The 56,929-nt window shown below is 48.8% G+C and carries 62 protein-coding genes and 1 pseudogene (2 of these 63 only partly in view); 24 read left to right on the forward strand and 39 right to left on the reverse strand.

Annotated elements, in window-relative coordinates; translation table 11 throughout:
• The 9 genes in view from BQ9893_RS15705 to BQ9893_RS15745 are tightly spaced (at most 38 nt apart) and all read right to left on the reverse strand, a layout consistent with a single transcriptional unit that may run on beyond the window.
• Positions 1–1,647, reverse strand: partial view of a viral A-type inclusion protein gene (locus tag BQ9893_RS15705; protein WP_075966833.1) — the start only. The gene continues 2,001 nt to the left of window position 1, outside the view; 1,647 of the gene's 3,648 nt are visible here — the first part of the coding sequence; it begins with the start codon at positions 1,645–1,647; its stop codon lies beyond the left edge, outside the window.
• Positions 1,644–1,850, reverse strand: coding sequence for a hypothetical protein (locus BQ9893_RS15710; protein WP_008778311.1), 207 nt, complete (start codon positions 1,848–1,850; stop codon positions 1,644–1,646). Before BQ9893_RS15710 ends, BQ9893_RS15705 begins: the two co-directional genes overlap by 4 nt.
• A 38-nt stretch (positions 1,851–1,888) precedes the next feature.
• Entirely contained in the window at positions 1,889–2,377 is a 489-nt protein-coding gene (locus BQ9893_RS15715) for a hypothetical protein (RefSeq protein WP_075966834.1), read from the reverse strand.
• 3 nt (positions 2,378–2,380) lie between these two features.
• Positions 2,381–2,956, reverse strand: coding sequence for a hypothetical protein (locus BQ9893_RS15720; RefSeq protein ID WP_075966835.1), 576 nt, complete (start codon positions 2,954–2,956; stop codon positions 2,381–2,383).
• On the reverse strand, positions 2,953–3,279 hold the full coding sequence (locus tag BQ9893_RS15725) for a hypothetical protein (protein ID WP_227194001.1): 327 nt from the start codon (positions 3,277–3,279) through the stop codon (positions 2,953–2,955). The genes BQ9893_RS15720 and BQ9893_RS15725 overlap by 4 nt, the downstream gene beginning before the upstream one ends.
• The gene (locus BQ9893_RS15730; protein ID WP_008778308.1) at positions 3,245–3,721 is read right to left on the reverse strand and encodes a hypothetical protein; all 477 of its coding nucleotides are present in this window, start codon (positions 3,719–3,721) and stop codon (positions 3,245–3,247) included. Before BQ9893_RS15730 ends, BQ9893_RS15725 begins: the two co-directional genes overlap by 35 nt.
• Before the next feature lie 14 nt (positions 3,722–3,735).
• Positions 3,736–4,200, reverse strand: coding sequence for an N-acetylmuramoyl-L-alanine amidase (locus BQ9893_RS15735; protein WP_075967404.1), 465 nt, complete (start codon positions 4,198–4,200; stop codon positions 3,736–3,738).
• A 5-nt stretch (positions 4,201–4,205) separates the two neighbouring features.
• Entirely contained in the window at positions 4,206–5,246 is a 1,041-nt protein-coding gene (locus tag BQ9893_RS15740; RefSeq protein WP_208610826.1) for a hypothetical protein, read from the reverse strand.
• A 35-nt stretch (positions 5,247–5,281) separates the two neighbouring features.
• The gene (locus tag BQ9893_RS15745) at positions 5,282–6,217 is read right to left on the reverse strand and encodes a peptidase (RefSeq protein WP_032934379.1); all 936 of its coding nucleotides are present in this window, start codon (positions 6,215–6,217) and stop codon (positions 5,282–5,284) included.
• Between the two features lie 208 nt (positions 6,218–6,425).
• Here BQ9893_RS15745 and BQ9893_RS15750 point away from each other — a divergent pair, with 208 nt between their 5' ends.
• The 13 genes from BQ9893_RS15750 (at position 6,426) to BQ9893_RS15810 (ending at position 16,233) form a co-directional block, all read left to right on the forward strand.
• Positions 6,426–6,890, forward strand: coding sequence for a terminase gpP N-terminus-related DNA-binding protein (locus tag BQ9893_RS15750; RefSeq protein WP_008675577.1), 465 nt, complete (start codon positions 6,426–6,428; stop codon positions 6,888–6,890).
• A gap of 7 nt (positions 6,891–6,897) precedes the next feature.
• On the forward strand, positions 6,898–8,457 hold the full coding sequence (locus tag BQ9893_RS15755) for a hypothetical protein (protein ID WP_075966837.1): 1,560 nt from the start codon (positions 6,898–6,900) through the stop codon (positions 8,455–8,457).
• 1 nt (position 8,458) lies between these two features.
• Positions 8,459–8,689, forward strand: coding sequence for a hypothetical protein (locus tag BQ9893_RS15760; protein WP_005798272.1), 231 nt, complete (start codon positions 8,459–8,461; stop codon positions 8,687–8,689).
• Between the two features lie 7 nt (positions 8,690–8,696).
• A complete protein-coding gene (locus BQ9893_RS15765) occupies positions 8,697–9,116 on the forward strand; it encodes a phage protein Gp36 family protein (protein ID WP_008675573.1) in 420 nt (139 codons plus the stop codon).
• 4 nt (positions 9,117–9,120) lie between these two features.
• Positions 9,121–10,431, forward strand: coding sequence for a phage portal protein family protein (locus BQ9893_RS15770; protein WP_075966838.1), 1,311 nt, complete (start codon positions 9,121–9,123; stop codon positions 10,429–10,431).
• A gap of 113 nt (positions 10,432–10,544) precedes the next feature.
• On the forward strand, positions 10,545–11,750 hold the full coding sequence (locus tag BQ9893_RS15775; protein WP_008675569.1) for a phage head morphogenesis protein: 1,206 nt from the start codon (positions 10,545–10,547) through the stop codon (positions 11,748–11,750).
• A 109-nt stretch (positions 11,751–11,859) separates the two neighbouring features.
• On the forward strand, positions 11,860–12,093 hold the full coding sequence (locus BQ9893_RS15780; RefSeq protein WP_008675568.1) for a hypothetical protein: 234 nt from the start codon (positions 11,860–11,862) through the stop codon (positions 12,091–12,093).
• On the forward strand, positions 12,021–12,266 hold the full coding sequence (locus BQ9893_RS15785; RefSeq protein WP_008675566.1) for a hypothetical protein: 246 nt from the start codon (positions 12,021–12,023) through the stop codon (positions 12,264–12,266). Before BQ9893_RS15780 ends, BQ9893_RS15785 begins: the two co-directional genes overlap by 73 nt.
• Positions 12,267–12,471: 205 nt before the next feature.
• Entirely contained in the window at positions 12,472–13,773 is a 1,302-nt protein-coding gene (locus BQ9893_RS15790; RefSeq protein WP_072546184.1) for a reverse transcriptase domain-containing protein, read from the forward strand.
• A complete protein-coding gene (locus BQ9893_RS15795; protein WP_075966839.1) occupies positions 13,773–14,258 on the forward strand; it encodes a hypothetical protein in 486 nt (161 codons plus the stop codon). The genes BQ9893_RS15790 and BQ9893_RS15795 overlap by 1 nt, the downstream gene beginning before the upstream one ends.
• Positions 14,259–14,447: 189 nt before the next feature.
• A complete protein-coding gene (locus BQ9893_RS15800; RefSeq protein WP_008778303.1) occupies positions 14,448–14,690 on the forward strand; it encodes a helix-turn-helix domain-containing protein in 243 nt (80 codons plus the stop codon).
• A 68-nt stretch (positions 14,691–14,758) separates the two neighbouring features.
• Positions 14,759–15,397 carry a thymidylate synthase gene (locus BQ9893_RS15805; protein ID WP_008675554.1) on the forward strand — a complete coding sequence of 213 codons (639 nt, stop codon included), beginning with the start codon at positions 14,759–14,761 and terminating at the stop codon, positions 15,395–15,397.
• Positions 15,394–16,233, forward strand: coding sequence for a DNA adenine methylase (locus tag BQ9893_RS15810; protein ID WP_075966840.1), 840 nt, complete (start codon positions 15,394–15,396; stop codon positions 16,231–16,233). Before BQ9893_RS15805 ends, BQ9893_RS15810 begins: the two co-directional genes overlap by 4 nt.
• An 84-nt stretch (positions 16,234–16,317) precedes the next feature.
• On the opposite strand, the gene BQ9893_RS15815 is transcribed toward BQ9893_RS15810, so the two are convergent.
• The 18 genes from BQ9893_RS15815 to BQ9893_RS15900 all read right to left on the reverse strand — a co-directional run bounded on the left by BQ9893_RS15815 (position 16,318) and on the right by BQ9893_RS15900 (position 25,292).
• Positions 16,318–16,758 (reverse strand): hypothetical protein, encoded by a 441-nt coding sequence (locus BQ9893_RS15815; RefSeq protein ID WP_008675551.1) that lies wholly within the window; start codon positions 16,756–16,758, stop codon positions 16,318–16,320.
• The gene (locus BQ9893_RS15820) at positions 16,755–17,312 is read right to left on the reverse strand and encodes a phage virion morphogenesis family protein (RefSeq protein ID WP_075966841.1); all 558 of its coding nucleotides are present in this window, start codon (positions 17,310–17,312) and stop codon (positions 16,755–16,757) included. Before BQ9893_RS15820 ends, BQ9893_RS15815 begins: the two co-directional genes overlap by 4 nt.
• Positions 17,245–17,547, reverse strand: coding sequence for a hypothetical protein (locus tag BQ9893_RS15825; RefSeq protein WP_008675547.1), 303 nt, complete (start codon positions 17,545–17,547; stop codon positions 17,245–17,247). Before BQ9893_RS15825 ends, BQ9893_RS15820 begins: the two co-directional genes overlap by 68 nt.
• 3 nt (positions 17,548–17,550) lie before the next feature.
• Positions 17,551–17,772, reverse strand: a complete 222-nt coding sequence (locus tag BQ9893_RS15830) for a hypothetical protein (protein WP_075966842.1) — start codon at positions 17,770–17,772, stop codon at positions 17,551–17,553.
• Positions 17,773–17,783: 11 nt separating this feature from the next.
• Positions 17,784–18,449 carry a DUF3164 family protein gene (locus tag BQ9893_RS15835; protein ID WP_075966843.1) on the reverse strand — a complete coding sequence of 222 codons (666 nt, stop codon included), beginning with the start codon at positions 18,447–18,449 and terminating at the stop codon, positions 17,784–17,786.
• 27 nt (positions 18,450–18,476) lie between these two features.
• On the reverse strand, positions 18,477–18,668 hold the full coding sequence (locus tag BQ9893_RS15840) for a hypothetical protein (protein WP_244155158.1): 192 nt from the start codon (positions 18,666–18,668) through the stop codon (positions 18,477–18,479).
• Between the two features lie 5 nt (positions 18,669–18,673).
• Positions 18,674–19,165, reverse strand: a complete 492-nt coding sequence (locus BQ9893_RS15845) for a hypothetical protein (RefSeq protein ID WP_075966845.1) — start codon at positions 19,163–19,165, stop codon at positions 18,674–18,676.
• A gap of 1 nt (position 19,166) precedes the next feature.
• The gene (locus BQ9893_RS15850; RefSeq protein ID WP_008778299.1) at positions 19,167–19,400 is read right to left on the reverse strand and encodes a hypothetical protein; all 234 of its coding nucleotides are present in this window, start codon (positions 19,398–19,400) and stop codon (positions 19,167–19,169) included.
• A gap of 8 nt (positions 19,401–19,408) precedes the next feature.
• A complete protein-coding gene (locus tag BQ9893_RS15855; RefSeq protein ID WP_008675537.1) occupies positions 19,409–19,624 on the reverse strand; it encodes a hypothetical protein in 216 nt (71 codons plus the stop codon).
• A 19-nt stretch (positions 19,625–19,643) separates the two neighbouring features.
• The gene (locus BQ9893_RS15860) at positions 19,644–19,940 is read right to left on the reverse strand and encodes a DUF4406 domain-containing protein (RefSeq protein ID WP_032934364.1); all 297 of its coding nucleotides are present in this window, start codon (positions 19,938–19,940) and stop codon (positions 19,644–19,646) included.
• 1 nt (position 19,941) lies between these two features.
• A complete protein-coding gene (locus BQ9893_RS15865) occupies positions 19,942–20,562 on the reverse strand; it encodes an AAA family ATPase (protein ID WP_072546188.1) in 621 nt (206 codons plus the stop codon).
• Positions 20,559–20,786, reverse strand: a complete 228-nt coding sequence (locus BQ9893_RS15870; protein ID WP_075966846.1) for a hypothetical protein — start codon at positions 20,784–20,786, stop codon at positions 20,559–20,561. Before BQ9893_RS15870 ends, BQ9893_RS15865 begins: the two co-directional genes overlap by 4 nt.
• A 3-nt stretch (positions 20,787–20,789) precedes the next feature.
• Complete coding sequence (locus tag BQ9893_RS15875; protein WP_075965120.1) at positions 20,790–21,662, reverse strand: AAA family ATPase; 873 nt, start codon at positions 21,660–21,662, stop codon at positions 20,790–20,792.
• A gap of 38 nt (positions 21,663–21,700) precedes the next feature.
• Positions 21,701–23,713 (reverse strand): hypothetical protein, encoded by a 2,013-nt coding sequence (locus BQ9893_RS15880; RefSeq protein WP_075966847.1) that lies wholly within the window; start codon positions 23,711–23,713, stop codon positions 21,701–21,703.
• A gap of 12 nt (positions 23,714–23,725) precedes the next feature.
• On the reverse strand, positions 23,726–24,088 hold the full coding sequence (locus BQ9893_RS15885) for a hypothetical protein (protein ID WP_008675524.1): 363 nt from the start codon (positions 24,086–24,088) through the stop codon (positions 23,726–23,728).
• Positions 24,089–24,150: 62 nt separating this feature from the next.
• The gene (locus BQ9893_RS21430) at positions 24,151–24,528 is read right to left on the reverse strand and encodes a hypothetical protein (RefSeq protein WP_129943470.1); all 378 of its coding nucleotides are present in this window, start codon (positions 24,526–24,528) and stop codon (positions 24,151–24,153) included.
• Between the two features lie 138 nt (positions 24,529–24,666).
• Positions 24,667–25,077, reverse strand: a complete 411-nt coding sequence (locus BQ9893_RS15895; RefSeq protein WP_008675519.1) for a hypothetical protein — start codon at positions 25,075–25,077, stop codon at positions 24,667–24,669.
• An 8-nt stretch (positions 25,078–25,085) separates the two neighbouring features.
• Positions 25,086–25,292, reverse strand: coding sequence for a hypothetical protein (locus BQ9893_RS15900; protein WP_008620891.1), 207 nt, complete (start codon positions 25,290–25,292; stop codon positions 25,086–25,088).
• A 151-nt stretch (positions 25,293–25,443) separates the two neighbouring features.
• Between BQ9893_RS15900 and BQ9893_RS15905 the strand changes: the two genes are divergently transcribed.
• Positions 25,444–25,869 (forward strand): helix-turn-helix domain-containing protein, encoded by a 426-nt coding sequence (locus BQ9893_RS15905; protein ID WP_075966848.1) that lies wholly within the window; start codon positions 25,444–25,446, stop codon positions 25,867–25,869.
• Positions 25,870–26,331: 462 nt separating this feature from the next.
• On the opposite strand, the gene BQ9893_RS22220 is transcribed toward BQ9893_RS15905, so the two are convergent.
• Positions 26,332–26,565 (reverse strand): hypothetical protein, encoded by a 234-nt coding sequence (locus tag BQ9893_RS22220; protein WP_075965123.1) that lies wholly within the window; start codon positions 26,563–26,565, stop codon positions 26,332–26,334.
• 334 nt (positions 26,566–26,899) lie between these two features.
• Here BQ9893_RS22220 and BQ9893_RS15915 point away from each other — a divergent pair.
• The 6 genes and pseudogenes from BQ9893_RS15915 to BQ9893_RS15940 form a co-directional block, all read left to right on the forward strand.
• A pseudogene (locus tag BQ9893_RS15915) lies at positions 26,900–27,469 on the forward strand (SusC/RagA family TonB-linked outer membrane protein); the annotation flags it as partial.
• 15 nt (positions 27,470–27,484) lie between these two features.
• A complete protein-coding gene (locus tag BQ9893_RS15920) occupies positions 27,485–29,323 on the forward strand; it encodes a RagB/SusD family nutrient uptake outer membrane protein (RefSeq protein WP_075966850.1) in 1,839 nt (612 codons plus the stop codon).
• A gap of 113 nt (positions 29,324–29,436) precedes the next feature.
• Complete coding sequence (locus tag BQ9893_RS15925) at positions 29,437–31,440, forward strand: FAD-dependent oxidoreductase (RefSeq protein ID WP_075966851.1); 2,004 nt, start codon at positions 29,437–29,439, stop codon at positions 31,438–31,440.
• A 49-nt stretch (positions 31,441–31,489) separates the two neighbouring features.
• On the forward strand, positions 31,490–34,492 hold the full coding sequence (locus tag BQ9893_RS15930) for an FAD-dependent oxidoreductase (RefSeq protein WP_075966852.1): 3,003 nt from the start codon (positions 31,490–31,492) through the stop codon (positions 34,490–34,492).
• Between the two features lie 6 nt (positions 34,493–34,498).
• Positions 34,499–36,361, forward strand: a complete 1,863-nt coding sequence (locus BQ9893_RS15935; protein WP_075966853.1) for an FAD-dependent oxidoreductase — start codon at positions 34,499–34,501, stop codon at positions 36,359–36,361.
• Between the two features lie 157 nt (positions 36,362–36,518).
• Complete coding sequence (locus BQ9893_RS15940) at positions 36,519–37,232, forward strand: DUF5036 family protein (RefSeq protein WP_075966854.1); 714 nt, start codon at positions 36,519–36,521, stop codon at positions 37,230–37,232.
• Here BQ9893_RS15940 and BQ9893_RS15945 read toward each other — a convergent pair whose 3' ends face one another.
• The 8 genes from BQ9893_RS15945 to BQ9893_RS15980 all read right to left on the reverse strand — a co-directional run bounded on the left by BQ9893_RS15945 (position 37,233) and on the right by BQ9893_RS15980 (position 49,547).
• On the reverse strand, positions 37,233–37,682 hold the full coding sequence (locus tag BQ9893_RS15945; RefSeq protein ID WP_075966855.1) for a YqaA family protein: 450 nt from the start codon (positions 37,680–37,682) through the stop codon (positions 37,233–37,235).
• Complete coding sequence (locus BQ9893_RS15950) at positions 37,667–38,680, reverse strand: hypothetical protein (RefSeq protein ID WP_075966856.1); 1,014 nt, start codon at positions 38,678–38,680, stop codon at positions 37,667–37,669. Before BQ9893_RS15950 ends, BQ9893_RS15945 begins: the two co-directional genes overlap by 16 nt.
• Positions 38,681–38,706: 26 nt before the next feature.
• Positions 38,707–39,978 carry a phosphoribosylamine--glycine ligase gene (purD, locus tag BQ9893_RS15955; RefSeq protein ID WP_075967405.1) on the reverse strand — a complete coding sequence of 424 codons (1,272 nt, stop codon included), beginning with the start codon at positions 39,976–39,978 and terminating at the stop codon, positions 38,707–38,709.
• A gap of 125 nt (positions 39,979–40,103) precedes the next feature.
• Positions 40,104–42,305, reverse strand: coding sequence for a S9 family peptidase (locus BQ9893_RS15960; RefSeq protein ID WP_075966857.1), 2,202 nt, complete (start codon positions 42,303–42,305; stop codon positions 40,104–40,106).
• The gene (locus BQ9893_RS15965) at positions 42,289–43,809 is read right to left on the reverse strand and encodes a THUMP domain-containing class I SAM-dependent RNA methyltransferase (RefSeq protein ID WP_075966858.1); all 1,521 of its coding nucleotides are present in this window, start codon (positions 43,807–43,809) and stop codon (positions 42,289–42,291) included. The genes BQ9893_RS15960 and BQ9893_RS15965 overlap by 17 nt, the downstream gene beginning before the upstream one ends.
• A gap of 144 nt (positions 43,810–43,953) precedes the next feature.
• On the reverse strand, positions 43,954–44,853 hold the full coding sequence (locus tag BQ9893_RS15970) for a serine O-acetyltransferase (RefSeq protein WP_075966859.1): 900 nt from the start codon (positions 44,851–44,853) through the stop codon (positions 43,954–43,956).
• A gap of 51 nt (positions 44,854–44,904) precedes the next feature.
• Positions 44,905–45,393, reverse strand: a complete 489-nt coding sequence (locus tag BQ9893_RS15975) for a pyridoxamine 5'-phosphate oxidase family protein (RefSeq protein WP_075966860.1) — start codon at positions 45,391–45,393, stop codon at positions 44,905–44,907.
• A 2,180-nt stretch (positions 45,394–47,573) separates the two neighbouring features.
• Entirely contained in the window at positions 47,574–49,547 is a 1,974-nt protein-coding gene (locus tag BQ9893_RS15980) for a family 20 glycosylhydrolase (RefSeq protein WP_075966861.1), read from the reverse strand.
• 87 nt (positions 49,548–49,634) lie between these two features.
• Between BQ9893_RS15980 and BQ9893_RS15985 the strand changes: the two genes are divergently transcribed.
• The 4 genes from BQ9893_RS15985 to BQ9893_RS16000 all read left to right on the forward strand — a co-directional run bounded on the left by BQ9893_RS15985 (position 49,635) and on the right by BQ9893_RS16000 (position 53,243).
• Positions 49,635–50,360, forward strand: coding sequence for a tRNA threonylcarbamoyladenosine dehydratase (locus BQ9893_RS15985; RefSeq protein WP_075966862.1), 726 nt, complete (start codon positions 49,635–49,637; stop codon positions 50,358–50,360).
• A gap of 63 nt (positions 50,361–50,423) precedes the next feature.
• Positions 50,424–51,104, forward strand: a complete 681-nt coding sequence (locus tag BQ9893_RS15990; protein WP_075966863.1) for an ABC transporter ATP-binding protein — start codon at positions 50,424–50,426, stop codon at positions 51,102–51,104.
• 14 nt (positions 51,105–51,118) lie between these two features.
• Complete coding sequence (locus BQ9893_RS15995; protein ID WP_075966864.1) at positions 51,119–52,486, forward strand: sodium-dependent transporter; 1,368 nt, start codon at positions 51,119–51,121, stop codon at positions 52,484–52,486.
• 1 nt (position 52,487) lies between these two features.
• A complete protein-coding gene (locus tag BQ9893_RS16000; RefSeq protein WP_075966865.1) occupies positions 52,488–53,243 on the forward strand; it encodes a helix-hairpin-helix domain-containing protein in 756 nt (251 codons plus the stop codon).
• Between the two features lie 3 nt (positions 53,244–53,246).
• Here BQ9893_RS16000 and BQ9893_RS16005 read toward each other — a convergent pair whose 3' ends face one another.
• The 3 genes in view from BQ9893_RS16005 to BQ9893_RS16015 are tightly spaced (at most 26 nt apart) and all read right to left on the reverse strand, a layout consistent with a single transcriptional unit that may run on beyond the window.
• Positions 53,247–54,125: an endonuclease/exonuclease/phosphatase family protein gene (locus BQ9893_RS16005; protein WP_075966866.1), complete on the reverse strand. Its 879-nt coding sequence runs from the start codon at positions 54,123–54,125 to the stop codon at positions 53,247–53,249.
• Between the two features lie 26 nt (positions 54,126–54,151).
• Positions 54,152–55,906, reverse strand: a complete 1,755-nt coding sequence (locus BQ9893_RS16010; protein WP_075966867.1) for a RagB/SusD family nutrient uptake outer membrane protein — start codon at positions 55,904–55,906, stop codon at positions 54,152–54,154.
• 19 nt (positions 55,907–55,925) lie between these two features.
• Positions 55,926–56,929: the final stretch of a SusC/RagA family TonB-linked outer membrane protein gene (locus BQ9893_RS16015; protein WP_075966868.1), read on the reverse strand. Its footprint extends 2,275 nt past the window's final position; the window shows 1,004 of its 3,279 coding nt (coding positions 2,276–3,279); its start codon lies beyond the right edge, outside the window — the gene reads right to left on this strand; its stop codon occupies positions 55,926–55,928.

Consider the following 56,929-nt stretch of genomic DNA (forward strand, 5'->3'; position numbering starts at 1 on the left):
ACCCTGGGACTGTGCCTTGCGGATTTTCTCGGCATATTCTTCAGCGATGGCCAGTTTCTGCTGCTGGAAGGTCCCGTATTCCTTCAGATAGTCACGCATGGCTTCCGCCTCTTCCCTGTACACGTCCGCCTCCGCTTTTTTCCTTGACTCGGTGTTTGAGGCACGGGCTTTTTCAAGTTCATCCTGTTGCTCCCGGGTAAGTCCGTTATCTCCGGTGGAAAGACCGGCTTCCTTGTTCTCACGCTTCCAGTCGGCTTCCTGCCGGTTTATCTCTTCTTTCCGGGCGTTATAGTCATATTCGATTTGTGCCAGTTTCTTTTCGGTACCGGCTTGCATGCGGTCTATCTCTTCCTTCCGGTTCTCGGCCTGCAGGGCGGCAAGATCCTGCGCCAGCCTGCGCTCTGTGGCAAGCCGTTGCTTGGCTTCCGCTTCCGGATTCTTCCCGGACTGCTTGGGGTCGGTATGTCCGCCGATATTTCCTTTTTTGGCTGCTTCTGCCGCTTTCTTTACCTCTTCCTCCGCTTTTTTCAGATAACCGTCGCGTTTGTTTTCGGCATTTTTCAACAGTATGTCATAAGCTTCCTGATCATGTTTCTTAATGGCAGCCTGTGCGTCATAGAACTGCCCGGATTCTGCCATGCTTGACTGTATGATATATTGTCCCCATTTCCCGAAAAAACCCATGGCGCTTTCCGCCTCTTCCGGTTTCTGCGCCTTGATTTTATTCACCTCTTCATCGGCTTCTGCAGCTTTTTTTACAAGGTTCTGGACATTGGCCTGGTGCAGCAGAACCTGTACATAGTCCTCGCTCTTTTGGATAAGGGTATCATACCATTCGGAAAGTGTTTTATAATACCCGAAAGATTCCCCGTACTTGCGGTTCAGTTCCTCTACCTTCGCCTTTTCCTGTTCCTTGCTGCCGGTGAAGTTCTTTATTTCATCGATGACCGATTTCAGTTCGAAGCGGGTACGCACCATCTGGGCACGGCCGTCCTTCTCTATCTCGGTCATTTCCTTGAGTGATATGTTGAATTCATCCACGCCTTTTTTGGCACTGAACAGGTTTTTCGTCCAATCCCAGATTTCATCACCGTACATTACCAGCAGCATGATGCCGGTGGTCATGGCCGTCTGCCAGGAAAAGAGCGAGGACAGGACCTGTTTCCATACCGGTGTGCCTTTCTTGCCTGACTTCTGCAGCTCATCATATTCCTTACGGGCACGGGCCAGTTCGTCCGTAAAAATCGGCAGGTTGTTGGATATGGCCAGAAAGAACATCTGCGGTCCCATGGCCAAAGAAGGCATTTCACGTGCCATCTGCTGGATGCTGTTGTGAAGCCCGTTGAACTGGCGCTGTGCATTGGGCATGTCTGCAGGGGTGACCTGCACGGATTCCGATTCCTCCTGCAGCAGTTTCAGTTTGCCACGCAATTCCTCAAGCTGCTTCTCCAGTGCATGGATCTGCGCGATATTGGCACTCTGGTCCAAATTGGGGGCAGCCGTCTCCCCGGCAAGGCGCAGCCTTTCCAGTTCAGCCTCCAGCAGTCTGACGGTATTACGCAGTTCCAGCGCCTCACGCTCGGCCTTGTTCATGCCGGGCGTGAGTTTGTCCTTCATCAAAAATTCAACTTCTACAGGTTTGCTCATTCCAGTTTGCTTTGAAAAAATCCTACTATATCGTTCGCTTCATCCTCGGCGCTGTGTTCCGGTCTGGGAGCACCGTTTCCGCCGCCTTGCTTTTTCCGCACATACCGCGGCGCGTCGTTCAGCATCATGATCAGCGTCTGGTAATTCACACCGTCCAGAATGTAGTCCACACTCCAGCCCGTTGCACTCGCTATCTGCCACACGAAGCCGAAAGGGCTATGGGAACCCTCATACCGGGTTCTTAACTCCCCTTCCTTGCCTGGCTCAGTCTCGGAGTCATCGGGTTCGCCCGCACTGTCGAGCTGATAATACGCATAAAATCCTTCGTGCCCATCAGACGCTCGAATGTCCGGAACATAGCCGTCAGATAGCGCCACTCCACAAAGTTCCGCAGCACCCATGCCGTCACCCCGATACCCACGTGCCGCGACACGTAGCCCCGGCATACCGTATAGGCCAGCAGACGGCTCACGGCCTTGCCATGCTCCGCCACAAAGGCCAGTTCCTCGGCCTTGTCCTTCGGTTGCCAGTCGGGTTTGATACCCATCTTCAGATATTCCCTGGCCAACAATATCTGACCCCGCAGTCTCGGACGCTTCATCGTCACACGTACCTCCACCGGGCGTTTCAGCCACGGAAACTTCCACCTTTTAAGAGGAACGGACACGCCACTGTCAAGCAGCGCGTCCGCACACTCCATCTCTATCAGTTGTTCCAGCCGGTCAGCCATACGTTAGCCCTCCTCGCTTTGGAGCGATGCTGCAGCCGCGGCTTCCGCCGGCGGCAGCTTGTACTGCCCCCACTCGGACGGTATTGCTTCCGTATCGAACACGCCGTAAGGCTGCGAACCGTCCTCCGGCATCGCCACTTCGAGCGTAACCTCTATCTTGGAGGTTTCTGTAAGGGTCAGCTTGCCTGCAGGATTGGAAAGCAGCGTGGCGTTGGGAATCAGTACGCTCTGTCCGGACACGAGGGAGAGTTCCCATGGTCCCTGCATGACAAGCACCTCCGACGGGGCTGTCCAGCCGATCGGAGTTTTCTTTTCCGAATCTTCTTTCTTATAATGCAGGCTGCCGCCAAGCAGTTTGTGCAGGTTCGAATAGTTCATCTGGATCACATTGAACGTCGGGGCGATGCCGCCGTTACTCTGTGGGATGACCAGCACCGGGGCACCCTGCACCTGTTCGGCCTCGATCTTCGCGGCCTCGGGTTTCTTGCCGCCCAGGTCAAACGAGTTCTTTTCAATATACCCGATTGTGAAATCCTTATACTTTACGGCTCCTATGCCGTACATAAAATTCTTGTTCATCTTTTTTTCAGTTTCATTGTTAATAACATACCGACAAGCAAGCCGGCAACCATTCCCCAAGTAAACACCCGCACCGGGTTCGGAGGACGTTTTTCCTCCGTTTGAACGTCATTTGAAATTTCGTTCTTGGTCTCGCTACGGATACGCGCCAGCTCTTCTTCATACCATAACACCAGCTGCTGCAGACTGTCACACGAGGCTTCGGCCACGATGTTCCCGCTGTCGTCGCTGCCTACGGTCAGATTCGCCTGTCCACTCTTCCCGCGATACACCGCCCCTTCAGGAAGTTTACGGAGGCTGTCCGCCGGTATAGTCAGCTTCACCGAACTCGCCGGTACCCCCGCCATCACCAGTCCCGCCCGTCGACTTCCGCTCGCGCTGTCGGCGCTTGCCGTTTCCGTCCGGACTTCCCGGTTCATGCTCTTTCGGTGACTCGCGCAACCTGTCAAGCACAGGGCAATCGTCACGATGAGGACAGTTCCCGGCTGTATCAATAGCTTTTCTAAGACGGGCCATCTCACGTGTATTGCGGGCCAGTTCTTTCTTTGTTTCACAAAATTCATCTTTCAGAGGTTTTACAATATTCTCCATCAAAATGCGGGTGGCATGTTCGGCGTTATCTATGCGCATAGCCTCTGCACCGGCCTCGGCCTTCATCGCTTCCGCTTTCGCTTTTCTCACAGTAGCCCGCAAGGAGCCAATGGTCGCCACCGTACCAACCAGGCCGCCGCCAAGGATAATGTTCATAAATTCGCTCAAGTCCATACCACCCGGTTTTATTATTGATTAATACCTATTTCTTTCAACCATTCCTGCACATCGAAACTCGGACAGGCTTTCGCTGCCAGTTCGTTGTGTCCTACAATGCGTACATCAGGAAATTTCCGGTGAAAATCCTTCACATACTTCTCCAGTGCCTTTTTCTGACAGCCAGTGCGGGTGTCTTTCGGGGTCTTACCGTCTTTTTCCACGCCTCCGGCATACACGATGTGACGGCTCAGACTGTTATATCCCTTGGCTCCGTTGGTCACTTCCCAAGGGTCCACCTGTGCATCCTCATTGTTTTCTACCAGACGTTCCACGCCTCCGTTCAGGTGGAACAGGTCGGTATAGCCAACCTGCTTCCATCCTCTTCCTCCCTGGGCAACCGGAGATGTATGCCATTTGCGGATGTCCGCAGATGAAACCTCACGTCCCTCCGGAGTTGCCGTACAGTGTATTACCAGATATTTCAACTTTGCCATAATCATCATGCTTGATAGCCGCTCATCATTACCACTCCGGCATCCTCTTTCTTGGGCATGCAGATGAAGTAATGGCGGAAGTTAATCAGGTTACGCTGGTTCAACGGGTCGTTCTTTGACTCGGAATAATACATCTTGGTAGAGCCTGTTGCCTTGAAAACCCGCTGTTTGTAGAAGGCAAACGAACACGGGAATTCACCGGCTTCTGCCGTTGCACCCAATGCCTTTTTCACTCCGGCTGTAGTATAAAGCGGATTGTTGCCGTACTCATAGATTTCAAAGCCGTACAGGTTGCCTACCTTGCCGCTGTTGCGGTCAATGTTGTACTGCTCGCGGAATGCCTGGCTGGTCAGCAGCAGGTCATTCACATGGTCGGGGCAAAGCACCAGTCTGCGGCCGTCTGACGGCACGCGCAGGTTGTCAAGGGCACGCTTCATTTCCACAAGGTCATTCACGGTAAGGCGCAGACGGTTTGTGGCCGGATCTTTCTCGCCGGTAGTCTTAAGCACCGGAGTCGTTGCCGTATTCTTGTTCGCGCAAAGGGCATGGGCCGCCTTGGTGAACTTCGCGTCATTGATACTGTTGGCATGACCTTCCTTTACACGGGCGGTCTTGTCATAGCTGATGGCATAAAGTTCGTCATCCGTAATCGGCGTGGCCTTGGTCTGGAATTTGTCAAGCTTGATGGCGATGTCCTTGTCTTCCAAAGCCTGCACGTCAATCGGGTAGGTCTTGTTGTTAATCAAGACGTCCGGATCCACCCCTACCTCTACCAGATGAATCACATCGTTGTTCACGATACTGCTTTGGTCGGGAATTCCTGACAGCCACGTGCCTTCCAGCCCGGCACGGAGTACCTTGACAAGCTCGCCCGTCCAGATTTCCGTATAAACCCCTTCACGGAGTATTGAAGCGCTCTGCGGAGCCATGCCCATGAAGGCTGCCACCGCATTCATTCCCACAGCTCCGGCTACAGGAGAGAATCCCAGCACGGAAGCACACACGGCACCTGTCAGCGTATTGAACAGGAGTGCCGTCAAAAGCATTACAATTTTTCCCATTGTCTTCATTTTAAAGGTTTTCAAATTTCACAGGTCATTCCATATTCGGCCTTGTACAGACGCTTGTACTCCTCCGGGTTCTGCTCACGCATTTCAAGCAGTGCGTCACTCGGGACATCGCTCAGCTTGGCATAGGTGGACGGCTGTGCCTGCTGCTTGCCACCCTGGTAACTCAGCACGGTGGAGATCTTCACCTGGGGTTGCATGGCATCAAGCACATTCTTCAGCTCGTCGGATCCAACCTTCTTGCCCAGTTCGATAAACTGCGCCTTCTTGTCTTCCCCCAGTCGTTTCTCCGCTACGGCCTTTTCCACAAGACCGGTAATGCGGGCCAGGGTCAGCTTCCCGTTTTCATCTTTCAGAGAGTCATTCTCAGCCTTGGCCGCTTTCAGGTCATTCAATGCCCGGGTTACATCAGCCTCCGTCGCCGTTTCCGGCAGCCCCAATTGAAGGGCCAAAAGTTTCAGTTCCATTTCTTCTTCTGTTTTTTGATTATTGATTGATGGCAAGGGACATTCCCCGTCCCTTCCCAAAGTGATTTGTTTACCGTCTTTCATCAATATGATGGCATCATCGTTAGAACCAACGTCCACCAGAGAGACCTCGTACAGTTTACTCTTGGTCACGGTCGGACAAGTCTGTCCCGGCAGTAGATGTTCGGGCTGTTCGCTCAGTTCCAGGATATCTATGCCGGCACTTACCATTCTCAGGCTGCCGAACTCAAATTGTTTCTTACACCTCTTACTGAGGTCGGTCGCCTCGTCAAACACGGGTTCACCGGTCACCTCGCCGTCTTCCACCCGGATATCCTTCACATAACCGATCACGCTACCGCGCTGGTGCATGTACAGCAGTACCGGATTCCGGCAGTACTGCTCCACACTCATGCCCGATGTCAGCACGCGGCTTCCGTAACTGTTCAGGCTGTCATTTGAAATTCTTACACGTTTACTCATTTTTCCATACCACGCCTTTGTGCGTTGGCTCTGCAATATTACGGAGCACTCGCAGGGCCGCCAAAAATGTGTGCAACGGTTGCACACTTCTATGAAACCGTTGCACATTATTTTGGCGGCAAACCGATAAGCGGACAACTTTGCGAACAAATCGGGCAGGTGTACAGTCATTCCAATACCTGCCGTTCAAACCTATATTCTTTATAATATGACAAAGGCAGAAATCGAAAAGAAGAAATCGCTCGCACGCTCACTATTCCTCTCCGGAATGGAGCAAACGGAAATAGCGGAAAAGGTGGACGTGTCTCGTGTCACCATATCCAAATGGTGTACCTCCGAAGGGTGGAAAGAAGCAAGGGCGGCAAAGAACGTCACTCGCCCGGAACTGGTGAACAAGCTTCTGCTCACCATCGACACGCTTATCACACAAGTAAACTCGTCGGATGACCCCACATTGATAGCCGGGCTGGGCGACAAGCTGGCAAAACTGTCGGCGGTCATCGAGAAGCTCGACAAGAAGGCCAATGTGGTGGATGCCATCGAAGTGTTCATGGCATTTTCCAAATGGATCGAATACCGCTCGACGATCGACCCGGATGTGACCCCGGAATTGGTAAAGGCCATCAACAAGTACCAGGACCTGTACATAACCGAACAGATGGGCATAAAATAACAAGGGCATGGCAACAGCAGCGGAAAAGAAACAGGCATACGAACAGTGGAAAGAACACTGCAAAAGGGTACAGTCCATTACGGATACGGCGCTGCTCGCAGGCGAGACACCGGCACAAAGGGACAGGCGCATTCTGCGGCTGCAGGGTAACTATGCCGCATTCTGCGAATATTACTTTCCCCACTTCCTCACCTTGCGTGACAAGACTACCGGGGAAGCCATACGCACCATTCACAATGCACCGTTCCACAATGCGGCAGCGGCCAAAGTAAGGGGTACGCCCAACCTGAAGGCGGTATTCATGTGGCCGCGCGGTCATGCCAAGTCCACTCACATGGACATCTTCGTCCCATTATGGCTCATGTTCCAACCAAAGCGGCTCATCAATTTCATGGTGGTGGTCGGCAAAAGCGAAGACTCTGCCACACGTCTGCTGGGCGATATTCAGGCGGAACTGGAACACAACCAGCGCATCATTGCCGACTTCGGCAAGCAGCAGGGGAATGCTTCCTGGCAGGATGGGGAGTTCAAGGCTGCCAACGGGGTGAAATTCCTGGCTTGCGGACGCGGACAGTCTCCGCGTGGTCTGCGCGACCGGGAAGCACGCCCGGACTACATCGTCATCGATGACTTGGATGACGACGAACTGTGCCGCAATGAGAAACGGGTGCATGACATTACAGACTGGGTGAAAGAAGCCCTTTTTGGTGCACTGGATGTGGGCCGGGGACGCTTTATCATGGTCGGGAACCTCATTTCTAAAAACTCGGTGCTGGCCAATCTCACCAAGACAAAAGGGGTACATGTATCCGTCATCAAGGCAATAGACAAGAACGGAGAACCGGTATGGCGCGAAAAATGGACGAAAGAGGAGGCGCAGGAATACAGGGATTTCGTAGGCTACCGGGCATGGGAAAAGGAGATGATGCACAACCCCATCGTGGACGGCACTATCTTCCGGGCAGACTGGATTCGTTACAAGAAACTGCCCAGACTGTCCAAGTATGAAATGCTGGTCTGCTATACCGACCCCTCTTTCAAATCGACCACTTCAAACGACTACAAGGCTTGCCGCCTTTGGGGCAAGATTGGGAAGGAACTGCACCTTATAGACTGTTACGTCCGGCAGGATACCGTTTCCGGAATGGTACGGTGGCTTTACGACCTCTACGAGCGTACACGCGATACGGCAGCCGTCCAGTTCTTTATGGAAGCGAACTTCATGCAGGATGTCATTCTGGATGAGTTTGAGGCAGAAGGAAATCTGCGTGGATACCAACTGCCCATCATGCCGGACAAACGAAAGAAGCCGGACAAGCTCCAGCGCATCGAAGCGGTGTCACCATTATGGGAACGCGGTTTCGTATTCTACAATGAGAAGTTGAAAGAATCGCCGGATATGCAGACCGGAATCGAACAGACCTTGGCTCTGGAGCGTGGCAGCCGTATTCACGATGATGCACCGGATGCCGACGAGGGAGCCATCTGGATGCTGCAGCGCAATTCAAGACAGGAGAGTTTTCAACCGGTGTTCGGCAAAAGGCCGATCGCCAAAAATATATGGTAACATGATACAACTGATTAAAAGAATGATTTTTGCATGGCGCTATAAACGTGCCGTTGCCCGTGCTTGCAAGTATGCCAAGCTCTACGGAAGAAAATACTACGTCCTGTATATGGGCGGCAAACTAAAAGTTGTCCCCAAAAGGAATATCTGCGAACTGATTCACCGCCACCGTTTCCGCAAGGGAACCACTATCCGGGATATAGAAAAAATGGCATTGTTCATCACTAAATAATAAGGTCATGTTCATTACAGAAGAAGATTACAAAGTTGTCATCGGCGACAACGCATTGAAGGTCATCTCCCAGGTAAGCCCGGAAAACCGTACCAATGCAGAAGCGGAAGCCCGGGAAGAAATTGCCGGTTATCTACGGCCGAAATACGACTGTACGGCCATTTTCTCTGCACAGGATGAACACCGGAACCGGCTCATTGTCATGTACACCTGCGACATTTCACTTTACCACATGAGTGCAGCCATGCCGCAAAAGATGGGAAGCGAGATACGCAAGGAACGATATGAACGGGCCATCAAGTGGCTTGAAGGCGTACAGGCCGGAAAAATTGTCCCTGATTTGCCCTTGGCTGTCGGAGAAGATGGGCTTCCGTCCGGAAATTCACTTGTTTACAGCTGTCAGAAGCAGCTTCATCATAACTGGTAGGACTATGGATATTAAAGACTTTTTCAGCGGTATGTTTTCCAGTAAACCGAAAAACGTACTGCAAACGCTATACGGCAATTTTAATCTGGCCAAGGGGAAAGACATCAAGCGGGTGCAGAAAATGGTCATCGACCTGCAGCGCACCACCGATGCACTCACCCGGAAGGACATCAAGAACTGGCGCGATGCCTGGCAGTATGCCATCAATGTGGACAGCCCCAGCCGCCAGCGCCTGTACGACATCTACCGGGACGCGGAAATAGACCTTCACCTCTCCGGGTGTGTGGAGCAGCGCAGAGGTTTTGTCATGGCACGTTCATTCAAAATCGTGGATATGAAAGGGGATGAGAACGAGGAAGCGGTTCATTTCTTTGACCAGTCCTGGTTCAAGCAGCTCATGCGCTATGCCCTTGATTCAATCTACTGGGGGCATTCGCTCATCGAATTGGGCGACCTTTGCACTGACGGTGACGGCTGCATCTGTTATTCGGATGTGAAGCTTATTCCGCGCAAGCATGTCATTCCTGAGTACGGACGTGTCATTACCGACCTCGGGCAGGACTGGACTACAGGTATAGACTACCGCCAGCCGCCTTTTTCGGACTGGCTCATTGAAGCAGGCAGGCCCGACGACCTCGGGCTGTATCTCAAGGCTGCTTCACAGACTATCCCCAAAAAGAACATGCTGGCCTTTTGGGACACCTTCGGGGAAATATTCGGAATGCCCATGCGTATAGCACGCACCACTTCGCGCGATCAGAAAGAGATTGACCGTCTCGACAAGATGCTGCGTGAAGCCGGAACCGCCCTCTCCATGGTGGCAGGAATGGAAACCGAAATCGAGTTTGTGGAAAGCGGCAAGGGAGATGCATTCAATGTCTATGACAAGCGCATCGATCGGGCCAATTCCGAACTGTCAAAGCTTATCATCGGACAAACGATGACCATTGAGGACGGAAGCAGCCTCTCACAGTCTGAAACGCACCTTGAAGTGTTCCAGAACCTCGTGGAAAGTGACTGCGACATGCTGCGGGATATAGTGAACAACCAGCTCATTCCGCGAATGGTTCGTCACGGTTTTCCTGTCAAGGGACTGCGTTTTGATTGGGACTACTCCATTGACTACACGCCCGAACAGCAGAAAGCCTACGAAGAAATGGTACTGCAGCACTACAAGGTGAAGCCACAGTACTTTGAGGAAAAATACGGCATTCCGTGCGAGGAGAAGGAACCGAAGGAAGAGCCGGACCCGGCAGATCCGAAAAAGAAGAAAGACGGCAAACAGGCTGGAACGCTATCCCGTTTTTTCGACTGAGCCCCGAGGATTATTCGGGGCTGCATCTACGCTACAGTTCATTGCTTGGCAATCATACCCTCCAACTCTCAAAAGAGGACGAGGCAAAATTGATGCGTGACAAGCTTACAGAGATGTTCGACCGCATGATGAAAGCCCTGTTCCGGGAGCAGGGGGCAAACCTTGAAATCAACATACTGGCTTCAGAAGAGGCGCAGGACTTTATAGAGACGCACGCCTCCGTCCTGGACTCTTCATTCCGGCAGGTGGAGATGTCCGAGGCCATGCGAGGGCGCCTGCAGAGGTCGGATTATATATTCTCAGGCCTGAAGACGTTCCATGAACTGAACGAAGCCTTCCCCTCCCTGCTGGATGAGAACGGCAATCGAAAAACGTTCGAACGCTTTTTGAACGATGTCCGGAAGATAGACGAAACCTATAATCGGGGCTACCTCCGGGCAGAGTACAACTTTGTGCAGGCTTCGGCGACTATGGCCGCCAAGTGGGAACGGTTCGCAGAAGACGGGGACCGCTACAACCTCCAGTACCGGACGGCCGGGGATGGCAAGGTTCGCCCGGAACATGCCGAACTGCATGGGGTAACACGACCTATGGCAGACCCCTTTTGGGAAGAGTATTTCCCGCCAAATGGATGGAACTGCAGGTGCACCGTAGTCCAGGTACGAAAATCCAAATATCCGGAAACGCCCTACGATGAGGCAATGGCATTGGGCGAGTCAGCCCTTCAAAGGGACACCAAAGGCATCTTCCGGTTCAACCCGGGAAAAGAACAGAAGACCATGCCGGATTACAACCCATACACCATCAAAAGGTGCAGGGATTGTGATATGGCCAAAGGGAAACTTAAACTGGCCTTCGTTCCGGACAACGAGCTGTGCGCCGCCTGCAAAATACTGCAAAAATGCGCCGGAGACCGGGAAAAGTCCGCACGAGCTATCGAACGTATCCATTATCTGCATGAAATGGAGCCTCTACTTCAAAAGAAAGTGGAAAAGAACATAAATGGCAAGGACTTGAATATCGGCTTTACCAAAGAGGGCAACAAGCACTTGTTCTCCGACACATTCGGACGGACACGCATCGTTTCCAAGGAGGACTTGAAGAACCTGGATTCACACCTTGAACGTGCCGAATATGTGGATGATTCCGCATTGACTCACCCAAGGACGGACAATGTGGAACACTTCTTCTACTTCAAAGTTAAAATCAATGGAAAATGGGTAAGGCTTAATGTTGCCAAAGAAGTAACAAGAAGGGATAACGGTTATATCCGCATAAAATACTTTTTATACTCAGTAAATGATATAATAGTAGAATAAAAAAAACAAAAGCACCAAGGGCGACACTTTGGACTAAAACGCCTGCTCGTCATTCCCTCAATGCTTCTGTGTTTGCAAATATACAAAACATTTTTTAATCCAATTGCTTATGAACAAGATTCTTTCATTTTTAAAACAAAGTAACCGCTACAAACACCTGGTAGGCGGTTTTATCGTGGGGCTGCCAGCCCTGACACCGTACGCGGCCTTATACGCAGCCGCCATCGCAGCCTCCTCGCTGGAGCTCAAAGACAAGCTCCGGGGCGGTCGTTGGGACTGGACGGACTGGACACTCACCGTGACCGGAGGAGCAATCGCCGCATTGATTTTCCTCGTTATCTAACAAGGGGACTGGCTTTTATCCGTACCTTTGCACCCCGGTGGAGCTTCCTGATAGTCCGTGTGGTCTATCGCGGGTACAACAATGCGAATGCGAATGGCGGCGTGTCGAATGCGAATGCGAATAACGATGCATCGAACTCGAACACGAATGTCGGCTCCCGTCTGGAAATCTAACAATCGGCGTACAACACCGGGGACGTGTCCCCTACCGTGGTGCCGAGGGAAGCAAGCCACAGCAAAAGCGCACAGGTGCGGAAAGCTGAAAAATCACGCGTCGGGTGGAGTTTGGTAGGCTCAAGTCAGCTCGAAGAAGTCAGACCCGGGGAAAGGAAGGCCCTTATCTTCCGTTTGTAAAACAATCAAAAAAAACGATGCTATAATGCACAGGCAAGGATATATAGTGGAAGAGATTGCCGATTATTCCAATATGGCGGAATCGTTCAATCAGGTCCTCCGTGGCTCCAAACGAAAAAAAAGCCGCCAGGGACGTTACCTGCTTGCGCACAGGGAAGAGGTGCTTCAGGAACTTACCGGAAAAATCAAGACGGGTACATTCACCGTCAAGGATTACCGGGAGAGGGAAATCGTGGAGGGTGGAAAAATGCGACGTATCCAGATACTCACCATGAAGGACCGCATCGCCGTCCACGCAATCATGGCCGTAGTGGACAGGCACCTGAAGAAACGGTTCATCCGTACCACCTCAGCCAGCATCAAGAACCGCGGCATGCACGACCTCATGGAGTACATACGCCGCGACATGAAAGAAGACCCGGAAGGAACACGCTACTGCTACAAATTCGACATCTCCAAGTTCTATGAGAGCGTGGGGCAGGATTTCGTAATGTATTGTGTCCGGAGGGTATTCAAGGACAAGAAACTCATCGCCATGCTTGACAACTTCGTAAGGCTCATGCCGCAAGGAATCAGCATCGGGCTGAGGTCGTCGCAAGGGTTGGGCAACCTGCTCCTGTCTGTTTTTTTAGACCATTATTTGAAGGACAAGTACGGCGTCCGCCATTTCTACCGCTATTGCGATGACGGCGTGGTACTCGGTGACGCGAAATCAGAATTGTGGAAGATTCGTGATGCCGTCCACTTCCAGGTCACACAAATCGGGCTTACCGTAAAGCCTGATGAACGTGTATTCCCGGTGGACGAGGGCATAGACTTCTTGGGATATGTCATATACCCCGACCATGTGCGCCTACGCAAGCGCATCAAACAGAAGTTCGCCCGAAAAATGCACGAGGTCAAATCGAGGAAAAGAAGGCGTGAACTGGTCGCTTCCTTCTATGGGATGGCCAAGCACGCCGACTGCAATATGTTGTTTAATAAATTAACAGGCAAAAAAATGAGATCATTTAAAGACTTGAACGTTTCCTACAAGCCGGAAGACGGCAAGAAACGTTTTCCCGGCTCCGTGGTAAGCATCCGGGAATTAGTGAACTTACCCATCATCGTGAAGGACTTCGAGACCGGCATCCGCACCGAACAAGGCGAGGACCGCTGTATCGTAGCCATCGAGATGAATGGCGAGGCCAAGAAGTTCTTCACCAACTCGGAAGAGATGAAGAACATCCTCGCACAAGTGAGTGAAATGCCGGACGGATTTCCGTTTGAGACCATCATTCGGACGGAAACTTTCGGCAAAGGTAGAACCAAGTATGTATTCAGCTGATGAAAAAAGTGGAAGGAAACACCGGGGTACGGTTGCTTGAATGCATAAACACCATTAAAAACAAATGGCGTGTCCGATGGGACGTGCAGCCGGGAGAGAACGGATCGGCCACCTACATGGAAGAGGAGTTCGACCATCGACCCACCGAAGACGAGATACGCTCCACGGTCATAACATGGCACAACCGGGAAACCGACAAGGATATCCTATCAGGTTTCACCTACGAGAATGTCCCAGTATGGTTGTCAAGCGAGAACCAGTTCAACTACAAGGCAGCCTACGACCTTGCCGTGCAAACAGCAGGGGCGACTCTTCCGGTCGTGTTCAAATTCGGGACGGACACCGAACCGGTCTATCGCGAGTTTGCCACACTGGAAGACCTGACAGACTTCTATACGAAAGCCATGCAGCATATCCAAAACACGCTGGCCGACGGATGGAAAAAGAAAGATGTATTTGATTTGTCGCTATATGCGGTAGATTAAAAAAAGCCTTCGGGGGTAAGGCTGTAAAAAAAGCCCCCGGCCTGTTAAAACAGTCGTCTCACTTACTATTAAACACAACGCACCCAAATGGAGCGCGGCCGGGGGCAATGCCCTCATGCCACCCCATTTGGGTGTTTTCGTTGTTGTTTAATAAGTGAGACAGTGCAAAAGTACTAATTTTTGTTGAATATGAAAGTAATTGAGATACTGAAATTGAATAAAGGAATGCTGAAAACATGCCGGAAAGTGGGAATCCGGATGGAAGACGTACAGTATATCGAACTATACAATGACTACAACAGGCTGTTGGACGAAGGCGAAAAGGTTTCCTACATCGTGGCAGTACTGGCCGAACGTTATAATGTTTGCGAGCGAAAGGTATACACGCTCATCAAACGGCTGCAAAGCGACTGTAACCCGTTTGCAGTGTAATGGGACAGCCTCCCCATTGAAGAGGGATAACGGCGCGGTACCTTTGCAGGGTATCAAAACAACACACCATGAACAAGTATTATCAAATCCTGAAAAAGGTACTTGCCGACGGCAAGACACAAAAAGGCAGAAAAGGCGAAAGCCGTTACCTGCTGAACGAGACGGTAACGCTGTCCCCTGCGGAACTGCTCGATATTTTCGAGGGACACAATATCGCACGGAAAAAGCTCAGAAGCGAACTGTCGCTCTTCATGAGCGGGGAAAGACAGGTTGAGAAATACCGGGAAGCCGGGATAAACTGGTGGGACTACTGCGGCTCCATCCTCGTGAACTCCTACCCTACCTATTTCGAGAAGCTACCACCTCTGATTGGCAAAATCAACCGGGAAAAACGAAGCAGCAAGAACTACGTGCTGTTCCTCGGTTCGACCGGCACGGAAAGCAACCAGGCACCATGCCTCAGTCTCGTACAGTTCCAGATCGAACAAGGCGAACTGGTCCTGACGGCCTACCAGCGTAGCTCGGACGCCAACCTCGGATTACCGGCGGACATCTATCACCTGTACCTTATATCCCGGCAAATAGAACTACCCCTGAAATCCATCACAATCAACCTCGGCAACGTGCATATTTACGAGAACAACGTCACACGCACACAAGAACTGCTTGCCGGAAATCCTAACGTAAAATTCGAATTGAACGTATGAAAAAGACGTATCTGTCAGCCCCGCTGCCATTCGTGGGCCAAAAGCGCATGTTCGCACGCAAGTTTATGAAAGTATTGGAACAATATCCGGAAAGCACGGTATTCGTTGACCTTTTCGGCGGTTCCGGCCTGTTATCACACATCACCAAACGATGCAAGCCGGAAGCCACGGTCATATACAACGATTTCGACAATTACCACAAGCGATTGGAAAACATCCCAAGGACAAACCGGCTTATCGCCGACCTGCGTGCCATGGTAGGGAATTCCGTTCCACGGCACAAGACCATAACCGGAGAACTGCGTGAGCGCATCTTCAGCCGTATCCTCCAGGAGGAGCACGAGACCGGTTACGTGGACTTCATCACCCTGTCCTCCTCTTTGATGTTCTCCATGAAATATAAACTGAGCGTACCGGAGATGCAGAAGGAAGCCCTTTATAACAACATCCGGAAAGCGGACTATCCGGAGTGCACGGATTATCTAGATGAGCTGGAAATCGTCTCCTGCGATTACAAGGAGCTGTTCAACCGGTACAAAGACACGCCGGGCGTGGTGTTCCTGGTAGACCCGCCGTACCTTTCCACCGACGTGGGTACTTACAATATGAGTTGGCGTATGTCGGATTACCTCGACGTGCTGAACGTGCTATCCGGGCATCCGTTCGTCTATTTCACCTCAAACAAATCCTCCATTCTGGAGCTGTGCGAATGGATCGGGAAAAACAAAAACATCGGCAACCCGTTCGAGGGATGTACCCGGATGGAGTTCAACGCCCACATAAACTACAGCTCATCCTACACGGACATGATGCTGTTCAAAAAAGAGGCTGCCTGACGGCGTTTCTTTGCCCCCTGTCGAAATAGAAAGCCTCCGGCAGTAATTTGTCCGCCGGAGGCTTTACTGTCTGAACATGGCCGTTTATCGAAGCCGTTTGAAGGCCACGCACGAATACACCTCGATATTTTCCACGATCTCCTCGTGGTTGTGGTTCGTCTGGCTCTCCACAAGGTCAAATGCCATGAAAGTATCGCCATCCATGCACGAGAGCCGCTCATGTATCAGTTCCGGCAGGTCAAACACCTCCAACGCCTCTTCCTTGAACGGGCTGCCCTCGTTGGCTGCACCGGCCCAGTCCGTCACGATATGCAGTTTCACTTCCGGTTCGGCCCGATATTCCACCCCGTCCACAATCGCATTCCAGCGTATCGGGCAGAACTCCACGAATACGGCAGGGCGTTCCCAATTCTCCTCCTGTTCGATAAACTCCACATTGTGGTTCCACAGGTCGATGTGTTTTATCAAGCCTCCGCCCACCTCCTTCAGCTCCTTGCAGAGCATATTATAAAGTTCCTTTCTCATTTCCGTCTTATATCAAATTCAACATTGAAATATTCCGTTATATTCTCCTCTATGATTTCACGGACAGCCTTCTCCACTTCGGGAGAAACCCCCAAGAAACGCCTTCGGGGAATCTTGATCATGCTGCCCTCCTTTTTCAACGCCATGAACTTCCAGAACTCCGCCTCTCCGGTCAGCTGCACGGTACGTTTGTCCTTGCGTTTCTCTCCATTCTTCCTGCGCCCGAAAAAACCGGTCGCCTCGTAGTATTTATGCCAAAAGTAACGCTTCATCTTTTTTGTCACCTTTATCTCCCCGCCGTCATTGTGGATGGCCGCATACGGAAGGTCGGTGTAAAACGTGATGCTGTTCTCCGTGATTCGGCTGGAAACGCTCCGCCTGAGCCGGCCGGTATCTATCAAAATAGAACCTCCGGGACGTGTCGGGCTTTTACGCCGCTGCCATGCCTCGGAGAAAAAAGCCTGACGCTCAAAATTACGGTCGAACTCATCTGTCATCTCCACCCGGATATCCTGCAGGATCCGGGCGATTATCTTCTGCACGTCCTTGTTCATAGTCATCGTCATTAAAGAGTAAAAGCTGGCGGGTCTCCTCGTCAGCTATTTTCTTGCTCGCATCCGCGCTCGCGTTGAGTATATTGTAGAATGTACGTTCGGTAACGGCATATACAGGATATACGTACCGCCGCCAGATCTCACGGTTCGGTACACCGCGTTTGGCATATTGGTCGTATATCCTGTTTATCTCCTCCACACGTTTCTCATAACTTACTCCGCGTCGCTTTGCCATCGCTTACTCCTTCTTTGGATTATATGGTTGAATGTCCAGTTCCATCTTCGCGCTCACTATCACCCGGCCGCTGCCGCCACACTGGGGACAATTTTCCTCGATAGTATTCACTTTCTTTTTTCTGAAAATCCGGGAAGGAAGTTCGGTCGTTCTCTGTATGACACCCGTGCCGTGACAAGCACGACACAGGGCTACTTTGGGGCTCTTCTCTACATTCTGTATCATACTCTTTATTTTTAGGATTCTGTCATACCCAACGGGATGGGCTTCCACATCCCGTTATTGTCTCTTATCTCAGCTCTGATGAACTGCTTGCTCACCTCCGGTTGGTAACTCTCCTCGATGATGCGCACGCCTTCCATGAAACGCTCGTCACCGGTTTCCATCGCTACCTTGCGCAACTGAACGATGCGCGAGGCTTTCAACGTACCTTTGGCATCACGTGCCAACAGGCGGAGAACCATGCTCACCAGCGCCTTGGTCTTTTCGTCCTTGGCGAGGCTTTCGATATACTCCTTCACGATGGCAATTCCGTCCTCCACCGTATCGCGGTAACCGTCTGTCACATACACACCCAACGTGATACGCTTGCTTCCCTCGCTGTTGGTGAATGTGTGACTGCGCTGATCTTCCTTTGCTTTCGTCTTGAACAGGTCGGACTTCATTTCAAGGATGGTCTTGAAATTCTCCATCACCGTCCGCTTGCTCTCCTTGATGCGCTCGCTGATACCCTGCAACACCGGAATAGAGCGTTCTATCTCCTCGTCCACCATCTGCTTATACATCTCGCGGTCGGCTCTCGCCTTCTCCTCCGCAACTTTCTTGGCTTTCGCCTGACGGAAGGCATCAAACTCCGCCTTCTCAGTTTCCGTCATTACGACGGTCTGGTTCTTCTTTTCCATAATTCAAATCTTTTTGTTGTTAATCCATCAATTCTCATACTCCTCACCATAATCTGGCGTTTCCAACTCGCTTTCCAACAGGGCTTCCTCATATTTCTCATAAGACCACTCGTTCAGCCTGTTGAAAAACTCTTCCCGATCATCCCGGTCCATTTCCGGGAACACGTCAAGTATCTGGTTCTTGACATTCTCAAGCAGTTCCTTGAATCTCTTATCCATATCCGTCAATTTTTAGGGGCTTTGGTGTCTATGAACATATAGGTCACCGCCGCCGGTTGTTTTACTTCCTCTTTCTTTTTTTCCTTGAGCCCGCCCTTGCGCCGGATAGAGCGCAGCTTTACAGCCAGTTGTTCCAGTTCGTCCGAAGAGATTTGACTGAACGTCTTTCCCGCAATCCGAGGATTCCGGCAGAAGTCATTGACACGCGCCCAGTCCGAAGTGTCGATTCCCATTTTTTGCATGAGTCTCAAACACACGCTGCGCCAATATTTAAGCTCCTCTTGCATCTTCTGACGACGCTCGTCCACACCGGCCAATTTCTCCAATCCCTCACAACAGGTCTTATATTCAAGCCTCGTCATTTCACGAAGACTGTCTGTCCGGTTCCATGTATACTGCAACACGATGGACTTCTTGAACTCTTCCCGGTCTCCGTTGAACGGCAGCTTGTTGAACAAAGCGTAAAACCGGGCGAAATTGGTTACTTCCTGTGCCATATCATCCTTTCACTTTTTTCTCCACCGAAAGGATAGCCAGACTTATCATCATAAGTTTTACAGACTGACTGTCCTCCTCAAGCAAATCAATATCCGCAACCACAGGCTCACCGCTCATGGCATTCCATACTTGCTCTACCTCTTCCGTCTTCTTTTGGTTCATCAAAAAGAGATACGCATCATACTCGGAACGATCAAACTCAAATACGACCTGAACTTTCTGTTTTTCTTCCATAGTTCCTATCATTTATTGTTTTCTTTCTTCGTTACTTCATATCCTTTTTCTTTAAGATACGTTGCCACATAATCATCATTGCCAAGGTCATTCAGCACATCAAAAAGATAACTTGACACATACCCTGCAACGGCATGTGCCGATGCATAATCAATTTTTTCAGAGATAAACTCCACCTTCTTGGTTCTACCCAATCCTCGAAATGCTTTTTCAATGTCATTCATAATTCTATATTTTAAACTGTTATTCAAACAATACTTTAATGCCGCATGAACTCGCCACGTCAAGTTCCAACTTCGCACCCTTGCTCAGTTCCCAGTCCTTCAGCATATAGATATACTCACAATCCAGAAGCAAGGCGATATCCGCCCGCATGTGTTCTCTCCAATGAGCCTCATCCGGCAGTCCGTTCTTAAAAGGATTGACCGGGGAAAAGCCCATATTTCTCAAATTCTGTTCCGCATTGGCAAACGCACCCTTGCGCTCGTCGATGTTGTAGTGGGCTATTGCCCCGCTGATGTAAACCTTGTCTTTTTCCATATCACAAATTATTACTCGTTTGAATGATTCCTTCTTCCCACACCACATAATAGCTGCCGGCCTCACCGATGGCACGGCCTTGACAATATGCCTTATAACCGACCACCCGGATCTTCATGTCGCAGATATAACGCAAACGGATCGCACCGCCTCCCATCGGCTGGCTCTTCTTTTCCTGGCTGATCCAGATGAAGCACTTTTTCGGGAAACGCTTCATCAAGGCTACCGCATCCGGATACTCCCATTCCGACACCTGATACGAATCCACGATGATAAACTTCGGGGACTTCGGCTTCTTCAATCGGTCTATCAGTTCCTCATAGGTCTCGTCCACAACCACACGGAACTTGCCTTGCACCTCGTTCATCTTCAAATATTCCATACGGCGTTGGAATGTCTGGTTCACGCCCTCCTCATAGCTCAAGTACAACACAAGGCCGTACTTGCACAGTTCCTTGCCAAGCTGCATCACAAAGCTGCTCTTCCCGCTGGCACTGGCACCGCTGATGAACCAGGAGGCGTTCTCCGCTGGGAACCCGAAAGGCTTGTTCCATTTCTCGCCCCATGGCAACGTCACCCATTTCTTGGCGGCTATGTCTTTCGGACTATATGCTCGTTTCATGACTCTTTTTCTATTGATTCAATCCTATATTTCAGAAACCCTTTGATGATATGCGGAGGATGGTGTATCGGGCAGAATTGCCCTACGTGAAGCCCCCAATACGGGACATAAGCATCTTTCCATATTTCATTTTGAAATGGTCCGGCTTCCTCCACAAGACCACCTTCATTTACTTTGAGCCATAACAGGTCTTGGCCTTTGTCCTCTAAAACTATCTTAACCATTTCCTATGCCATTTTAAGTTTCTCTATCTCGGTATATACTCGCCTCAGACCTCCACGTGTCTTGCGTACAATCTGCGCTATATCCGCACCTGCCGGAGCATTTACTTTAGCCACCGTCCGAGCTTGGGTATTCAAAAACGCCTCACGCTCCTTGCCGTCATCAGGTGTCACCTTGCTGTAACGGTCTCCATAACGGCTCAACATCTCAGTATAGCCCACTTTCTTACATTCTATCGAACGATTGATTTTTTCTTTCAAACCATCCGCACCCATCATATACCAAGCACAACTGCGTTCGGTGGCATTCCACAAAGCCTTCAGCTCAAGGAACGCCTCATACTGCAAATCCCCGGCCTCGTCCAAAATAATAAGCGGATTCTCAATGGAACGGAGGTAATAAGTCAAATCCTCGTATACATCGCTATATTTACCTTTGGCATCCACTCCGAACTCCGCAGCTATCTTACGCACCAGCTTCAGCTTAGTCTTCACCTGCGAGCAGTCGATATACACGGCATTCTTGTGGTTCTGCACATAATACCTTGCAGTAAAAGTCTTTCCGATGTTTGGAATGTCGCATAGGATAGCCGACAGGCTCGACTGCTGGGAGAACTCAAGCTGGGCGGTTATATACTCGAACGTGGCGGTCTTGGCAACCTTCCACTCCATATCGGCACGGAGGCCCACACCCAAACGACGGGCTATACTTATCCAGTTGGCATCACTAAGGGCTTTATCCGTCTGTCCGTTCTTAATGGCACTGTACACCGATGTACTGATGCCAAGGGAGGCGGCATGTTTCGCGTCACTCGGATAGTTCGCACGGTTGGCAGCTATCGCTCCCAAAATCTTCTGTTTTTGCGCTTCTGTAATCATAATTCAAACGCTGTTATAATGTTATTCTAATCGTATTCTTACATATCTCCAATAGCCATTGCCGCCATATTGGTCGGCTGCCATTCGTAAGCTTCATCGGGTTCTTCAGGAACAGATGCCGTAGGTAATACAAGGCTTTCCGTTTCCTCATCTTCTTCCTCACGTTGGACCGGTGCCACACCTACCTGACCGATAGCGTTATCACGTACCCATTTGTCAAAGTGACTCATTATCTTTGCCTGTTCCGTATAAGCTGCCTTATCTTCTTCGGTCTGTTCCGCCATTACACGGCTATAAGTCACAACCGGGCGCACCTTGTCGATATAGCGGTCATTCTGATACAGGAACACATCGGTCGGTTTGCCTTCCTCATCCGGCAAATAGAAAGCCGTCACCTTGCGGTTATTAGGCTCCAACTTCTCAAGAACCTCCGGACCGCTCAGCCACCAGTCAGCGTACGCCACACGTACCGTACTGTTCCGTCTTACGCTTGTTTCCACCCTCTCGCCGATATAACGGCTCAGGGTCAGTTTGTCAAGCGGGCGCAGAGTCGGGTTGATCCTCGCCACAAGCACATCCCAGCGGGTCATACCCGGATATTTCTTCTGGTTGGGGTGCAGCGTGTTGTTCCATTCAGCACAATCCCTGCGGTCATCTGCCACAAGTTCCTCAAACGTATAATATTTCCTATCCTCGTAGGTATGGTTCCCACTGTCGCTGATTTTCTTCTGATCCACACGCCGTGCCCCTTTACCGTACCAACGACCCACCCCTTCATGGTTCTTATGGGCGATGGTAGTCTTGAATGCGCCGTTCAACGGTTCGGCATATTTGTCCTGAGAGTTCAACGGTGCACAAAAGCGCACAAACTTGAACACCTCACCGGCTTTCAGGAAGCCCTCCTTGTACTTGCTCATCAAATGCTGCTCCACCTCGATACCGGCAGGCATCCCCCACCCGTTACGCTCAATCAGGCGGAACATATCCCGGAAACAGGCAACCACAAGGGCTTCGTCTTTATCACGGCCGTAAGCAAGCCCCACACGGCACTGGCTCACCATATCGTAGGCATAATAAGCATGTACGTATTCACCACCCTTCATGCGACGCGGAAGATCCACGTCATCCATCGTAATCTGGGACAAGGAGAACTCTCCACTGTGGCGGTGCATGTGTGGCATTTGCTCGTGGTAGAATTCCGACCACCCACGACGCTTTTTCTCTATGAGTACCTGGTTGGCCGGCTTGTTCAAGATGTTGCGAATGGTACTTTCGCTCAGTTCTTTCGGATCACCGTTCTTATCCGTAAAATCGTTATGGTTGAATATTTCCCCGGTTTCCAAATCCCATACCTCCAACTCACCACACACAAAGGAGATATACATCTCGTGTACGTCACTGCCATAAGGCTGGTTCGGCAGCACCGTGATGCTCAGCACGAGACGCTCGGTCTTGTAATCCACTTTCCTCGCGCACTGGTTACCGAACTTTCCACTGATAAGGCACTCATAACCGTACTGCTTGTACTCGTTCACCTTCTTTCGGAAACGCAAGGTACTCGCCGGCAGATCATGTCCGAACTCTTCGCGCAGCGTCTCAATGGTAGTAGCCATCATGCTCCAATCATACTTCTCTCCCATTAACTTTCGATAATCACGACTACGATTGTACAACTTGATACAAGTATTCAGTACTGAAGCATTTATCGCATACTTTCTGGCAAGCTCGTCAGAAGCCTTATCGCTGGACTGCCGGGCAGCCCAATCCATAAAGAAAGCGACGGCAGCCTGATCAAGCTCGTAATTCGATATTATCCAGCCACGCAAAAGCACGGCATTGCCACCAGGATATTTCTCCTCGACTTTTTCTTTGTAAGAGGTAGGCAGACTATCAATAACAATCAAAGCTCCATTTCCTTTCGCTCCACCACCACGACGTGCTACCTTTATCCGGCCACTGGATGCCATATACTTGTAATTCGGAACAGTCATTATTCCGCCATCAACAAGTTCACGAAACGATATGCAAAGTTTGTTATCGAAAAATTCCATACTCACACCTCCTTATTTCAATGCGGCCGCAAAATTTTGGATGCTGTCTATATTGGAAAATGTCACATTATCATAATGTCTCACCTCTTCCCCTTTATAAGTCACCACACCCGTGCTGTCGTTTTTACTGATCTCTAACAATGCGCCGTTCGGAAAATATTGGCGTATCACGTTATCATGGTCGTGTAGTGTCTCCATAACCGGAGCCACCGCCATTACAATACCACCACGCTCACGGGCGGCCTTCTGGATCCTACGGATGGTATCCGTATCCTGTTCAAAACGCAGGGCTTTCCAAACCGTCACGCTGCTTACGTTGAAAGCCTTGGCCAAAAACTGGCGATCCTCACTTGTTACATGAATATACTTCTTCATATCTCACTTGATTTTAATATCCTAATTCGTTATATTTGTTGCGTTTTAAAAAAATAACCGACTTATGCCTCAAAATCCGACATCACTGCCTTTCTTGGTATCTTACGCTGATACTCTCTCATCAGCGAAGAGCAGACCTCTAATCCAAACAGCCCTGACAGCGATTGCATCTCTTCAAGAAATTGACTGCGTGTGTATCGACAACATAACGCTACCTGACGATATTGCAGAAGCCGGCGCTCGACTTGGAGCATACACGACAGCTGATCTTGTCTGGTTCCACTTCTCAAAGCATTCACTAATGACGCAAAAGGTGTTCGAGAAAGCCGTTCGCGGACTCTTTGCTCATAGTCAGTTGGGAAGCCCGGTATGGGTGTTTCTTCTGCCGGAGAAATACCGACATCTTTACCCTTCTCCGTGGAATTGATTGTTCTTTTCATAAGTCACTCATTTTAGTGTCTATATCTGAGGGAGTCCAGGGAATCGAACCCTGGCGCAAGAACCATACACTCCCGTGTGTCTTTCCACACCGCCACCCGTCTCTTGACGCCTTCCGGGTTGTCACGCTCGGTTTTCCGTTATCCTTCAACACTTTCACCTTTCTCTATAACTTCAAGAAGCATTATAAACTTCTCACGTACAGACTGCTTCATCTCCAGTTCTAATGTATGCGCCAGATTTGAAGCTGCACTGGTACTGTTCCTGCGAATGCTTCCGGAAAGAAGACTGTCAGTCAAACTGCTTATCTTGTTTTCTATAAACAACTTTGCTTCCTCATGACTGCCAACGGATAAAACCGTTTTCAAAGCGCGGTAACAAGCAAGCTCTCGTTGTGTTTTGTACATCTCTTCAGCATACCAGCAAAAGAAGTGTTCATAGTCCTCGTTCATCTCTTTGGTGTACTTGTCAGCTTGTTGTACCAAAGCGTCTATATGGTTCTTCACAAAACTGAATACAAAATCCCAGCAATCCATTTTCTTATTTTCCATAATCTCACTTATTTAAATTCGTTTATAATCGGTTTCAAACTCACGCCGTAGCAGCTCATCAAGCGCCGGATGAGATTCTTTACATAAAAATCGGGAGCGGAAAACACAATCCCGGTCTCTTCAGTGTATCTGAAACTGATACCGTCCATCATCAACACGTAAGCTACTTTGTGCTTCACGCTTTGTGTCTGCCATTCTTTGATTTCTTCGTTCATTTTCTTTAAGTGCTAAAATTCGTTATTCTCGACCTTTTTTTGTATCTTTGGTCGCTCGTTAATTTCTTAACTCGATGCAAATATAATACGCATTTGCGAATAAACAAAGTTTTAAGAGTTAAATTATTCGCATTTGCGAAAAATAAATTCAATGATGAGTATAAACGAACGTTTAAAGACCATTATCGAAGAACAATATAATGGCAATAAAAGAGCCTTTTCTATGGCGATAGGAGTAACACCTACTGTCATTGAAAATGTAGTTGGTAGCCGTCAAGGAAAGCCTTCATTTGATGTACTTGAAAAGATATGCGCAAATGCGAATATTTCACCTGATTGGTTATTAATGAATAGGGGAAAGATGCTTTACACATCCCCACAAGACAGTTCTGTTACCACCAAAAGCCAGGCAGCTTCTGCCAATTTATCTCCAGATATGCTCACAGAGCTTCTCAACCGTATCACAGAACAAGCAGCTGAAATAGGCCGTCTCAAAGAACAAATTCGCCAAATGAATCTTGAAAAAGGGAAACCTGCATCGGATGCGTACACTTCTGGGAATGCAAATGTAGGGTAGAGCGTACTTTTACCATCCGGAGAACATGAAACGTTACCCTGTGGGTACCCCCGATTATACCTTCAGACTCCCCTCTCTCGGTATTCCCCCTCCATCCACCCCATATAATCGCCCCAAAAGGACTGATAATCCGTTATATAATAATGTATACTTTTTATAGGTGATGGTTTTTAGGGTGGGTGTATCAAGGCATATTTTACACCTATCATTCAAAAAACCATATTTTACCATACTTCCAACTACCCCCTCTCAAAACCGTGTTTACTAACCCCAGTTCTTATAAAAACTAACCCCACTTTCTAACCCCAGTACTATCCCCACCTCCAAAATTGCCACTCCAAGTGTCACACCAAATGTAGAAATCGCCATCTGAGAACACAAAAAAAGGAGACCATAAGTCTCCCCCACAAGAATAACTGCTGAATGGTGATTTTCTTTCGTTCTAATGCCATTCTAATCTATTCACCTATCTCCCCTCCTACTCCCTGAAATAAGCGTAGATTGCTTGATTATAGCCCTTTTAGTGCATACTGTACCATTACCGGACAGACCGGCATGTAACAAATAATTCTTGGTCGCACCCACCTGTTCCGCCGTCAAAACCGTATAAACAGCCGAAATACTACTAAAATACCAATCTCTTCGCTTTGTTCCGTCTATTCCGTGCGTCAAATGCACATGTATAACCTTTGCCATATCAATATATTTTATAGTGCAAATATACTAAATAATCATTATATGGAATATATTCAACTATTTGTAATTATAGAACGGCAATAAAAAAAGCAGCCGTAGCTGCCCGTCATCCCCCCTACTCCACCACATGCAAATCCAATGTAAACATGATTAAAGTGAATCGAAAATCTTCGCATCACTTTATACCCCCAAAATTAAACTGAAATTAAACGCACGTAAACGTTTCGTTTTACACCACCATTTTTGAGAAACACTCATAAACCTTTGGAAGACAAAGCGGTTAAGCCATTTTTCACCTCACCCCATCATATACGCTTCGTTCTGTGCCCCGTATAAAGCCGGTAACATACGTTACCAGGATATAGACGGAGATGGCAAGATCACCGCTTCCGCCGACCGTGTACGTTTGGGAAATTCCCTGCCTGAAATGCAATACGGCGGATCCATTTGGGCAGAATGGAAAGGTATAGATTTCAACTTGTCATTTCAAGGAATCGGACATCAATTAGCCTATTGGAGCTGGCCCGGTACACCTTTCAATTTCCAAGCATATGCATGTCCGGCAAATTTGATCGAAAGCCATTGGAGCCCGACAGCGACGGATGCAGAAAATGCCAAGGCAAAATATCCGAAACTGACGACCAATAGTGCCAATATTTATGCAAAAAGCGATTTCTACATTTTCAACGGAGCTTATATGCGTATCAAAAACATCACATTGGGTTACACGCTCCCATCCGAATTCACGAAGAAATTTCTTGTCAATAAGTTGAGAGTCTATTTCAGTGCAAATGACCTGCCTGCCTTCTCGAAATATCCTGAAGGATTCGACCCGGAATGGGGGGATCGCTCAAAAGACCTGATTATGTCTTCTTACATTTTTGGCTTGAATGTTTCATTTTAATTAAAGAATCCTGTTATGAACAAAATAAACAAATATCTATTAACCGGAATAGTCGCACTCGGTATGACAGCTTGTGCTAACCTCGACCTAAACCCGCTTTCTGAAGGATCGAGTGAAAATTGGTATCACGATGAAACCGAAATAGAAATGGCTCTTAACGATTTGTGGAGACCGGACTTCTTCCCTATCGATGCCATCTATTGGGACGACGATTTGTTGAATCGAAATGGTTCTAATGAAATTACACTCGGAACAGTCACCTCTCAATGGGGAACAGCATCAAGTCGTTGGACCTCATTATACAAATCAATCGCCCGCGCAACGAAAGTCATCAATGCATTGGACAATGGAACGGCTACGGGAATAAACGAAAGTAAAATCAACCAATACAAAGGAGAAGCATACTTCATGTTGGGGTTTGCTTATTGTGAACTGACTGCCTATTATGGTGATTGCGTGCTGAACAAAGGTATGACTTTGGATGAAGCATACGTGGCGACCCGTTCACCCAAAAGCGAAGTGCTTGCATACGCATTCGAGTGTTTGGATAAAGCTGCCGAATATCTGCCTGACTCCTATAAAGGCCAACAACGACCGACTAAAGGAGCAGCTCTCGGTTTCAAAGCCCGTTTTGCCCTCTTCCATGAAGACTGGCAAACCGCTATTGATGCTGCACAAAAATGCATGGATCTTGGGGGTTACAAATTGCACGACAATTACAAGGAAATGTTTCAAGCGAACAGTTCTCCCGAATTTATGTTTTACTTCAAAGGTGACTTGACATTAAAGAAAGGATACGGTTTCATGGAGAATGTACGTGACTTTGTCATCCGTAAAATCGGTGGCCACTGCAATCAAAGCCCGTCATTGGAATTGTTCTGCTCCTACACCTGCACGGACGGTTTACCTATCGACAAATCACCGCTCTATAACCCGAAAGATCCGTTTGCCAACCGCGATCCGCGCCTGGCAATGACGATTCAACCTTTCAAAACCAAATACTCTACTGATTATGCCGAATATGAACAGTCCAAAAAAGACGGCACATTCCCTGAAAAATATCCGGACTATATCACATTAGGCTATGAATTCAATCCCAGTCCATATGCGAATAGAGTGTATGAAGTATCTACCGGCAAGATGGTAGTCAACACCGATTCTAAAGCATCGAACCAACATTCGGCTTATAACGGCTTGGTTCTCCGCAAATTTGTAAAGGATGAATGGAAAGATTTCAACAATTATAATCTGAAAGCAGACAACTGCTATCCATACCTGCGCTATGCCGAGGTATTGATGACTTACGTGGAAGCGAAAAACGAAATGGGACAATGTACGCAAGATGATTTGGACAAAACAATCAATCTAATTCGCGAACGTGCCTATCGTGATACTGGTATTGCTTATCCTCGCGTAGAAGTGCAATCACAAGAGGCCCTGCGTAAAATTATCCGCATGGAACGCCGTTCGGAATTTGCTTTCGAGGGGCTACGCTACCGCGACCTGCTGCGTTGGCGCATTGCTGAAAAATCTCACAACAAGTCTATGTACTACTTGAATCGCGCTTGGTCTAATTCTGCCAATTGGAACGGTTTGACCGGAAGCGAATCAAACATCGAATTGTCTCAAGATTTCATGACATTATTAAAGAACTGGGACGAAGGTAACTATCCCATCGGTGGCATACCGACAATCGATGAAGACGGGCTGCCGAATCTTACGCCTATGGAAACAGCCGGATATATCACCACGTTCTACAAAATGTCTTTTGATCCGAAAAAGAACTATTTGTGGCCTATCCCTGCCAATGATATCTTGGTCAACAGTAACCTGACGCAAAACGACGGGTATTAATCTCTGGTAATCGAAGCCTCGATTTTTAGTGAAGATCTATAATCGAGGCTTCGGTAATATCTTTTCAGCGTTGAAATAATATTTTCGAGACTTTGGTTAACAAATATTGCTCTATGAAGTATAAGTTATTTCCTCTTATTCTTTGTCTAACATTCTTTTCCTGCCATTTTGAAAAAAAGGAAAAAACATCCGCTCCTGTCAAAGAAGTTGACATTTGCATTTACGGAGGAACATCCGCCGGCGTTGTAGCAGCTTACTCTGCAAAAAAAATGGGTAAATCCGTCCTCCTGGTAGAACCCGGTAAATATTTAGGAGGCATGACAACCGGTGGCCTCGGAATGACGGATATCGGGAACAAATACGCAGTTACCGGATTGGCACGCCTTTTCTATCGCCGTATAGGAGAGCATTACGACAAATTCGAACAATGGACTTTTCCACCGAGTGTCGCAACAGCCACAATGAACCGTTTTGTGAAAGATGCAGAATTAGATGTTCTGTATTATCATCGTATAACAGACGCTCAAGTTCAGAATAAAAGAATAAAAAGTATTACTTTGGAAGATTCACGGCAACCGGATGAAAAGACTTTGATACGAGTTAAAGCCAAACAATTCATCGATTGCTCGTATGAAGGAGATCTAATGGCAAAAGCCGGCGTTTCCTATTTTGTCGGACGGGAAGGGAACGAAGAACAGGATGAGACACTTAATGGAGTCCAGATGTCTGTCTGGCACCAATTCCCAGACGGAGTAGATCCATATCTGAAAGAAGGAGATCCGAACAGCGGCTTATGCTGGGGAATCCAACCAAACACACTACAAGAAAGAGGAAGTGGTGACAAACTCGTACAAGCATACAATTTCCGCTTATGCCTCACCGACAATAAAGAAAATCAACGTCCGTTCGAGAGGCCGGAAAACTATGACCCGGCCAAATATGAACTACTGGCACGTGCTATCCGTAAAATGAATTTGCATATAGACAATTATCTCTTATTCAACTGGGGCATAATGCCGGACAACAAATATGACGTGAATAACCGCGGACCGTTATCAACCGATATGATCGGCATGAATTACGAATATCCGGAAGGTGACTACGCAACCCGCGAAAAAATCTGGCAGGAACATGTAGACTATACAAAAGGACTGCTCTATTTCCTCACACACGATGAAAGAGTTCCCGCCGAACTTCGCGACCAAGTTTCCAGATTCGGATGGGCGAAAGATGAATTTACAGACAATGACAACTTTCCGACCCAGCTATACGTGCGCGAAGCCCGACGCCTGAACGGAGAATACATCATGACACAAAAAAATTGCCAAGGGGAAGAGACAGTGGGAGATGCGATCGGAATGGCAGCCTACGGGATGGACTCTCATAATTGCCAACGTATCGTGACAAACGGTATGGTAAAAAATGAAGGGGATGTCCAATATCATGGTTTTCCTCCCTATCCGATCTCGTACAAGAGCATTACGCCCAAACGCGAAGAATGTACCAATCTATTGGTTCCCGTTTGTATTTCTTCCACCCATATTGCTTTCGGATCAATCCGTATGGAACCGGTCTTTATGGTATTAGGGCAATCGGCAGCCGTAGCATCGGCGTTAGCGATAGATGAGAATACAGATGTCCAGACAATAGACATAACCAAGCTAAGGAAAATCCTGAAAGACAATCCTTATTTGGATGGTTCTACTCCCGAAATTTTAGTCGATGACAGCGACATTGACAAAATAAAAAGAACGGGGCATTGGCAAAAAGGGTTTGGTGCACATTATAAAAACAGCTACTTAAAAGCGACGAATCAAAAGAACGATTGCTCTTTCACCTTTATGCCTGTCATCAAAAAGACAAATGCATACGAAGTCTTCTTTTACTGCACAGCTCTTTCCGACCAGGAAATGCCCGAAGTCATGGCTTTTGACATTACAGGTAAAGAGGGGATCAAGCAAGTAGAAATATCGCCCAGATCCCACAAGGGTTCATGGGTAAGCTTAGGCACATACGCATTTGAAAAAGGCAACTGGACATCTACTGTCAAGATTGACGGCAGTCGTTCGAAGGGTGCCTTATTTGCCGATGCCATTATATTAGTTCCTAAAAAATAATTTTTTATCTTTATGGTTTCAATAAAGACCAGTATAAAAAGAGAATACCATGATTACACGACGTGATTTTTTAAAAGTGACGGTAGCCGGAAGCGCATTAGCCTCTTTAGGTAGCGTGACGGAGGCGCAGGCTGCGATGAAGTCTGCTGTTCCCGATGGGAAATTCTGCCATGAAGGGGCGCGGAAGATTCCGGTGATTGCAGAGGTAGACCTGGTAGTGGCAGGCGGAAGTTCGCGGGCTGTCGCCGCTGCTGTTGCCGCAGCGAAAGCTGGCAGCCGGGTTTATCTGATCGGCTACATGCCTTATTTAGGTGAAGACATATGCGGTTCGCATCTCTACGAACGGGAGGAAGGTGAAAAACCGCAGACAGCACTTGCACGCAAGCTCTTTAGGGGGAAAAGCTTCCCGACTCCGCTTCATATAAAGAAAACATTGGAAGACGAGTTGATCGACAACAATGTCCGGTTCCTCTACAGCAGTTATGTAACGAATGTGCTGACGGACCCGTCAGGCAAGCCTGCGGGAGTCGTGATCGCAAACCGTTCGGGCAGGCAAGCCATCCGTTGCAAAGCGATTATCGATGCGACGCACAATGCTTCCGTTGCAGGGCTATTAGGAGCAGCACGTAAACCTTTTGCCGCCGGTATGCAGGAATTCAGCTATACAGTAGTCGGAAATACAAAAAAAGAAGCACCGGAAATCATCCGGGCCGAAGAATTGTCCCAACCCATCAAGGTTGGCGAGAAAAGCTATCCGGTCACCCGCTATACATTCCGTTTACCGCTCAAAGACGACTCGTATGCGTCACTGGCCGAGGCCGAACAGCTCATCCGTAACCGGACATGGGATATAGAACAGGTCGATAGCTCGGATCTGCTCTGGTATATTCCGAAACAAACGATTGACAGCGAGAATGCATATAACGGGAATCCGGTTTCCTTGCGCAAACTGCCGATGCAAGCGTTCAAATCAAAGAATATCGCGAACCTGTGGGTGCTCGGTCCTTGTGCCGAGATATCGAGAGAGTTGGCAGCCAAAGTGATGCGCCCCGTTCCGGCTCTGTTCATAGGAGAAATGATGGGCGAAACGGTTGCCGGACAAATAAAAGATATCCCCGTACCGGCTCAGGCCACTGTCCGCCAGCTTAAAGTAAACGCTTCGAACTACGGACAAACAGGCGAACTGCTCTCCTCGCTCCGTCCGTCCCTGCAAAAAGGGTTCGTCGACTCTCCGGCAGGTGCGCTTCCGGTTTTAGGCAGCTACGATGTAGTTGTGATGGGAGGCGGAACAGCAGGTGCTTCCGCCGGAATATCCGCAGCCAAACAGGGAGCCGATACATTGGTATTGGAATATCTGCATGGGCTTGGAGGATTGAGTACGTTAGGGATGATCGGTGTTTATTGGGACGGGTTCCGGGGCGGATATACCGCTCATATAGACAAGAGTGTCCTGGCGATGGCGCCTAAAGACCATCCGAGGCAACCCAAAGGGGAAGGACGTTTCCCGGCCGACTGGAAAATGGAATGGCATCGCAAGGAGCTGTTGCAGGCAGGAGGTAAACTCTGGTTCGGCGTGATGGGATGCGGAGCTCTGACAGAAGGAAACCAGGTAAAAGGAGTCGTAGTCGCCACCCCTTTCGGGCGAGGCGTCGTCCTATCCAAAATAGTGATAGACAGCACCGGAAGTGCAGACATAGCCATTGCCGCCGGTGCATCGTTCGATTATACTGGTAAAAAGACAATCGCCGTACAAGGTGCGGGAACCGGCAAATGGGCTCCGGGCGATTATTACAACAATAACGACTGGTTGTTCGTTGACGACACGGATATCCTGGATGTCTCACGCGCTTTCGTCCAAGCCAAGACAAAGCTTCAAGGGCAATACGACCTGGTCAAGATTCCCCAGACACGCGAACGCCGCCGGATCATAGGCGACTATATCATCTCGGTCTACGACGTGATCAACCACCGCCGCTATCCCGACACGATTTCTTACCACAAAAGTTCGTTCGACACGCACGGCATGATCATAGACCCGCTCTTCATTCTGAACCCGCCGGAAAAACGCCATATGATCTACGACGCGGATGTTCCGCTGCGCAGTCTTCTGCCTAAGGGATTGGAAGGTATTCTGACAACCGGCCTGGGAGCAAGTGCACACCGGGATGCCATGCCGGTGATCCGCATGCAGCCTTGTCTACAAAACCAAGGATATGCAGTAGGTTATCTTTCAGCCTTGTGTGTCAAGGAAAATAAATCTCCCCGAAAGATTGACATCAAGAAGGTACAGCGCCACCTGGTCAAGATCGGCAACCTGCCGGAACGGGTGCTGACGGATAAGGAGTTCAAGGGATTCAGTAATTCCGAGATGAAAAAGGCGCTCGCCAGCGTGACAGACAATTATAAAGGGCTTGAAATATTGCTGACCGATCCCGAACGTTGCATCCAGTTTGTCGGGAAACAAATCGCCGGGGCAACCATGCCGGAAGAAAAAGTGATCCTCGCCAGCATCCTGTGTATTTTAGGACAAGGGAAACACGCCCCGATACTGGCAGAAGCCATCCGGCAATATAAGGATTGGGACGAAGGTTGGCACTATACCGGCATGGGACAGTTCGGCATGTGCCTAAGCCGCTTGGATGCTCTGATCACGGCATTGGGGAATGCCCGCGACACCTCTACCCTTCCTGCCGTACTGGAAAAGGCAAAGAAGTTGGAACCGGAAGACTATCTTTCCCATTTCCGTGCCATCGCTATGGCCACGGAAGCGATCGGAAGCCGCGAAGCTGTTCCCGTACTGCGGACCATGCTGACGACACCGGGTGTACGAGGCCACTCGATTCTTTCGTATGCCGAAGCACGTAGCAGTGCGGTCCCCGACCTCAACGACACGTCCACCCGTAACCTCGCATTGAAGGAATTACACCTGGCAAGGGCTCTTTATCTGTGTGGCGACCAGGACGGCATCGGAGAAGAGGTGCTCCGCCGGTATGCCGACGGCCTGCAAGGCCATTATGCTCGTTATGCACAAGAAATATTAAACAGTAAATAGCACTTTATGAGAAAGAAAACACTTGTTCTCTCCCTCCTTTTGGCTTGTGCGACCGCTTTCGGCCAGTCGTCCTACGACTTGGTGATCGTCGGCGGCAACCCCGGAGGAATCATGGCAGCTATCTCGGCTGCCCGGATGGGGAAAAAATCGGTGATACTCGAACGTACCCCTTATGTCGGCGGACTTCCCGCCAACGGACTCGGAGCGACCGACATCGCCACCCGTGCCGCAACGACCGGCCTGTTCCGTGAGTTTGTGGACGGAGTGAAGCAATACTATATCGACACCTACGGTCCTGACTCCGAACAGGTGAAGGTATGCAGCGACGGCTACCACTTCGAACCTTCCGTCGGGGCACGCATCTTCCAAAAGATGCTCGACGGACAAAAGGATAAGATCACGGTCCTGACCATGCGCCAGTTCGATGCCGAAGACGAAAACATAGTCATGCGCGACAACCGCATCGAAAAGATCCGCATCCTGAACCGCGAAACCGGGGAGATGGAGGAATACACCGGTTCGGTATTCTTGGATGCCACCTACGAAGGTGATCTCGGAGCCGCCGCCGGCGTACCTTTCCGCGTAGGGCGCGAAGGGAAAGACGAGTTCGGTGAACCCGGCGCCGGACGTGTCTACAAATATTGGGGCGGTCCGGAAGGGAACGGCAGCACGTTCAAGAAAGACAATGCCGTGCAGTCCTATAATTACCGCCTCTGTCTGACCAACAATCCGGCAAACCGCGTGGCTTTCACCAAGCCGGCCCATTATAACCGCGAAGACTATGCCTCTATCGTGGAGGACGTCTGGACCGGACGCAACACGGATGCCGCCATGCAACGCGTGACCTCCGAAATGATGGAAGAGAACCGGAAACATATCAAGGCCGGCAATCCCTCCAAACTTCCGGGCGACAAATGGGGGATCGCCAAGATCACCAACATCGTCCATGTCCCGAACATGAAGACGGATGCCAATAACCAGCATGGCGTGTTCGTCTCCACCGACCTGCCGGAGGAAAACTGGCCCTGGCCCACCTCTTCGTGGGAATGGCGCGACAAGTTCGCCCAACGTCTGCGTGAATACACCGAAGGCCTTTTCTGGTTCGCCCAAAACGATCCCGAACTGCCTGCCCACTTCCGCAAAGCGGCAAAAGAATGGGGGCTTTCGAAAGACGAATATGCGGACAACGGGCATTTCCCGCGCCAAGTCTACGTCCGTGAAGGCCGTCGTTTCGAAGGCGTGTATTTCTTTACCGCCAACGATGCCATCCCGGTAACGATCGGCAGCCGCCCGCCTATCCACGAAAGCAGCATAACGGCCAGCCATTATGCACTGGACTCGCATGCGGTGCGGAAAAGAGAAGAAGGAAGGGTACATTTGGACGGCTTCCTGAGCTATCCGTCGGCAGTCTACACTGTTCCTTATGGCGTGATGGTCCCGAAAGAGGTGGACAACCTCCTGTTGCCCGTCCCGGTGTCAGGTTCTCACATCGGATTTTCCACCCTGCGCATGGAGCCCTGCTGGATGGCGATGGGACAGGCCGCCGGTATCGCTTCGGCCCTTTCGATCGACGAGAAAGTTAAGGTGCAGAACATCGACCTCTCCCGCCTGCAGGACAAGCTGGTTGACCAGAAGGCGACACTCATGTATTTCAAGGATGTGGATTACACGAGTCCCCACTTCCGCATGATCCAGTATCTGGGACTGCGCGGCTACCTCCCCGAATGGAATGCACGTTTGCAGGACCCGGTAGATGCTGCGACCCTTGCCGCTTGGAAAAAACTGAGCGGAACAAACCTATCAGGTATAGAAGCCGGGAAAACAACAAGATTAGCAACCTTGGAAATGATTTACCGGGAAATAAAATAACCCCAAAGGAGAAACAAAAACAACCCCCTGCCCCACACTTGACGTAGGAGCAGGGGGTTGATCATGTATAAATAGAAAAAATTGTTTTTACGTAAAATATAAATACCTTTGCACGTGTGTTTCACCTATTGTCTAACTTGTAAATATAAAGAAGCAAATGAAAAAGAATTTTTTATTTCTGTCTTTGCTGGTTGCATTTCTGCTTCCGGCTTTCTCCTGTTCCAATGACGATCCCACTCCGGAAATCGACAATGCAACAACCTTGAACATGCTTGATGCGGAGAACGGAAAGACTCGCTTGGGTAATTCCGATATCTATATCAATGCTGCAAACAATTTCGAAACAAACAGATGCCTGATTGTCGAAATCGGTTCATCGAAAGGGCTCGGAAAAGTTGTCCCTCCCCAAACCGGCGAAGGACTGGTCTACCAGGTCGCTGTAATGCCGGGACATCTGTACCAAGCTTTCAAGGAAGATGCAGTAATGCGGTTCCCTTCCGGGAAACAGGCATTGGCTCTGGCAGGCGACTACTATCAGTTTTATGTCGATTCCGAGATTATGAAGGAAGAGAAAAGGATAGGCGCCATCGTCCGGTTCGCCTTGATCAATCCTGAGGCAGACGGATTACCCGCCTACGGCAGTACGATCGGGACAATGATAAGCGGTTATGGAGACGAGATCGTGTATGAATTTCCAAAAGGCACAGAATTCCAATACGATAGCGAGCTGGATAAAATCTTTAAGATTTCGACCGAAGGGGGTGTCCTGAAAGTAAGCATGCGGGTCTCATGGACCGATACACGAGATAACTACCCCATCTATGCCCGGCATAACGAGGTGTATACGAAAGTATATATCAAAGTGGAATAATCAGAACATGCCCTGCACTTTATAGACAAATTCCATCCAAACCCAATATCGGATCGCCTTTCCGAGAAACATCGAAATGGCCACGATCCAGATATTGGCGCGGAGGAAGCCGAGCGCCACGGCAATAAAATCACCGATACCGGGCAAAAAGACGAAAAAGCCCATCCAAGAACCTTTACCCTTTATCCAACCTTGTACTTTCTGCAATTTGGCGGCATCCAGTTTCAGATATTTCTCTATCCATTCGACCTTGCCCAACATGCCGAGCCAGTAACAACTCATACCACCTAAGAAATTACCTAATGTAGCCGCAATCATACAAGGCCAGTAGGCCGATCCCGCCAGTAACACACCGGTCAGAACGACTTCACTGCTGAACGGCAAAACGGTAGCAGCCAGGAAAGAGGCGATAAACACCCCGATATATCCGTATTCTATAAGAAATTCCATATGCGAATGAATAAAGTAGCAATCAGTATTGCCACAGTTGCAAAAAACAACCAAAACACGATCTTACCTCGTGTAACCGTAAAGAAATGGGCGATCAAGATAGAGGCAGGCACGCAAGCCGTTTCCAGAAACTCTTCCGAAACCTGTTCATAGAGGAAATAAAGGCTGAATGCCCATACGGCCATCGCTATCAGGAACGAGAGGAACTGGCGGGAGCGAAGCGAATCCTCCGTATCGTGCATGATGATATTCAGGGAAGAGACAACCGTCAACAGAGCTATTGCCAAGATGCTGATCCAATCCAACAAGACGATTCCGTCTGTTGCCAGGAAGCGCACTTTAAAGAGCGTCGAGAAAGGGACAACGAACATTGTGAAATCCCGCTGCCATACACACCACCCCAACAAAAACCAATACACGGTCGCCACCCCAAGCAAGGAGGCAATAAAAGTACGGGGTGTCAACGAACGGAAGTTATACATCCCCAGCCAGAACAACGGCAAAAACCAAAGCAAGTGAATCCAGAGCAGACTGCCGATGCCGATCAGTAAAGTCGCACTGTAGGCTTTTTCTCTTGCTTCCGGATCATGATAGGCTGTGAACAACTGATAAATCGCCAGGATCAGGCAGAAAACGCCAACCGAAGTCGATTTCAAAGGGAAAAAATCGGGATTCGTACTGATGAACAGGATATAAAAGAGGAAGGGTAACATCGTCTTCTCCCGTATCAACACCAATACATAGTTCGCACGATGCAACAGGAAAGCTCCGCCGAACATCAAGGCCATCCCGATGATATAAGTGAATTCTTTGCCAGGCAATGCCTGGCAAATTGTATTCCAAAGAGGAGTAGCCGAGACCTCGCCATAGACAGGATAGCCCACGGAGTATAAATAACTGACCACCCAACAGACAATACACGCCAATAAAACCGACACGAATGTCGGCGGCGCAGAAAAGTCAAATCGACGGCTGTATTTATTATAAGCTACTCGCATCCTTAATCATCCTGTATAATGACAATTTATAAATCGAATCCGATATCACTACGGAAGTACTTCTTCTCGAAATCGATGAGCTTGGCTCCGGCAAAAGATCGGGCAAGGGCTTCTTCTTTATTGGCTCCATAAGAGCTGACAGCGATGACACGGCCGCCACTGGTCAGGATCTGTCCGTCGCCGGCTTTTGTCCCGGCATGGAAAACAATGTTTTCAGCGGGTACCTTATCCAGCCCACTGATGACCTTTCCTTTTTCATACGCTTCGGGATAACCGCCGCTTACCAACATAACCGTTACGGCTGCACGTGGATCGTGTACCAGTGTACGGCTGCTCAAATTACCTTCGGCCACACCTTCCAACAATTCAACCAGGTCGCTCTGGATACGCAACATGACAACTTCCGTTTCCGGGTCACCCATACGGCAATTATATTCGATCACCATCGGTTCGCCCTTCACATTGATCAGACCGAGAAAAACGAAACCTTTATAGTCGATATTCTCAGCTTTCAGCCCTTCGATCGTCGGACGGATAATACGTTCGTCCACCTTCTGCATAAATGCCTCGTCAGCAAAAGGAACCGGAGAGACTGCCCCCATACCGCCGGTATTCAAACCGGTATTGCCTTCACCGATACGCTTGTAGTCTTTTGCCACCGGAAGCACCTTGTAGCTTTCGCCATCCGTTACCACAAACACGGAACATTCGATACCGTCCAAAAACTCTTCGATCACGACCGTCTTGCTTGCATCACCGAACATACCGTCCAGCATATCGCCCAGTTCCTTCTTCGCTTCTTCGAGCGTGTCGAGGATCAACACGCCTTTACCGGCAGCCAAACCATCGGCTTTCAACACATAAGGGGCCTGCAGTTCTTCGAGGAATGCATATCCTTCTTCCAGATTTTCGGCAGAGATGCTCTTATAACGGGCTGTCGGAATGTTGTGCCGCATCATAAACGCCTTCGCAAAGTCCTTGCTGCCTTCCAGTTGCGCTCCCTCTTTCGAAGGCCCTATCACCGGAATACCGGTCAAAGCTGCATCGTTCTTAAAATAGTCATACACACCTTTCACCAGCGGATCTTCCGGACCTACCACTACCATATCGATATGGTTTGCCAACACAAATTCCTTGATAGCAGGGAAATCGTCCGCCTTGATATTTACATTCGTACCCACCAATGCGGTTCCTGCATTACCGGGAGCAATGAATAACCGATCTACTTTCGGGCTTTGAGCAATCTTCCAGGCTATTGCATGTTCGCGGCCGCCTGAGCCAAGTAAAAAAATGTTCATTTTTTTATAATTGACAATTGAAAATGGACAATTGGCAACTGCTTGCCATTGCCCTTTCCCAATCATCCTTTTTTTAATGGTTACTATTTTCTTTGTTCTATCTTCTTTGTACTTTCTCTCAATTGTCAATTCTTAAGGTAGTCGTCAAAGTAGCGCGTTATCTTCTCATACAGATGCGGACGGTCTTTGCCGATCACGTTATGCAGATGACGGGGATAGACGAAATAATCGGGATACGTATCCGCATCCACGCAAGCTTTCAGGAATCCCAAACTGTGCTGCCAGACAACAACAGGATCGATATCTCCGTGGATCAACAACAAGTGCCCTTTCAAGTTACCTGCTTTCAGTTTCAGGTTGGCATTCTTATAACCTTCCGGGTTGTCCTGCGGACGGTCCATATAGCGTTCGCCATACATAATCTCGTAGTTGCTCCAGTCGATCACCGGACCACCGGCAACCCCCACTTTGAACAGTTCCGGATAAGAACACATCAGGTTCGTCGTCATAAAACCGCCGTAGCTCCATCCGTGCACACCGATACGGTCGACATCGACATACGGAAGCGATTTCAAATATTCGACACCTTTTACCTGATCCGCCATCTCGTTCACGCCCAAATTACGATGTATGACATTTTCAAAAGCCTGTCCCCGGTTGGCCGATCCCCGGCTGTCGAGCGTAAAGACCACATATCCGCGTTGAGCCATATAGATATCCCAACCGCCGACACCGTTTTTCCATCCGCCTGTCACCAATTGGGCGTGTGGGCCGCCATACACGTAGACGATCGTCGGATATTTCTTCGTTTCATCCAGACTGACCGGCTTTACCAGACGGAAATTCAAATTAGTGACACCGTCTGCCGCCTTGATCTTTCCGGTAACGATTTCCGGCATCGCATATCCTTCGTACGGATCTTTCGCCGTCAGCAACGTCTGCAAGGTTTCCCCTTTCTGTCCGTCGATAATCGAAATCTTACGTGGAACATCAGGAGCGGAATAGCTATCGATCAGATATTTGCCGGAAGCGCTCAGTTGCATAGCATGCACTCCCTGCAAACCTCCCAAAGCCAATTCGTAAGAGGTTCCCTTTTTCAGGTCCAAACGAGACGTTCCGACATACAGCGCATCACCATAGCTGAACGAGCTAAGCACCGACGGTTTTGTGGAAGAGAAGAACAACGCCTTTCCTTTGGCATCGAAACCGAGGACATTCAAGACTTCCCACTCACCTTTCGTCAACTGCTTCAGCAACTCTCCTTTCGTATTATACAAATACAAATGATTATAACCATCGCGCCGGCTCTGCCAGATAAACTGGTCCGGATTGTTCGGCAGGAAAAGCACCGGATGTTGCGGCTCTACATAATGTTCGTCCTTTTCGGTAAACAGATCTGTCTCTTTCTCACCCGTCAAGGCAGAATAGCGTACCAGATGCATCTCGTTCTGATCCCGGTTCAACTCTGCAATATAAAGGCTTTTCTCATCCGGACTCCAAGCAATATTCGTCAGATACTTTTCCTTCGGCAATCCGGTTTTCAACCAGACTGTTTTTCCGGTCGCCAAGTTGTAGACTCCGACTGTCACCTCATGGCTTTTCATCCCGGCCATCGGGTATTTGTGCGGTTCGGCTTTCGCGCAGCGGGCGGTAATATCGACAAACGGATAATCCGTCACCATGCTTTCATCCATCCGGTAGAAAGCCAGTGCCGAACCGTTCGGAGACCAGAAAGTCCCTTTATGGATACCGAACTCGTTCTGATGAACAGACTTTCCGCAGACAATTCCTTTGGCCGTTTCGTCCGTCACGAGGCTGACAGCGTTATCCGGCGAAAGGATTTTCAGGTTGTCACCCTCCGTAAAAGCCAAATAACCGTTGGCCGGACAAAAGTCGAAGTTCTCCCACGAGCCGTTCAGGTCATACGTGTTTACAATCCTGTTTTCCGCAAAATTGTAATGGAACCGATGCTGCTTGGCATTAAAAGCCAGTACCGGCTGATCTTTGTAAGGGACGGAGAAGAAGGGCATGCTGCCAACCGTTTGCGCACCGGCCGCCGTAAGCGCTTCATTCAACTGCCGGCGGGTAAAGGCGAGTTTCACTGTCTTTGTCGATTCTCCACTCATCATACTGTCCCCTTTGACATACAGATATGTATCCCCACACCATTGCAACTGCTTCAAATTGCGGGGCACAAAATGACTTTGCGTCTTTCCCCCGGGGATCAGGTCATGCAAAGTGAACTGTCTGTCTTGTCCCATCATCGACAACGGATTTATAAATGCCAAAGCACAGAATATACCTAAAACATTAAGCCTCAAAGTCATCCTTCCCTCTCCTTTTAAATGGTTTCTTAAACGAACGATCACCGAACTTCTTTTCTCCGAACTTTTTCTTACCGCCAAACTCCTCATCATCCTTAAAGTGCCTCTTGACTGGACGTTTGCCGGCAAAATCCTTACGAACCGGACGTCCATCCGCGCGGTCATCGCCGAAATAGCGTTTGCCGGGGATAAAGGGAGCCCGTTCACTGTCGTCTTCAGCATGTGCGGCGGCAAAACGACGGTCGGGACGATCCAAGCGGTCGGTACGGAAATTCAGACGCGACGGGCGGTCCGGCCTGCGTTCGAACGAAGGTCTTTCCGGACGGGAAGGATGTGCTTCGCCTTCTTCGTTCAACGCTTTCTTGTAGTCTTTGTTCTTTCCTTCGAATATGTCATAGCAACGGTATTCGCATTCCAGCGATCCGTTCATAAGTTTCATCTTTTCACTCGGTTTCAGACCGATCTTGTCAAAACATTCATCTTTATAACTCAGAATCCAAACCTTATAGCCGGTAAACACATGTTTAATACGTTCGCCGATCATGTTGTACAGTCCTAACAGGTCGCGGCTGGAAATGCGTTCTCCATAAGGAGGATTGGTCACCATGATACCCGGCTGCGGAGCCTCCGTGCATTGCTGGAACGGCTGAGTCTTGAGTTCGATATATTTCATCAGGCCGGCACTGCGGATATTCTTCTCGGCAATCTCGATCGCCGTCGGATTGATATCCGCACCATAACATTTGAAAGTAAACTCACGTTCCTGGCTCTCATCGTTATAGATGCGATCGAACAGTTCCTGGTCGAAGTCGATCCATTTCTCGAAAGCAAACTCCTTCCGATGTACGCCCGGCGCAATATTCAAAGCAATCATTGCCGCTTCGATCAGCAGTGTACCGGAACCACACATCGGATCGACGAAATTCGATTCGCCTTTCCAGCCTGTTTTCAAGATCATACCGGCAGCCAGCACTTCATTCAACGGAGCCTCCGTCTGGTCCACGCGGTAACCGCGTTTATGCAAGCTCTCGCCTGAACTGTCGATAGAGAGCGTACAGTCGTTGTGTGAAATATGAATATTGATATACAGATCCGGATTGTTTACACGGACAGAAGGGCGTTTCTGTTCCTTCTCCATGAAATAATCCACGATCGCATCTTTCGTACGATAAGCAACAAACTTGGAGTGATTGAAATCTTCAGAGTAGATTACAGAGTCGATGGCAAATGTCTTGTCCAAGGACATATAGTTTTCCCATTTCACCTTCTTAACCTCTTTGTAGACAGTATCAGCGTCTTTGGCTTTAAAGTGATAGATAGGCTTCAAGATACGCAATGCCGTACGGCAACAGAAGTTGGCTTTGTAAAGCACTTCCTTATCTCCGGTAAAGGAAACCATCCGGCGGCCAATCTGTATATCGTTGGCGCCTAAAGATAATAACTCGCCGGCCAGTATTTCTTCCAACCCGTAAAGGGTCTTGGCCACCATTTCAAATGTCTCGCTCATTTCAATTGACAATTGACAATGGACAAAACAATTGACAATCGATAATTGATAATTGACAATTAAATATTGTTCTTGTTTGTCTCACTGCTTATTAATACTATAATGTTTTATTATTATTCTCTCTCTCTTTTTAACTGCCAATTGTCAATTATCAATTGTCAATTGACTGACGGTCGCTCCTGCCGGAACATCCTCCGTGATCCAGACGTTGCCGCAGATCGTGGCCCCTTCACCGATATGGATCCTTCCCAGCAACGTGGCATTGGAATAGACCGTCACATGGTTGCCCAATACAGGATGGCGCGGCACACCGCGTATCGCATTTCCGTTTTCATCGGGCGGCAGTTTCTCTCCTGCCAGACTGACTCCCTGGAAGATACGGACATGGTTCCCGATCACACTGGTCTCACCGATAACGGTTCCCGTCCCATGGTCGATCGAGAAATAATGGCCGATCTCCGCACCCGGATGAATATCTATACCTGTCTCCGAATGAGCCATTTCTGTAATCATGCGAGGAATAAAGGGGACACCCAACCGATATAGCTGGTGCGCAATGCGATAGTTGCAGACAGCCCGGAAACCGGGATAGCAAAAAATAACTTCGTTGATGTTCTGCGCAGCGGGATCACCGTTGAAAGCAGCTTCGGCATCCGTCGCCAACAAGCTGCGCATTTCAGGGAGCGTCCGGATAAAAGCTTCCGACAGTTTCTCTGCCTCGGCAAGGATTTTTTCTTCGGGACAGGAGACACAGGTAGTATCAGCAAAACAAAGCCCTGCATAAATCTGCTTGGAAAGTAGCGTATGCAATGTTCCAACATTTACGCCGGTATGGAAACGGATTGTCTGTTTGCTGATCCGTGCATTCCCGTAATAACCGGGGAAAAGGATTGCCCGGCACAAGTCTATGATCTCTTTCAGCACTTCACCCGAGGGTAGTGCCTCCTCATCGCGGTAAGCATGAAACAGTTGCTGGTAAGATTCCTCGTCCGAGAGCATCTCAACCGTATCATTTAAGATCTTGCTATGCTTTTGCAATCCCATTATTCAGCAATATCATATTTGGCAACAAAAGTAAAAAGAAATTGTCAATTGTCAATTGTTAATTGTCAATTTCTTATGCGGTGCCCCGAATTCCTTGCAGGCCACTTCTTCCATTCCCACTACCCATATTTTAACATTCTTCACAGCCGGATCGGAATAGCGGAAATTTTTATCCGAATACTGTTCCATAATGATATCCAGAGCTTCCTTCTTTTTGTCAAAATCTTCTTCAAAGCGAACCTTACCCCAGCATATCACACTCTTGGCACGCATCCGGTAACTACAAGCGACCTCCGGATGCTGGAACACAAGAGCATGATCCGTACTGAACGTGATGCAGACGCGCGGATTCCGTTCCAAAATGGAGATACTCCGTCCTTCCTGTGCCGAATGCAGGTATATAACACCATCGCGATAGCCAAAGTTCATCGGCAACACATAAGGAGTCCCATCCGTATCGGCCAGCCCCACATAACAAATATCACACTTCCGAATGGTAGCTTCAATCAATTCTTTGTCGGTATGCACTAATGTCTTCATTTCGTATTTCTGCTTTTTTAGTCCCTACAAACATACAAGTTTTTATTTTTTCAAACTACTCTCGCAGAATATATCTACCGCATCTTTTTTGCATAAAAGAAAAGAGGGTTCCAATCTTCCATTGCCACCCCCTTTCGATTGAACCGATATACGGAAAATTCCAAAATTTATTTTTGATCAATATGATTCCACAAATCATTAAAAAGCATTAACCGCTACGGTTCCCCCGCATAATGCGCCAACAGCTTCTTCAACCGAAACACATCATCCAAACTTAGCGGTGTTTTGGTTGAAATCAGACCAATGCTAAAGCCATTTTCCACAATAGCAGTCAATAATCCTTCCAATACGGGTATCGGAAAATATCACCACCCGTCAAACTGAAACTTACCATATTCAAGTCTTTGCATTGCCGGATAATTGCACTAACTTGTTCAAACGCCATCTGTTTATATCCTGATGATCGGTCTGCATAACAATACACACAATCTGTTGTACAATTATTATTTGGCATAAAAACAGCAGTACGAGGTGAAACGATCGAACGTTGTTGTTCTAAATCAATCTCTTGAAAATAAAAATCTTCAGGATGGTATAAGCAGGGAGGTATTGTTGCATCTTCTGCATTAATCAATACATTTCTCGGAAATTGACTAACAACACCTCCGAATTCACTATAAAAAGGCTCTTCCCTGTCTAAAAAAGGTAAAACAATTGCTTCCGCTTTTTATGATCGATATCATTAGTGTCCCGTTAAAATCGGGTGAGGTTAAAACTCTGCTTTACGAGAAAAAATACCATTGAAAATGAGAAAGTTATGATTCTTACAGAATACTCATAATGAGTTTGCAATTTCAAATCCGTTTTCCCGAAATTCCACTGTAATTTCTTGTATTTCTGCATCATACAAGGCTTTATTAGAATTTTAATGGGACACTAATGACTTTTTTCATAAGATAAATTATTAAGAATAACAAAAAAATTTCAATACTCCCAGCTATAGATGGATAAACAAAAACGACTTACCAACTATTATCCGACAACCCCACTTGAATAAACAACGTTTTTACACAAATCGTGTCCATCCTTCAAATTTTTGTAACAAACGCCACCTATACCCCCACATACCGCAACAACATAATACCAGCATAACAACAGATGCAAATCTATAAAAAAAATTCATTCCTAAAATCAACATAATTCCAAAAAAGCATTTTTCACTTAAACATACACAGGATATATTCCCCTTATTGTAAAAATCAATGAAAAATCGATTGGTTCAAATCGAAACTACTACCGCATCTAATTCAGTTTTATACCCCATATTATTCAAATTACACGCAAGGGTAATATTTTTTAAGAAACTTCGTTTTTGATATATCACTAATAATCACACGTTTGCTCAATATCTCCATTTCGGGAGGGGATATTGTCAAACTGTAGTTTCGTTCCCTCGCATCTGTTCCTCTTTTCAGGTTATAATAATCATACAGGTTAAAGAAAGTATGTGGCTATAATAACTTTATTAGTAATAATAATATTCCATATGTGAAAAGAGCATTAGTCAAAAAGGAACTTATAGAGATCGAGAAACGACAAGTTGTCATTCCCGATCCGGTAATGAAAGTGTGGCTAAAAAAGGAATTAGGAATATAATAAATCAAATAGTGGTTTGATGTAATAAATTCTGAACAATAACCCCTATTTCCTGTTTTTTCTCTTTTGATCAAAATATTAGAGTATTTCAGTTTGATATTTTGATGTTGTTTTTTCTGTTTTGCCGATAAACGGATATATGAGACCGGCAGGAAATGAAAATATATTGTTTTGAGAGAGATAGAAAAGGGATAAACGCTTGCATTTTGAAAAAGCTTAACCTCCTGAGATTTGTCTGTAACAAAAAAGATTGGTGGCGGCTTTGGATATTTGAAAAGGGATTCAGGCCTTTATGGCCATGAAGACGGTCGTCGTTGAGATGAAGACGGTCGTCGTTGCCGTGAGATGCCGAGACCATCATGTATGAAGACGGTCGTCAAGGTAATGAAGACCGTCTTCGTGGGAAAAAACAGTGCACCTCACGGCAAGAAGACCTTTTTTTAAGGCGAAAAGCCTGGATTTAATACAATTGACAAAAGATGCGTTTCTTTGTTAAAGAAACAATATTATACAATAAGTAAAGTTTACATTTCAGGCTTACAATAGTTCAGTACTTCCACATTACGGATTGAGCTCTTGAAATCCCCTGCTTTTTCCAATGGGAAGACCAATGTGCGGACATATCGCATTGAGTCTTTCCCGCTATTGAAATAGCGTTTCTGGATATCCAAATCTTCTTTCAGTTTACCATCGATGTAAAGTCGCGTGGATTTTTCATCTCCGGTGATGGTTACCAACGCAGTCTCTTCGGGATAAAACTGGTAGTTGAAGGTATTCAGATAACCGTCCCGGACAAAACCCAGTTTACCGGAAGCAGGATCAGACAAATAAAAGACAGCGTCAGGCGAACGGAATAATTCGGTTCCTTTTTCCTCCGCTTCCGCCTTGATATCGAAAGAAACGGTATAATGATAGCCGATCTCTTTCAAACCCGTTTCCATTCCCGGCTTTAAGGTTTCGAGGTTATAGACGGCACGCGGCTTCGTACCGATACGTCCGGCCACGTTTACGCCCGGCGCTTCACTGATCGCCATCCGCGCACTGTTGAATTCTTCATACGGAACGGCGCAATCCTTCCCTGTCCACATTTTGACGGCTAACGTCTGCATGGCAGGGAACACACGATAGTGAATATCTTTCGTACTGATGCCGTTGCCCGCATGGTCGTTCCAAACAGCAAACATACCGCCTTTGATCTGCTTATGCTTTTCGGGAAACACCTCTTTTCCGATGTGGGCGGGTGTCCACTCCTTATAAAGCATTTCCGTATTCAGGTAATCATAATAATAGCCTGCTGCAGGAACAATATACAGGTAACCGTCGGGGATACTGATCAGGTCATAACCTTGCTTGATCATCTCTTTAGGATCGGCATAGCCGTTATACCAGGCACTCATCAGCACGTTTTTTGACTTGACAGGAGTTTCGCCCTTCGCATGCGTCAATGCTCCCCAAACACAGGCCTGCTTGCCGAAGCCTTCCACAAAACGGATATAATGATCGGTGAAAGCACGGAATTTTTCCACCACATCTTGTTTCTTATTGGAATATTCGTCCGTACCGATATGGACACGTTTGCCGGCAAAGACAGGATTGCGCCCTTCCAGGTATTCACGGAAAAGAGCGTCCACGAATTCATAGGTTTCAGGCTTGAACAGGTCGAGATGGTCCATGCCATACTCTTCGCTGCCGATCTCCGGCTTGTATTGTGTAAGCGCAAGCGAATGGGCCGGGACATCTATTTCGGGGATGATCTCGACACCCAGGCTGTCGGCAAGTTGCTGAAGGGCGATAAACTCCTTTTTCGTATAATAGCCGTCACGGGCAGTCAGTCCGGGGAAAGTTTCGCATTCGAGGCGGAAAGCCGAATAGGTCTTGTTCCAGTCGTGATTGTAATACTGCTTAAAGGCATTATCGTTCAGGTGGATCTGGAATGTATTCATCTTGTAGTAAGCCATCATCTTCACATAATCACGCAACATGCTCATCGGGATAAACTTACGCCCGCAGTCCATCATAAAGCCACGGATCGCATAGTCGGGATAATCGCGGGCCGTCCCCTTCGGCAAAGCTTGGTCACTCTGTTGTTCGGTCAACTGCAACAACGTGCGGGTGGCCCAATACAACCCTTTGCTTTTAGGAGCGGTGACGGTGACACGGTCGGAGATCTTCAGCGTGTAGCCCTCCTCTCCCAACCGGCTGTCGGACGAGAGTGACAAAACGAAATCGCCGGCGGCCGCACGGCCTTGTACGACCATCATCCGACGGCCGAACATCAATGCATAGTCATCGGCAAACTGATTGGCGACACGGGCTACGGACGAGTCTTTTCCAGTATACACGATCCGGGATGTTGCCGTAGGAGTGAACATCCCCTGATTTCCTTTCCATTCCTGCAATTCAGGGATGACAAACGGTTTCTTGTTGTTTGCGGCGTCTGCCTTTCCAGGCAATAACAATAAAGCGGCCGAAAGCAGCCAATAAAGTTGTATCTTCATAGGTATTTGAATTAAAATGTGACAAAGATATATAAAAAAACGAGCGTTTCTGATTGATTTATTACTTTTGCACCTAAAATCATTATAATGAGTTATAATTGGAACACACGGACGGAACTTTTGTTAGGCGCCGACCGGATAGAGCGGCTGGCACATAGCCATGTGTTGGTTGTAGGATTAGGAGGTGTGGGTGCTTATGCTGCCGAACAGATATGCCGGGCCGGAATCGGCCAGATGACGATCGTCGACGCCGATACGGTGAATGAAAGCAATATCAACCGCCAGCTGCCGGCATTACATTCGACGTTGGGAATGCCGAAAGCCGAAGTTGTAGCCCGTCGCTTGGCTGATATCAACCCCCGTCTGAAACTAAACGTCCTGAACGAATTCTTGCGCGACGGACGGACGGAAGAGGTACTTTCGGCGACCCGATACGATTTTGTTGTCGATGCGATCGATTCCCTCAGCCCGAAAGTATTTCTTTTGTATCACGCTTATAAGAAAAATATCCCCGTTGTTTCCTCAATGGGCGCCGGTGCCAAGATGGACCCGTCACTGGTCAGAATAGCAGATATCTCGAAGACCTGCAACTGTGGTCTGGCAAGAGCCGTACGCAAGCGGTTGCACGGGTTGGGGGTAAACAGAGGTATTCCGGTTGTCTTCTCCACGGAGATCGCCAATCCGAATGCCATCGTAGAGGTAGAGGGCGAGCAATGCAAACGTACCACAACCGGCACGGTATCTTATATGCCTGCCATATTCGGATGCTACTTGGCCTCATATGTTATTAACCAGTTGAAAGTTGAAAGTTGAAAATGAGAAGTTATTCTTTTCCTTATACAACTTTCAACTTTCAACTTTCAACTTTCAACTGATATGATACAAACAGAAGGAATAACCAAAAGCTTCGGCTCCTTGCAAGTATTGAAAGGGATCGACCTGACGATAGGCGAGGGCGAGATCGTAGCGATTGTCGGTCCGAGCGGGGCAGGAAAAACGACCTTGCTCCAGATCATCGGGACACTCGATGCGCCGGACAGTGGCAAACTGTATATAAACGGAACCGAAACCGTCCGCCTTTCGGAAGAAAAACTGGCCGCTTTCCGCAACCGGAACATTGGCTTCGTTTTTCAGTTCCATCAGCTTCTTCCGGAGTTCACGGCCTTGGAGAACGTGATGATCCCGGCCCTGATCGCCCGTGAAAAGCCGGCTGCGGCAGAGAAAAGAGCGAAAGAGATTCTCGATTTCATGAATCTGGCCGACCGGATGTCCCACAAACCGAACGAACTGTCGGGCGGAGAAAAACAGCGCGTAGCCGTTGCCCGTGCCCTCATCAACAACCCGTCCGTAATCCTCGCAGACGAGCCGTCGGGAAGCCTGGACACCAAGAACAAGGAAGAGCTGCACAAGCTTTTCTTCGACCTGCGCGACCAGATGCACCAGACATTCGTGATCGTCACGCACGACGAGCAATTGGCGACCGATACGGACCGCGTGATCCATATCAAGGACGGGACGGTTCAATCGACAATTGAGGCAATTATTTCTAATTCTTAATTTTTAATTCAAACATGGCAGACAACAGAGTCACATTCGGGAGCAAAATCGGAGTTATCTTGGCTACCGTCGGGTGCGCCGTCGGACTGGGAAGTATCTGGCGTTTCCCCTATATGTTAGGGACAAACGGCGGCGCCGCATTCCTGCTTATTTATATTCTTTTCATGATATTCTTAGGTGTTCCGGTGATGGTGACCGAATTCTTCATCGGCCGGCATTCCCGCAGCAACACGGTCGGTTCGTTCAAGAAGATGGCCCCCAGAACGAAATGGTGCTGGATCGGATACAACGGCATCCTGGCCGCTTTCCTGATCTTGGGCTTTTACGCGGTCGTTTCGGGCTGGACACTCGAATATGTCTGGCAGACGGTGAACGGCAGCCTCTACAATACACCGGGAGTGGATTTTACCGCCGACTTCGCCGACTTCTCTTCCCATGCGCTCCGACCGATCTTCTGGACGGCGGTGTTTATCGGGCTGACGCATTTCGTGATTGCTTCAGGTGTGGAGAAAGGAATCGAACGGGCTTCCAAGATCATGATGCCGCTCCTGTTCTTGATCCTGGTCGTGATGTGCATACGCTCCGTCACGCTACCGAATGCGGATGCGGGACTGGTGTATCTGTTCAAACCGGATTTCAGCAAGCTGACTTCATCTGTCGTGCTGAGTGCCGTCGGACAAGCGTTCTTTTCGCTGAGCCTCGGCATGGGATGCCTTATCACCTACTCTTCTTATTTCGGGAAAGACACCAATATGTTGGCAACGGCCTGGCAGGTGACGATCATCAATACTTTTGTGGCGATCCTGGCAGGGATCATGATCTTCCCGGCTGTCTTCAGTTTCGGAATCGCACCGTCGGCTGGCGCCCAACTGGTATTCATCACCTTGCCGAACGTATTCGAACAATTACCGTTCAGCAGCTTGTGGTCGCTTATCTTCTATATCCTGCTGGCGATGGCGGCACTGACCTCCACCATTTCCTTGCATGAGGTGGTGACCGCTTATATCCATGAAGAATTCCATATGACACGCAAGAAAGCAGCTTGGTTTGTCTCTGCCGGTGTTCTATTCTTAGGCATTCTCAGTTCACTCTCGTTCGGGGTATTGAAAGAATTCACGATAGGCGGATTGGTCTTTTTCGATGCGTTGGATTACTTGACGGCCAAGATCATGCTGCCGTTAGGGGGGATGATGACCTGTATTTTCGTCGGGACACGTGTCGACAAGAAGATTCTGAAAGCCGAATTGACCAACGAAGGAACGATCAAGTTCCGCCTCTTCTCCATTTATGTCTTCTTCATGAAATACGTCTCCCCGATCGCTATCGGCATCGTATTTCTGGATGAACTCGGACTACTTGACCTACTGAAAAAACTATTTTAAAATGGACTGGCGCGACCTTCTCTACTTCTCCAAAGGCGAACGGAGGGCACTGACTTTACTCCTTTGCCTCATCACTGTTTCTTGGATCTTATTGCTTCAGACGGACAAGAAACGGATGCTCATCGAAGCGCAGACGGAAAACCGGCAAGCATCGGGCGAAAGGCAGATCATCATCGGGAAAGATACGTCCGGACAGCAAACAGAGTCCGTCGGGAAAGAATCCGAACCACATCCGAATAAAACGAAGAATACCCTTAAAAAGAAAAGCTCTACTCCTGCAGGTAACAACTCCTACCCTACAAGCAAAAAACGGAAAAGATATACTCCTTACACCCGGACGGAAAAATACACGCCGGGGACCCTCGTCGAACTCAACACCGCCGACACCACGATCCTGAAAAAAGTGCCCGGCATCGGCAGCGCTTTCGCCCTACGGATCGTGAAATACAGGGAGTTATTAGGCGGTTTTTACGATGTCAGCCAGTTGGCGGAAGTGTATGGGATCGACGAAGAGCGCTACGAAGCCCTCGCCCCCTGGTTTATTGCCGACACGCTCCGGATACGCCGGTTAGAGGTCAACATCTTGCCCGCCACTGCCCTCCGCAAGCATCCTTATCTTGACTACCGGCAGGCGAAAGCAATCGAACAGCTCCGGAAACAAAAAAGCAGGCTCTCCGGGTGGGAGAACCTGCAACAGATAGAAGAGTTTACAGATACGGACAAGAAACGGCTCACACCGTACCTGTCATTCAAGTAAACTTTAAAACGCGGCTTGTATCATCACAGGAAAATGATCCGACGGGAAACGACCGTACTGCATATCGTTGAGAACAGCATACTTCTTCACTTCCGTGCCCTTCGTCACCCAGATATAATCGATACGGTTCTTCATCTCGGAATCCGTCTTGAAACTGTTATAAGTTCCTTCCGTACCATAGCGAGGCTGCTCGCTCAGGTCATACGAGTCCAACAGCAGGCCGTCGGATGCCAGCGTCACCATCGGTTCGTCAGTCGGGACGGCATTGAAGTCTCCCGTCGCAAAGACCGTCGCATCCGTCCCGGCAATCTGCTTGATACGGGCAATCAGCAACTTGGAGGATTCCCGACGTGCCACTTTTCCCTGATGGTCGTAATGGGAATTGAAGAAATAGAACACTTTGCCACTCTCCTTATCGCGAAACTTACCCCAGGAGCAGATACGGTTACAGCAAGTAACATCCCAACCCTTGCCCGGGACATCCGGTGTTTCGGAAAACCAGAAATTACCCTTGTCCAGTAAGTCGAAACGACCTGTCTTATAGAAGATGGCGGAGTGTTCGCCCGCATCCTCGCCGTCATCGCGCCCGGCACCGATATAGGCATACCCATCCAGCTCGGCAATCCCGTCCAACATATGCTTGAACCCTTCCTGTGTCCCGAAGATATCGAAATCGTGGAAGCGGATCAGTCCTTTCACCATCTCCTTACGGTTCGGCCAGGCATTCACGCCATCCTTCTCCGTGTCCATACGGAGGTTGAAAGTCGCCACGTTCAGTTCGCTCTTTCCGCCAGTGGCCGGGCGGGATTCTTTCATGGCCCATGACTGGAGCAAAGCTGCCAGCAGAAGGACCGAAGCAAATACACTTATTGTCTTTTTCATATCCTTATCATTTATCGATTACACATTTACCAACCCGGATTCTGTTTCAGGTTTCCATTCTTGATGATTGCCGACTGAGGGATCGGATAGTAATACTGGCGACCATCGTCATACCAGATGCGCGGATCATCGTCCGACCAGGTCAGGTTGCCCGAATCCGATCCGGTCAATCCCTGCTGCGTGCCTTCTCCTACCGAAACAGGCGTACAGGAAGCGGGCAGTCCGGTCGGTTTCTCTCCTTTATAGAAGATCACGTCCGGCGTACCGTCCTTGTCGAGGTCCATTTGGACATTCAAAGCGGGAACATAGATGCCGGTCCAACGCATCGTCATCAGCTCACCACGTTTCCAACGTTTCAGATCGGTGAAGCGGAAACCCTCCAGAGCCAGTTCGATGGAACGTTCACGGCGCACTTCGAGGATGACCGGATCGGAGATATTCGGGAAATAGTTCTGCTGGAAATAAACGTCAACCTTGGTCGGCTTGGCAGAAAGACCACCGGTGATACCGGCACGTGCACGCAGCACACCGACCGTATTCGCCCAATCCGCATCCGTCAATGTCCCCAACTCGGCTTTTGCCTCGGCATAGTTCAGCAGGACTTCGGCATAGCGGAACAACGGGATCGCATTCGTGTTCAAAGCACCGGCATCGTATTTGGTATCATCCAACGTATATTTGATCGGTTGATAGCCCGTATAGGAATAACCGTTGAAGTTAGGGGCGGCAGGCGCTCCGTCACGTTTATACCCCGGTGTGCGGATCGTCTGGGCAAGGCGTGCATCGCGGTCCCGGCATTCGTCGTAGAACTCCATCGTCTCATAACCGGCACGGTCCGTGAACGGTGTTCCGTCCGTATTCAAGAAAGTATTGACGAACGTACGGATCATACTGAAACGCGCCCCGTACGTGCCCGAAGTCCACCACCAGTTAGCTTCTCCCAACACGGCCAGCCCGGCATCGGCACAACTTGCCAGCATCACTTCACTGGTTACCGGTTTGTCACTGATGAACAGTGAACGGAAAGAAGCATCCGTACCTTCACCCGTATAAATGGAGTGCCCGCTTTCCTTCATAACCGTTTCGGCTGCACGGGCAGCCTCCCGATACCATTCGTCGGCCGAGTCGGTCAACCCCAACTCCGTATGATACTTGCGGAAAGAAGCTTCGAAAAGGCAGATACGGGATTTCAACGCATAAGCCACCCATTTCGTTACCAGAGAACCGGTTTCGTCTTTCGTCCGCGAGATATTCTCACAAGCGAAATCCAAGTCTTCCAGCACATGGTCCATCACCGTCGTACGGGAATCGCGGCCGGCATACAGCAACTCGTCGTCCACGCCTAACGTGCGGTCTATCCAGGGTACATCGCCAAAACGTACCACCATCCCGTAATAGAAGTAAGCGCGAAAAAAGCGGGCCAGCCCGATATAGTTGTTACGGACAGACTCATCGACCGCCTCATTCGTGCAGTTCTCGATAAAGTAGTTGATGTTGCGCAGATCGCTCCACGACCACCCGCTGCTCAACTCGGCCGAATAAGCTCCTTCGCGGATAAAATTGTCGAAGCTGGTCACCGCACCATAGTCGCACATGGCATCCTGCTTGAAACCGTCGCTGACGGAAGGAAGCATATTATAGAATGAATAGGAATATGTTTCCAACCCTTTCTCCGTCCTGAAGACCGTGTCTTTGTCCACCGAAGCCTGCGGTATCTCATCCATCGAACAGGACGAAAGAAGTAAACAGGCAGATACAAAAGAATATATAATCCGTTTCATGTCGTTGATAGTTCTTTAATTAAAATGTTACTGATAAACCTAAACTCACACTCTTCATCTGCGGATAGCTGTTTCCGTCACCGCTACCACGATTCCCGTTCAGCCCGGAAGACATATCGGCACTCGTCAGGTCGGGATCGGATCCGTAGATATTCGTCACATCGAGGTCATGCGTATGCTTGTAGAGCGGAGACCAACACCAGAGGTTCTCGGCAGAGATATAAACCCGAACGTTCTGCAGCTTGGCCTTCGAAACGATCGGCTGTGGCAGGGTGTAGCCGAATTGCAGGTTCTTCAGGCGGATATAAGCGACATTCTGCAAGTAGCGGGTCTGCGGCGTAGACTTCAGGGATGCATTGTAACCGGCATAACGGGGCAGATAAGCATCCGTATTGTCTTCTGTCCAGTAGTTGCCCTGATGCCAGGTAGGCATGTTGTTGTACGGGCGGTTATACTGCCCCCAGAAAATACATTCCGAACTGGGATACCAATCCTGTTTTCCCACACCCTGGAAGAAGGCGGAAAGGAAGAAGTTGTTCCAGTCACCGGAAAGGTTGATGCTGTACGCATAGCGGGGCAATGCATTTCCGATCACGGTCTTGTCGCCGTGGTCATCCACTGTGTTATTACCGTAGTCGATCACATGGTCGCCGTTCAGGTCCTTGATCTTCACGTCTCCCGGATAGGTGATGCGCTTGGAAGAGGACTGGATCAGTGTCTGGTCGGCATGGTTGTCGATATCGGCCTGGTCCTTGAACAACCCCTCGGTCACATATCCCCAGATTTCACCTACACGCTTGCCGGCATAGTAGTCGTCCAGATTACCCGTCTGGTTGTTATAGCGGTCGATGGTCGAAATATAGTCGGACAGCGTACCGCGGATCTCGTAGTTGAACGGTTTCTCCGCCAATGTGAACTGGTCGCGCCAGGTCAGTGTGATTTCCCATCCTTTGGTCGTCATGTCGGCATAGTTACCTTTGGGAGAAGAGGCACCGAACACGTCGGGAAGTGTTTTACCGACCG

The organism is Parabacteroides massiliensis, from assembly GCF_900155425.1.
Classification (GTDB): Bacteria; Bacteroidota; Bacteroidia; order Bacteroidales; family Tannerellaceae; genus Parabacteroides; species Parabacteroides massiliensis.

Excerpts from the sequence above, each read along its gene's own strand:
- BQ9893_RS15715 (WP_075966834.1), bottom strand. The coding sequence starts at position 2,377 with ATGGCTGACCGGCTGGAACAACTGATAGAGATGGAGTGTGCGGACGCG.
- BQ9893_RS15720 (WP_075966835.1), bottom strand. The coding sequence starts at position 2,956 with ATGAACAAGAATTTTATGTACGGCATAGGAGCCGTAAAGTATAAGGAT.
- BQ9893_RS15730 (WP_008778308.1), bottom strand. The coding sequence starts at position 3,721 with ATGGACTTGAGCGAATTTATGAACATTATCCTTGGCGGCGGCCTGGTT.
- BQ9893_RS15735 (WP_075967404.1), bottom strand. The coding sequence starts at position 4,200 with ATGGCAAAGTTGAAATATCTGGTAATACACTGTACGGCAACTCCGGAG.
- BQ9893_RS15740 (WP_208610826.1), bottom strand. The coding sequence starts at position 5,246 with ATGCTTTTGACGGCACTCCTGTTCAATACGCTGACAGGTGCCGTGTGT.
- BQ9893_RS15745 (WP_032934379.1), bottom strand. The coding sequence starts at position 6,217 with ATGAGTAAACGTGTAAGAATTTCAAATGACAGCCTGAACAGTTACGGA.
- BQ9893_RS15750 (WP_008675577.1), top strand. The coding sequence starts at position 6,426 with ATGACAAAGGCAGAAATCGAAAAGAAGAAATCGCTCGCACGCTCACTA.
- BQ9893_RS15755 (WP_075966837.1), top strand. The coding sequence starts at position 6,898 with ATGGCAACAGCAGCGGAAAAGAAACAGGCATACGAACAGTGGAAAGAA.
- BQ9893_RS15760 (WP_005798272.1), top strand. The coding sequence starts at position 8,459 with ATGATACAACTGATTAAAAGAATGATTTTTGCATGGCGCTATAAACGT.
- BQ9893_RS15765 (WP_008675573.1), top strand. The coding sequence starts at position 8,697 with ATGTTCATTACAGAAGAAGATTACAAAGTTGTCATCGGCGACAACGCA.
- BQ9893_RS15770 (WP_075966838.1), top strand. The coding sequence starts at position 9,121 with ATGGATATTAAAGACTTTTTCAGCGGTATGTTTTCCAGTAAACCGAAA.
- BQ9893_RS15775 (WP_008675569.1), top strand. The coding sequence starts at position 10,545 with ATGTTCGACCGCATGATGAAAGCCCTGTTCCGGGAGCAGGGGGCAAAC.
- BQ9893_RS15780 (WP_008675568.1), top strand. The coding sequence starts at position 11,860 with ATGAACAAGATTCTTTCATTTTTAAAACAAAGTAACCGCTACAAACAC.
- BQ9893_RS15790 (WP_072546184.1), top strand. The coding sequence starts at position 12,472 with ATGCACAGGCAAGGATATATAGTGGAAGAGATTGCCGATTATTCCAAT.
- BQ9893_RS15795 (WP_075966839.1), top strand. The coding sequence starts at position 13,773 with ATGAAAAAAGTGGAAGGAAACACCGGGGTACGGTTGCTTGAATGCATA.
- BQ9893_RS15800 (WP_008778303.1), top strand. The coding sequence starts at position 14,448 with ATGAAAGTAATTGAGATACTGAAATTGAATAAAGGAATGCTGAAAACA.
- BQ9893_RS15805 (WP_008675554.1), top strand. The coding sequence starts at position 14,759 with ATGAACAAGTATTATCAAATCCTGAAAAAGGTACTTGCCGACGGCAAG.
- BQ9893_RS15810 (WP_075966840.1), top strand. The coding sequence starts at position 15,394 with ATGAAAAAGACGTATCTGTCAGCCCCGCTGCCATTCGTGGGCCAAAAG.
- BQ9893_RS15815 (WP_008675551.1), bottom strand. The coding sequence starts at position 16,758 with ATGAGAAAGGAACTTTATAATATGCTCTGCAAGGAGCTGAAGGAGGTG.
- BQ9893_RS15820 (WP_075966841.1), bottom strand. The coding sequence starts at position 17,312 with ATGAACAAGGACGTGCAGAAGATAATCGCCCGGATCCTGCAGGATATC.
- BQ9893_RS15825 (WP_008675547.1), bottom strand. The coding sequence starts at position 17,547 with ATGGCAAAGCGACGCGGAGTAAGTTATGAGAAACGTGTGGAGGAGATA.
- BQ9893_RS15830 (WP_075966842.1), bottom strand. The coding sequence starts at position 17,772 with ATGATACAGAATGTAGAGAAGAGCCCCAAAGTAGCCCTGTGTCGTGCT.
- BQ9893_RS15835 (WP_075966843.1), bottom strand. The coding sequence starts at position 18,449 with ATGGAAAAGAAGAACCAGACCGTCGTAATGACGGAAACTGAGAAGGCG.
- BQ9893_RS15840 (WP_244155158.1), bottom strand. The coding sequence starts at position 18,668 with ATGGATAAGAGATTCAAGGAACTGCTTGAGAATGTCAAGAACCAGATA.
- BQ9893_RS15845 (WP_075966845.1), bottom strand. The coding sequence starts at position 19,165 with ATGGCACAGGAAGTAACCAATTTCGCCCGGTTTTACGCTTTGTTCAAC.
- BQ9893_RS15850 (WP_008778299.1), bottom strand. The coding sequence starts at position 19,400 with ATGGAAGAAAAACAGAAAGTTCAGGTCGTATTTGAGTTTGATCGTTCC.
- BQ9893_RS15855 (WP_008675537.1), bottom strand. The coding sequence starts at position 19,624 with ATGAATGACATTGAAAAAGCATTTCGAGGATTGGGTAGAACCAAGAAG.
- BQ9893_RS15860 (WP_032934364.1), bottom strand. The coding sequence starts at position 19,940 with ATGGAAAAAGACAAGGTTTACATCAGCGGGGCAATAGCCCACTACAAC.
- BQ9893_RS15865 (WP_072546188.1), bottom strand. The coding sequence starts at position 20,562 with ATGAAACGAGCATATAGTCCGAAAGACATAGCCGCCAAGAAATGGGTG.
- BQ9893_RS15870 (WP_075966846.1), bottom strand. The coding sequence starts at position 20,786 with ATGGTTAAGATAGTTTTAGAGGACAAAGGCCAAGACCTGTTATGGCTC.
- BQ9893_RS15875 (WP_075965120.1), bottom strand. The coding sequence starts at position 21,662 with ATGATTACAGAAGCGCAAAAACAGAAGATTTTGGGAGCGATAGCTGCC.
- BQ9893_RS15880 (WP_075966847.1), bottom strand. The coding sequence starts at position 23,713 with ATGGAATTTTTCGATAACAAACTTTGCATATCGTTTCGTGAACTTGTT.
- BQ9893_RS15885 (WP_008675524.1), bottom strand. The coding sequence starts at position 24,088 with ATGAAGAAGTATATTCATGTAACAAGTGAGGATCGCCAGTTTTTGGCC.
- BQ9893_RS21430 (WP_129943470.1), bottom strand. The coding sequence starts at position 24,528 with ATGAAAAGAACAATCAATTCCACGGAGAAGGGTAAAGATGTCGGTATT.
- BQ9893_RS15895 (WP_008675519.1), bottom strand. The coding sequence starts at position 25,077 with ATGGAAAATAAGAAAATGGATTGCTGGGATTTTGTATTCAGTTTTGTG.
- BQ9893_RS15900 (WP_008620891.1), bottom strand. The coding sequence starts at position 25,292 with ATGAACGAAGAAATCAAAGAATGGCAGACACAAAGCGTGAAGCACAAA.
- BQ9893_RS15905 (WP_075966848.1), top strand. The coding sequence starts at position 25,444 with ATGATGAGTATAAACGAACGTTTAAAGACCATTATCGAAGAACAATAT.
- BQ9893_RS22220 (WP_075965123.1), bottom strand. The coding sequence starts at position 26,565 with ATGGCAAAGGTTATACATGTGCATTTGACGCACGGAATAGACGGAACA.
- BQ9893_RS15920 (WP_075966850.1), top strand. The coding sequence starts at position 27,485 with ATGAACAAAATAAACAAATATCTATTAACCGGAATAGTCGCACTCGGT.
- BQ9893_RS15925 (WP_075966851.1), top strand. The coding sequence starts at position 29,437 with ATGAAGTATAAGTTATTTCCTCTTATTCTTTGTCTAACATTCTTTTCC.
- BQ9893_RS15930 (WP_075966852.1), top strand. The coding sequence starts at position 31,490 with ATGATTACACGACGTGATTTTTTAAAAGTGACGGTAGCCGGAAGCGCA.
- BQ9893_RS15935 (WP_075966853.1), top strand. The coding sequence starts at position 34,499 with ATGAGAAAGAAAACACTTGTTCTCTCCCTCCTTTTGGCTTGTGCGACC.
- BQ9893_RS15940 (WP_075966854.1), top strand. The coding sequence starts at position 36,519 with ATGAAAAAGAATTTTTTATTTCTGTCTTTGCTGGTTGCATTTCTGCTT.
- BQ9893_RS15945 (WP_075966855.1), bottom strand. The coding sequence starts at position 37,682 with ATGGAATTTCTTATAGAATACGGATATATCGGGGTGTTTATCGCCTCT.
- BQ9893_RS15950 (WP_075966856.1), bottom strand. The coding sequence starts at position 38,680 with ATGCGAGTAGCTTATAATAAATACAGCCGTCGATTTGACTTTTCTGCG.
- purD (WP_075967405.1), bottom strand. The coding sequence starts at position 39,978 with ATGAACATTTTTTTACTTGGCTCAGGCGGCCGCGAACATGCAATAGCC.
- BQ9893_RS15960 (WP_075966857.1), bottom strand. The coding sequence starts at position 42,305 with ATGACTTTGAGGCTTAATGTTTTAGGTATATTCTGTGCTTTGGCATTT.
- BQ9893_RS15965 (WP_075966858.1), bottom strand. The coding sequence starts at position 43,809 with ATGAGCGAGACATTTGAAATGGTGGCCAAGACCCTTTACGGGTTGGAA.
- BQ9893_RS15970 (WP_075966859.1), bottom strand. The coding sequence starts at position 44,853 with ATGGGATTGCAAAAGCATAGCAAGATCTTAAATGATACGGTTGAGATG.
- BQ9893_RS15975 (WP_075966860.1), bottom strand. The coding sequence starts at position 45,393 with ATGAAGACATTAGTGCATACCGACAAAGAATTGATTGAAGCTACCATT.
- BQ9893_RS15980 (WP_075966861.1), bottom strand. The coding sequence starts at position 49,547 with ATGAAGATACAACTTTATTGGCTGCTTTCGGCCGCTTTATTGTTATTG.
- BQ9893_RS15985 (WP_075966862.1), top strand. The coding sequence starts at position 49,635 with ATGAGTTATAATTGGAACACACGGACGGAACTTTTGTTAGGCGCCGAC.
- BQ9893_RS15990 (WP_075966863.1), top strand. The coding sequence starts at position 50,424 with ATGATACAAACAGAAGGAATAACCAAAAGCTTCGGCTCCTTGCAAGTA.
- BQ9893_RS15995 (WP_075966864.1), top strand. The coding sequence starts at position 51,119 with ATGGCAGACAACAGAGTCACATTCGGGAGCAAAATCGGAGTTATCTTG.
- BQ9893_RS16000 (WP_075966865.1), top strand. The coding sequence starts at position 52,488 with ATGGACTGGCGCGACCTTCTCTACTTCTCCAAAGGCGAACGGAGGGCA.
- BQ9893_RS16005 (WP_075966866.1), bottom strand. The coding sequence starts at position 54,125 with ATGAAAAAGACAATAAGTGTATTTGCTTCGGTCCTTCTGCTGGCAGCT.
- BQ9893_RS16010 (WP_075966867.1), bottom strand. The coding sequence starts at position 55,906 with ATGAAACGGATTATATATTCTTTTGTATCTGCCTGTTTACTTCTTTCG.